This is a genomic window from Stenotrophomonas maltophilia, from assembly GCF_003970865.1.
GTDB lineage: Bacteria > Pseudomonadota > Gammaproteobacteria > Xanthomonadales > Xanthomonadaceae > Stenotrophomonas > Stenotrophomonas maltophilia_AR.
Map to the genome: position 1 here is coordinate 1 of NZ_RXLZ01000021.1, position 57,671 is coordinate 57,671.

Annotated in this window: 47 protein-coding genes; 24 read left to right on the forward strand and 23 right to left on the reverse strand. The window is 64.2% G+C overall.

All coding sequences use genetic code 11. The features are described from left to right. Positions 1-260: 260 nt before the first annotated feature. Entirely contained in the window at positions 261-1,406 is a 1,146-nt protein-coding gene (locus tag EKL94_RS08905) for a YncE family protein (protein WP_126928800.1), read from the reverse strand. 165 nt (positions 1,407-1,571) lie between these two features. After that, a complete protein-coding gene (locus EKL94_RS08910; protein ID WP_126928801.1) occupies positions 1,572-2,498 on the reverse strand; it encodes an XVIPCD domain-containing protein in 927 nt (308 codons plus the stop codon). A 502-nt stretch (positions 2,499-3,000) separates the two neighbouring features. On the opposite strand from EKL94_RS08910, the gene EKL94_RS08915 reads away from it, so the two are divergent. Then, positions 3,001-3,510, forward strand: a complete 510-nt coding sequence (locus EKL94_RS08915) for a hypothetical protein (protein ID WP_126928802.1) — start codon at positions 3,001-3,003, stop codon at positions 3,508-3,510. 1 nt (position 3,511) lies between these two features. Next, positions 3,512-7,324, forward strand: a complete 3,813-nt coding sequence (locus EKL94_RS08920; RefSeq protein WP_126928803.1) for an XVIPCD domain-containing protein — start codon at positions 3,512-3,514, stop codon at positions 7,322-7,324. A gap of 254 nt (positions 7,325-7,578) precedes the next feature. Here the strand turns inward: EKL94_RS08920 and EKL94_RS08925 are convergent, their stop codons facing one another. Continuing rightward, on the reverse strand, positions 7,579-9,282 hold the full coding sequence (locus tag EKL94_RS08925; protein ID WP_126928804.1) for a LeoA/HP0731 family dynamin-like GTPase: 1,704 nt from the start codon (positions 9,280-9,282) through the stop codon (positions 7,579-7,581). 13 nt (positions 9,283-9,295) lie between these two features. After that, positions 9,296-11,548: a GTPase family protein gene (locus EKL94_RS08930; protein ID WP_126928805.1), complete on the reverse strand. Its 2,253-nt coding sequence runs from the start codon at positions 11,546-11,548 to the stop codon at positions 9,296-9,298. An 862-nt stretch (positions 11,549-12,410) separates the two neighbouring features. On the opposite strand from EKL94_RS08930, the gene EKL94_RS08935 reads away from it, so the two are divergent. The 6 genes from EKL94_RS08935 to EKL94_RS08960 all read left to right on the forward strand — a co-directional run bounded on the left by EKL94_RS08935 (position 12,411) and on the right by EKL94_RS08960 (position 18,894). Further along, on the forward strand, positions 12,411-14,459 hold the full coding sequence (locus tag EKL94_RS08935) for an McrB family protein (RefSeq protein ID WP_126928806.1): 2,049 nt from the start codon (positions 12,411-12,413) through the stop codon (positions 14,457-14,459). Next, positions 14,456-15,766 (forward strand): McrC family protein, encoded by a 1,311-nt coding sequence (locus tag EKL94_RS08940; protein WP_126928807.1) that lies wholly within the window; start codon positions 14,456-14,458, stop codon positions 15,764-15,766. The genes EKL94_RS08935 and EKL94_RS08940 overlap by 4 nt, the downstream gene beginning before the upstream one ends. Before the next feature lie 51 nt (positions 15,767-15,817). After that, positions 15,818-16,033: a hypothetical protein gene (locus tag EKL94_RS08945; protein ID WP_126928808.1), complete on the forward strand. Its 216-nt coding sequence runs from the start codon at positions 15,818-15,820 to the stop codon at positions 16,031-16,033. Between the two features lie 91 nt (positions 16,034-16,124). Beyond that, positions 16,125-16,550, forward strand: a complete 426-nt coding sequence (locus tag EKL94_RS08950; RefSeq protein ID WP_126928809.1) for a TonB family protein — start codon at positions 16,125-16,127, stop codon at positions 16,548-16,550. A gap of 453 nt (positions 16,551-17,003) precedes the next feature. Then, positions 17,004-17,372 (forward strand): hypothetical protein, encoded by a 369-nt coding sequence (locus EKL94_RS08955; protein ID WP_049449348.1) that lies wholly within the window; start codon positions 17,004-17,006, stop codon positions 17,370-17,372. Positions 17,373-17,997: 625 nt separating this feature from the next. Continuing rightward, the gene (locus EKL94_RS08960; protein WP_126928810.1) at positions 17,998-18,894 is read left to right on the forward strand and encodes an HNH endonuclease; all 897 of its coding nucleotides are present in this window, start codon (positions 17,998-18,000) and stop codon (positions 18,892-18,894) included. A 131-nt stretch (positions 18,895-19,025) separates the two neighbouring features. Here the strand turns inward: EKL94_RS08960 and EKL94_RS08965 are convergent, their stop codons facing one another. The 4 genes from EKL94_RS08965 to aceE form a co-directional block, all read right to left on the reverse strand. Further along, positions 19,026-19,730: a hypothetical protein gene (locus tag EKL94_RS08965; protein WP_126928811.1), complete on the reverse strand. Its 705-nt coding sequence runs from the start codon at positions 19,728-19,730 to the stop codon at positions 19,026-19,028. A 3-nt stretch (positions 19,731-19,733) separates the two neighbouring features. After that, complete coding sequence (locus EKL94_RS08970) at positions 19,734-20,225, reverse strand: hypothetical protein (protein WP_126928812.1); 492 nt, start codon at positions 20,223-20,225, stop codon at positions 19,734-19,736. Next, positions 20,225-21,097 carry a ParA family protein gene (locus EKL94_RS08975; RefSeq protein WP_126928813.1) on the reverse strand — a complete coding sequence of 291 codons (873 nt, stop codon included), beginning with the start codon at positions 21,095-21,097 and terminating at the stop codon, positions 20,225-20,227. The genes EKL94_RS08970 and EKL94_RS08975 overlap by 1 nt, the downstream gene beginning before the upstream one ends. A gap of 115 nt (positions 21,098-21,212) precedes the next feature. Then, on the reverse strand, positions 21,213-23,900 hold the full coding sequence (gene aceE, locus EKL94_RS08980; protein ID WP_126928814.1) for a pyruvate dehydrogenase (acetyl-transferring), homodimeric type: 2,688 nt from the start codon (positions 23,898-23,900) through the stop codon (positions 21,213-21,215). 568 nt (positions 23,901-24,468) lie between these two features. On the opposite strand from aceE, the gene EKL94_RS08985 reads away from it, so the two are divergent. Both EKL94_RS08985 and EKL94_RS08990 read left to right on the forward strand, forming a co-directional pair. Next, positions 24,469-25,029, forward strand: a complete 561-nt coding sequence (locus tag EKL94_RS08985) for a PadR family transcriptional regulator (protein ID WP_126928815.1) — start codon at positions 24,469-24,471, stop codon at positions 25,027-25,029. A 59-nt stretch (positions 25,030-25,088) separates the two neighbouring features. Further along, a complete protein-coding gene (locus EKL94_RS08990; RefSeq protein ID WP_126928816.1) occupies positions 25,089-25,886 on the forward strand; it encodes a siderophore-interacting protein in 798 nt (265 codons plus the stop codon). Between the two features lie 73 nt (positions 25,887-25,959). Here EKL94_RS08990 and EKL94_RS08995 read toward each other — a convergent pair whose 3' ends face one another. Beyond that, positions 25,960-26,781 (reverse strand): hypothetical protein, encoded by an 822-nt coding sequence (locus EKL94_RS08995; RefSeq protein WP_126928817.1) that lies wholly within the window; start codon positions 26,779-26,781, stop codon positions 25,960-25,962. Between the two features lie 209 nt (positions 26,782-26,990). Between EKL94_RS08995 and EKL94_RS09000 the strand changes: the two genes are divergently transcribed. Then, positions 26,991-27,392 (forward strand): hypothetical protein, encoded by a 402-nt coding sequence (locus EKL94_RS09000; RefSeq protein ID WP_126928818.1) that lies wholly within the window; start codon positions 26,991-26,993, stop codon positions 27,390-27,392. A 246-nt stretch (positions 27,393-27,638) separates the two neighbouring features. Here EKL94_RS09000 and EKL94_RS09005 read toward each other — a convergent pair whose 3' ends face one another. Together EKL94_RS09005 and EKL94_RS09010 are read right to left on the reverse strand one after the other, a co-directional pair. After that, a complete protein-coding gene (locus EKL94_RS09005; RefSeq protein ID WP_126928819.1) occupies positions 27,639-28,346 on the reverse strand; it encodes a YceI family protein in 708 nt (235 codons plus the stop codon). A gap of 86 nt (positions 28,347-28,432) precedes the next feature. After that, positions 28,433-29,023, reverse strand: coding sequence for a malonic semialdehyde reductase (locus EKL94_RS09010; RefSeq protein ID WP_004139510.1), 591 nt, complete (start codon positions 29,021-29,023; stop codon positions 28,433-28,435). Positions 29,024-29,143: 120 nt separating this feature from the next. Between EKL94_RS09010 and EKL94_RS09015 the strand changes: the two genes are divergently transcribed. The 6 genes from EKL94_RS09015 to EKL94_RS09040 all read left to right on the forward strand — a co-directional run bounded on the left by EKL94_RS09015 (position 29,144) and on the right by EKL94_RS09040 (position 33,074). Beyond that, entirely contained in the window at positions 29,144-30,109 is a 966-nt protein-coding gene (locus EKL94_RS09015; protein ID WP_126928820.1) for a mitochondrial fission ELM1 family protein, read from the forward strand. 128 nt (positions 30,110-30,237) lie between these two features. After that, on the forward strand, positions 30,238-30,468 hold the full coding sequence (locus tag EKL94_RS09020) for a hypothetical protein (RefSeq protein WP_126928821.1): 231 nt from the start codon (positions 30,238-30,240) through the stop codon (positions 30,466-30,468). Between the two features lie 48 nt (positions 30,469-30,516). Beyond that, positions 30,517-31,368 (forward strand): DUF2145 domain-containing protein, encoded by an 852-nt coding sequence (locus tag EKL94_RS09025; protein ID WP_126928822.1) that lies wholly within the window; start codon positions 30,517-30,519, stop codon positions 31,366-31,368. A gap of 19 nt (positions 31,369-31,387) precedes the next feature. Next, positions 31,388-31,891: a hypothetical protein gene (locus EKL94_RS09030; RefSeq protein ID WP_004139502.1), complete on the forward strand. Its 504-nt coding sequence runs from the start codon at positions 31,388-31,390 to the stop codon at positions 31,889-31,891. A gap of 31 nt (positions 31,892-31,922) precedes the next feature. Next, positions 31,923-32,438 (forward strand): hypothetical protein, encoded by a 516-nt coding sequence (locus tag EKL94_RS09035; protein WP_126928823.1) that lies wholly within the window; start codon positions 31,923-31,925, stop codon positions 32,436-32,438. A gap of 75 nt (positions 32,439-32,513) precedes the next feature. Beyond that, positions 32,514-33,074, forward strand: coding sequence for a queuosine precursor transporter (locus EKL94_RS09040; protein WP_126928824.1), 561 nt, complete (start codon positions 32,514-32,516; stop codon positions 33,072-33,074). A gap of 325 nt (positions 33,075-33,399) precedes the next feature. Here the strand turns inward: EKL94_RS09040 and glnE are convergent, their stop codons facing one another. After that, positions 33,400-36,195 carry a bifunctional [glutamate--ammonia ligase]-adenylyl-L-tyrosine phosphorylase/[glutamate--ammonia-ligase] adenylyltransferase gene (gene glnE, locus EKL94_RS09045; RefSeq protein WP_126928825.1) on the reverse strand — a complete coding sequence of 932 codons (2,796 nt, stop codon included), beginning with the start codon at positions 36,193-36,195 and terminating at the stop codon, positions 33,400-33,402. A gap of 418 nt (positions 36,196-36,613) precedes the next feature. On the opposite strand from glnE, the gene EKL94_RS09050 reads away from it, so the two are divergent. Continuing rightward, entirely contained in the window at positions 36,614-38,128 is a 1,515-nt protein-coding gene (locus EKL94_RS09050) for a succinyl-CoA:acetate CoA-transferase ScpC (protein ID WP_126928826.1), read from the forward strand. A gap of 144 nt (positions 38,129-38,272) precedes the next feature. Here EKL94_RS09050 and hglS read toward each other — a convergent pair whose 3' ends face one another. From hglS to EKL94_RS09095, 9 genes are all read right to left on the reverse strand, one after another. Continuing rightward, positions 38,273-39,634 (reverse strand): 2-oxoadipate dioxygenase/decarboxylase HglS, encoded by a 1,362-nt coding sequence (hglS, locus tag EKL94_RS09055; protein WP_126928827.1) that lies wholly within the window; start codon positions 39,632-39,634, stop codon positions 38,273-38,275. A 165-nt stretch (positions 39,635-39,799) separates the two neighbouring features. Continuing rightward, entirely contained in the window at positions 39,800-40,288 is a 489-nt protein-coding gene (locus EKL94_RS09060) for a hypothetical protein (protein ID WP_126928828.1), read from the reverse strand. A 31-nt stretch (positions 40,289-40,319) separates the two neighbouring features. Next, on the reverse strand, positions 40,320-41,072 hold the full coding sequence (locus EKL94_RS09065; protein WP_126928829.1) for an HAD family hydrolase: 753 nt from the start codon (positions 41,070-41,072) through the stop codon (positions 40,320-40,322). Positions 41,073-41,167: 95 nt separating this feature from the next. Then, entirely contained in the window at positions 41,168-41,578 is a 411-nt protein-coding gene (locus EKL94_RS09070; protein WP_004139214.1) for an EF-hand domain-containing protein, read from the reverse strand. 232 nt (positions 41,579-41,810) lie between these two features. Continuing rightward, positions 41,811-42,182, reverse strand: a complete 372-nt coding sequence (locus EKL94_RS09075) for a hypothetical protein (RefSeq protein ID WP_087921310.1) — start codon at positions 42,180-42,182, stop codon at positions 41,811-41,813. Between the two features lie 226 nt (positions 42,183-42,408). After that, positions 42,409-43,122: a M15 family metallopeptidase gene (locus EKL94_RS09080; RefSeq protein ID WP_126928830.1), complete on the reverse strand. Its 714-nt coding sequence runs from the start codon at positions 43,120-43,122 to the stop codon at positions 42,409-42,411. Continuing rightward, positions 43,055-44,608: a serine hydrolase domain-containing protein gene (locus EKL94_RS09085; RefSeq protein WP_126928831.1), complete on the reverse strand. Its 1,554-nt coding sequence runs from the start codon at positions 44,606-44,608 to the stop codon at positions 43,055-43,057. Before EKL94_RS09085 ends, EKL94_RS09080 begins: the two co-directional genes overlap by 68 nt. Positions 44,609-44,671: 63 nt before the next feature. Continuing rightward, positions 44,672-47,674, reverse strand: a complete 3,003-nt coding sequence (locus tag EKL94_RS09090) for a TonB-dependent receptor (RefSeq protein ID WP_126928832.1) — start codon at positions 47,672-47,674, stop codon at positions 44,672-44,674. Positions 47,675-47,725: 51 nt separating this feature from the next. Continuing rightward, a complete protein-coding gene (locus EKL94_RS09095) occupies positions 47,726-49,216 on the reverse strand; it encodes a transglutaminase-like domain-containing protein (protein ID WP_126928833.1) in 1,491 nt (496 codons plus the stop codon). A 132-nt stretch (positions 49,217-49,348) separates the two neighbouring features. On the opposite strand from EKL94_RS09095, the gene EKL94_RS09100 reads away from it, so the two are divergent. From EKL94_RS09100 to EKL94_RS09120, 5 genes are all read left to right on the forward strand, one after another. Continuing rightward, positions 49,349-50,788, forward strand: a complete 1,440-nt coding sequence (locus EKL94_RS09100; protein WP_126928834.1) for an SH3 domain-containing protein — start codon at positions 49,349-49,351, stop codon at positions 50,786-50,788. Next, on the forward strand, positions 50,785-51,879 hold the full coding sequence (locus tag EKL94_RS09105) for a dipeptide epimerase (protein WP_126928835.1): 1,095 nt from the start codon (positions 50,785-50,787) through the stop codon (positions 51,877-51,879). Before EKL94_RS09100 ends, EKL94_RS09105 begins: the two co-directional genes overlap by 4 nt. Positions 51,880-52,255: 376 nt before the next feature. Then, positions 52,256-53,104, forward strand: coding sequence for a MurR/RpiR family transcriptional regulator (locus EKL94_RS09110; protein ID WP_126928836.1), 849 nt, complete (start codon positions 52,256-52,258; stop codon positions 53,102-53,104). 15 nt (positions 53,105-53,119) lie between these two features. Then, the gene (locus tag EKL94_RS09115; RefSeq protein WP_126928837.1) at positions 53,120-53,878 is read left to right on the forward strand and encodes a L,D-transpeptidase family protein; all 759 of its coding nucleotides are present in this window, start codon (positions 53,120-53,122) and stop codon (positions 53,876-53,878) included. After that, positions 53,875-55,170: an APC family permease gene (locus EKL94_RS09120; protein WP_126928847.1), complete on the forward strand. Its 1,296-nt coding sequence runs from the start codon at positions 53,875-53,877 to the stop codon at positions 55,168-55,170. The genes EKL94_RS09115 and EKL94_RS09120 overlap by 4 nt, the downstream gene beginning before the upstream one ends. Positions 55,171-55,203: 33 nt before the next feature. On the opposite strand, the gene yiaA is transcribed toward EKL94_RS09120, so the two are convergent. Next, positions 55,204-55,656 carry an inner membrane protein YiaA gene (gene yiaA / locus EKL94_RS09125; protein WP_126928838.1) on the reverse strand — a complete coding sequence of 151 codons (453 nt, stop codon included), beginning with the start codon at positions 55,654-55,656 and terminating at the stop codon, positions 55,204-55,206. A gap of 168 nt (positions 55,657-55,824) precedes the next feature. Here yiaA and EKL94_RS09130 point away from each other — a divergent pair, with 168 nt between their 5' ends. Continuing rightward, positions 55,825-56,991 carry a PQQ-dependent sugar dehydrogenase gene (locus tag EKL94_RS09130; RefSeq protein WP_126928839.1) on the forward strand — a complete coding sequence of 389 codons (1,167 nt, stop codon included), beginning with the start codon at positions 55,825-55,827 and terminating at the stop codon, positions 56,989-56,991. Positions 56,992-57,061: 70 nt separating this feature from the next. On the opposite strand, the gene EKL94_RS09135 is transcribed toward EKL94_RS09130, so the two are convergent. Beyond that, entirely contained in the window at positions 57,062-57,604 is a 543-nt protein-coding gene (locus EKL94_RS09135; protein ID WP_126928840.1) for a hypothetical protein, read from the reverse strand. Positions 57,605-57,671: the final 67 nt, after the last annotated feature.

The following is a 57,671-nucleotide window of genomic DNA, read 5'->3' on the forward strand; positions in this document are numbered from 1 at the left end:
GGCTTGACCAGATCCAGCGGCTCCGGCGCATCCGGCACGCGGCTGCTACAGGCGCCGAGTGCCCCCGCCACCAAGAGAATCAGGCCGGCACGCAGCCAGCTGTGGATACCCAGCATGATTCAGATCCTTTGGCTCCCTGCCATGGGGTTCAACCCTAGCGGGTTGGCGCAGGGCACTGCAACCGGGCAAAGAAAAAGGCAGGGTCAGCACCCTGCCTTCTTCACGCGGCTCGCCGCCGGGCGTGCCCCGGCGTCCCCCCATCACAGCTGGATGCGCGCCACGCTCTCGTCAGCGCCCTTTTCGTCCTTCTCGCCGTTCTTGATGCTCACGAACAACACGTTGTTCTTCGCATCCAGCGCCAAGCTGTTCGGGTGGGTCGGCACCGTGTAGGTCGCCACCTTCTGGTAGCTGTCACTGTTGTAGGCCGTCACCGTACCGGCTTCGCGATTGGTCACGTACAGGCGCTTGCGCGGTGCATCCAGCAGGATGCCCAGCGGACCGGCATCGGTCGGGATGCTGGCCAGTTCCTTGCCGGTGCTGCGGTCGAGCACCAGCACGCGCTGGCCCGGATGCTTGCTCACCAGGCCGCTGCTCTTGGCCTGGTAGCCACGCAGGAATTCCGAGCCCTGGTCGGTCACGAACAGGCGCTTGCCGACCGGGTCCAGCGCGATGTTCATCGGCTGCTCGGCGGCGATCTTGTGCTGCGCCACCACCTTGTTCGAGTCGGTGCCCACGACCACCAGATCGGCCAGCAGGTTGCTGGTGTAGACGCGTTTGTTGGCCGCATCCAGTGCGAGGCCCGGTGCCTTCGCATTGCCCAGGCCGTCGATGGTGTTGATCACCTTCAGCGTGGTGGTATCGATCACGAACAGCACGCTGCTCACGTCCGGCTGGCTGCTGTGGCCGGTCACGTACAGGAGGTTGGCGGCGCTGTCGACCACCAGCTCGCGCAGGTCATGGGTGTAGGCGGCCTTGCCGTCCTTGCCGGTCTTCTTTTCCATCAACTGGATGGTGCCGACGGCCTTGTTCTGCGCGGAGTCGACCACCGTCACCGACAGGTCGACGGTGTTGCCCACGTACAGGCGGTTGTGGGCGTCATCCAGCACCACGCCGAACGCCTTGCGCTCGAGCGGAATGCGAGTTTCCACGGCCAGCGTAGTCGGGTTCAGGCGCAGCACCTGGGCCGGGCCGGCGTCATCGCCGAAGCCGCCGGAGGAGGCCACGAACACGGCGTTCTGCTTAGGGCTGTAGGCCAGCTCGTACAAGCCCTTGGCCACGGCCTGGCGCTGCACGGCGGCGGTGACACTGGCGGTGGGGGCGTTGTCGGCGAACGCGGAGGGCACGCCGAGGCTGAGCGAAACGGCAACGGCCAGGGCGGCCGAGCGGAAGAGAGGATTACGGAACATGCGAGCGTCCTTGAATGGGCACGGGAGGGTGTCCTGGCTCGCTGGGCCGTTCTACGACGGCCCGCACCGCATCTGTCTGCGCGGGGTGGGCTGGCTGGGTAGCAGGGGAATGGTAGCAGGTGGGGGGCGTGGCGTGCGCCGGCGCGCGTATGGCAGGCGCGCGGATTACTGCTCTTTCAAGCGCAGCGAATCGGCCACATCGGTCTTGGCCGCCACCTCGGTGGCGATGCTGGCCCGGCGGTGCCCCGGGTCGTTGCGATCGCCCTGCACGATGAAGATGCTCTCGGCCGCATGGCTGCTCTGGGTCGGCTGGCTGAGCAGCACGTGGTCCACCCGCGAGAGATTGTTCTGCTTGGCCAGCACCAGCAGGCTCGCGCTGATGCGCTGGCTGGCCGCATCGAACGGGCGACCATGCGCAGCGTCCAGCTCGGCCACTTTCTGGATCAGCTGCGCGAACAGGCGATGGTCTGGATGCGAGGGGTCCAGCAGCGTGCCGGCCACTTCAATCGGCGTCGGCGGCGGCTCATCGCTGGCGCGGTCGCCCTGGCGATGATGCTCGGCCTCGCGCTCGGGCATCGCATGGTGGGTTTCGGCATTCAGATCGCTGCCCGGGAACGGCGCGGCAATGCACTGGATTTCCGGCAGGTTGAACAGCACCGCGAACTCGCCCAGGTTACTTCCGCCGTCCAGCGGGGCCGGCAGCGGATGCAGACCGGCATAGTGCAGCACTGCCCAGACGAAATCACTGCAGCGGTTGATGGTGGCCGGACGATCCACATCGAATTCGAACTCGGCCGGCTCCTCGGCGAAATCACGCAGGCAGCCGTAATGCTCCTCGGTGATTTCCAGGGTGCGGCTGTAGTACGGGTCCAGATGTTCGTCGGCATCGTCGTGGCGCACCTGCGCGTACTGCACGCCGGTGGGGGCTTCGCCCGGCGCGTGGCGCGGTGGCGCAAAGCCGTAGCTGTGGGCCTCGTCGCCCGCGGCCACCTGCAGGTACATATGGCCGCGCGGCGAGATGCCCCCGCTCTTCAGTGGGGTGCCGGGGGCGGCCAGGTACAGCGTTGCCGTGTAGCGTGTTGCCTGCTCCATGCCTGTTCAGCCTTGATGGGTGCTGCGGTCCTGGCCGGATGATGGCATAGGTGGGATGGGGGGCAGGTGGAGAAGCCCAAGCTGCGGGATCGGCTTTCTGAATGTGTGAACCAGCATGCATTCCGCAGCGTAAGGCCGAGGATGTGAAGTGCGGCGGAAGGGAGTCGTATATTCTTCAGAAACAGAGCAATGGAATTGCCGATGAACACATCTTTGCAAGTCCGCGTGCCGCAATCTGAGCATGATGAGCCCCCCAACGGGATAGCGGGCAGAATGCGCTCTGTCGTGTGTGGTCAGGAGGATCTTTGTGGGTACAAACCTTGGCCACAGACGCGACACCTACTCCACCTCCTTGCAACGGTTTCGGCCGGAGTTCGTGTATGGGCGCATGTCGTGATTCCTGAACCTGCGCAGCTACAGCGCCTGTAGGCGGAAACTAGCAGCGCGCAGGCGCGCCAAATTCATCACCAGCACCAATCAGTACCAATCCCAGGAAAAGACGATGCCCATTGAATTCAGGCCCGACTCCAACTCTGCATTCGATGCACCCAGCGCGGTGAGAATTTCTTACCCGCGGGTTCTACCTGCCACGCTGTCCGATGGACGCGAAGTCACTGAGTATCAATACACTTTCCGTCGTGACGGTGAGCGGGTAGCGTCGCTTGGCATCTTTGGAACAGAAACGCTTGCGATTGACGAGGACGGCCGTGAGCGCATTTACACGTTGGACCTTAGTACCAGTGAAGTACTGAAATCGATCATCGATTTCAAAGAGGAAATAGGAAATTCCGATGAAGTTTCTGCATTCATCCGCGCCGTCGCGCAGGGACTGCTTAATGTATTCTCCAATCAACCCAGCATTTTCGAGAGCATTCGCTACATCGCAGTAGCTCGGACTGATTCACTGCTTGAACTTGGCATCGCGACGCCAGCGGACAGAATTCAGCTACAGAACGAAGAAGTAGTTCTAGGCAGCTTGTTTGTTCCGCAGAAGCAGGCTGAGGCAGGGTGATATGCCCCAGTTCTCATTTGAAAATTTCGCACTGACGACCCTGACGCCTGCCACAGATGCGGCCAGTGGGGCACTGCTTACCGACCAGCAGAAGGCAGAGGTGGTCAGCTACCTGAAATCCCCAGGCTCCGGGCCCGACGGAGTAACGAGCTACGAAGAGTTCGTCAACTCAAAGCTGCGCACCTTCCCCGCTGAACTTCCGCCCGGCGTTGACTATGTAGCGTTCTCGGGTACTGACAGCTTCGACAAGGGAAACTATTTCAATGCAACGGACTACGGTAAGAATTTACAGGGAAGGACAGGTATCATCGGGGATACCCCGTGGGGAAAGTACATTGAAGAGATTGTAGACAAACCTGAAGCCCATCCGGACTTTCACACGGTTGCCGACAAGTTCCAGGCATTCATGGATGCTCGGGGCTTCAAGCCGATGGGCAACGGTGTTGGCGCGCTCCAAGACATGATGTGGAACGCTGGCAGCCCCAAGTTTTTCGAGAACGCCATCGCCACAGGCAAGCCCTTGGTTGCATTTGTCGAGAATGCCAAGCTCGAGCGTGGCTTCCACAAATTTGAGCTAGCCACCGCCCTCGACCACCCCACCGTCCGCATCAACGGCTACCCCATAAGCGCCTTCGGTCCCGAGCCACTGGCCTTCGCAAGCCAGTCCGCCGCCGAGTACCAGGCGCTTGAACGCAGCCTCGCGCAGCATGCCACCACCAACGGCGCGCACCCCGTCGACATCGCGCAGGTGCGCCTGCATCTCAAGCCCATCGACGGCTATGACGCGATCAGCAAGACGCTCTTCGAACGACCGCTGCACGACTACAGCGCGTTGAACCTGAGCGAGATGTCGACCACACGCGCGAACTGGGTCGCAGCGCATGCCAACCTGACCATAGGGCCACGCCTGTTCGCTGACCTTCCCGAACCATCATCGCACGCGCCCCTGCAACCTGGCGCTCCCCGCGGCCCTCCGCATGCGGCAACCATTGCCGAGACAGTGGCCGACGTTGCACCACATGGCGTACATGCCGGAATCAATCCCGCAATCAAGGTTGCCGGCGTTGCAGGTGTCGCACTGCTTGCGCACGACTTCGCCACCTCCGGGCACAAGTGGATTGAGCTGAACTCGCAAGGCAATGCCGCAGGCGCAGATTCCACCGCTGCACACTTCGTCGGCCGCAACGTCGGTGGCGCAATGGGTGGCTTTCTTGGCGGTGCCGGTGTCGGCCTCGCTTCGGGCTCGTGGACGGGCCCCGGCGCCATTGCAACGGGTATCGGTGGCGGCGTCCTGGGTGCCTACCTCGGCGAACGCTGGGCCGAGCAGAAAGACATCGAACGCGTCTACTCACAAGTTGACCCGATGGGGCGCGCCTGGACACGCGATCCTGCTGACCCCAATGGGCGATGGCTGCGAGCCGGTGAACAGCAGCAGGTCCAGAGCAGCGACCTGGGCACCGGTGTAGAAGTCCGCCCGGTGCAGACGGCACAGGGTGACGACGTCACCTTCCGCACCAGCTACGTTGCCACCGGCACATTGGAGCGCCAGTTGAACTGGCAAGCGGCTCGGGCCTCGTATGAGTTGGGCCTGTCGAGCCCGCCACCGCCACAGAATCCCTACCGGCTGAACGCCAATGGCTTGGCCGAGCCCGCGCGAGGTGCCTTCGAAACCGATCGCGCCTTTGTACGTGATGCCAGCTCGGGGCAATGGGAACTGGAAATCAAGGAAATGGTGGATGGGCGAGTGCCCAACAGCCGCCACCTGCCGGTCTCTGCGGAGCAGGCACAGGCGCTGGATGAACAGTCACGCACGGTCATCGCCCAGAACGCCTCAAACACCAAAGCCGCGATGGCTGCGCGCTACATGGTTGCCCACGAGCAAGGGCGATGGAACGACTTCGGCGACGCGAACAATCCATCTGTTCCCCGCGCCATCCAGGACGCAGAAGCCAGCGCCAACACGCTGCCTGCGAGCGACGGCAACGCCTACACTCGGCAGGCGGACGGCCAATGGGTCAGCAAGGGCGTGATCTTTGACAGCACCGCCAACCGGAACCTGAGCGACGAGCTGGAGATCACCTGGCAAAGCCAGAATGACGGTATCGCTGGGCTGCACGACATCGCCAGGCAGCTCAAGGACACCGCGCAGGTTGCACCCGAGGGTATTCGCGGCCAGGTGGATGCGCTGTACGCGCGCCATGGCATCGAGCGCACCGAGCAGCAGCTTGCGGCTACGGTCGTCGCCGTAGAGCAAACGTTGAATCTCCAGGGCAGGACAGGTGACGTAGTTCTGGAGCTGATGCCAGACCCACGTACCCACGCGCCCAGTGCAGACAGCGCCATCGCGACTTTCGGTGATGCGGGCGGCAACCGGATGGTGCTCACCGGCACCACCACCATTGAAGACATTGCGCGTGCTCAATCGCAGCTTCGGCCCGAAGCGCTACTGGCTGCCCAAGGCGCTACACCTGCAGATCAGGCAACGACGCCCGACGTGCCCGAGCTACGCATTGCTGCGTTGACTGCAAAGGAGCAGGACGCATACCAGCAAGCGCTGCAGGAGGCCAATCGTCAAGGCAGTGCGGCGGTGGATGCGCAGCAGGCAGCGTCTGCGGCAGTGCTGGAGGCGCGAGGGGTGCAGATCGACCCGGTTGAGGCACTGAAGGGCGACACTGACCCGCAACGGGGTGCGGCAACCAGTGCTGCCGTTGAACCCGCTCGCGAGCCCGCTCCGGCGCCAGCTCCTGTCATCGCGGCGCCCTCGGCGGTGATTGTTGAGCCAGAACGCACACGTCCTTCGCGAGAGAGTGAGCAACGAGTCGAGAATCGCTCTGAGCGGCAAGTCGATTCGGCGCAGCGCGCAGAGGATGCCGCCCGGCAGGACGTTCGGAAGGAGGCGCCGGCACCGACTGCACCAGCAGTGGGCCCTCAAAGTGCCTCGCAGCATGAGCCGAATGTAGAGCAGGCCCGTCAGGAGCAGAACGCCTCGGTCGTAGGTACTGCGGCCAGTGCAGGTTTGAGCCAGCCAGTTCAGATGCAAGAGCCCTGGACTGAAGATCCCGCGCACCAGGGCAGTGCTGAGCCGCAGAAGCTTACGGATGCACTGCCGGCGCAGCCCGCCGCCGCTACAGCTCGAGACAAAGCAGAGGAGCAACCTTCTGAGAACGAGCAGGCCCCAAGGACCGCGCAGGAAGTCCCGTTGGATCTCCCACTCCCGCCGCCACCGGACCGGGACAATCCGGAGCTGGAGGCTGCAGGCCCCAGAGCGGCTGGCGTTCGCGGGCAAGCTACCCATGAGGCAGCGCTTCCCTCTTCCCCTTCAGATGAGGAGCGCGACTTCCCTGAGCATGTAGAGCCGCAGCAGACCTCTCTGGCGGAAAGCAATCCAATGCGGCCCGGCCATCCCGATCACCCGCTCTATCAGCAGATCCGCGAGGGGGTGGAAGAGCTGGACGCCAAGCACGGCCGGAGCTTCGATGCGGCAAGCGAGAGAATGACCGCCAGCCTGCTGGTTCTGGCCAAGGACAATGATCTGTCCCACGTCGATCATGTGCTCGTAAGCAACGCCACTGCAACGCATCCCGCCGGCCATACCCTTTTCGTGGTGCAGGGCGAGGCAAGCGACCCTGCCCATCTGCGCGCCTCCATGCCCACTGCAGAGGCCGCGCAGACGCCGGTGGAAGAATCACTACTGCAATTCGATTCGGTCAGCAGGGAGGCTCAGCAGCGCGCACTGGCCAATCAGCAGGAGCAGCAACTGCAGGACGAGCGAGCACAGCAGGATATCCAGGTGCGCGCGGCAAGCGCTTGGTGAAAGCAAGAACACGCCAGATGCGGAGTTGGCGTCGCGTGCCCAGTTGCAACCATACAGGCGGATTGAATCATCAACCGTTAACGCGAAGCGATCGGCGAACTCCTTCAAGTCACGCTCGATGGCGCGGCTGGTCGTCAAGAAACCTTTGACGGCCAACCGTCCCCTCAACTCCCGCACCGTGATCTTTTACGGTGCAGGACGGATCTTCCGCAGCATCTCCCACTGGCGCGCGAGCGCATCATGGATTGCTGCGCCTATCCAGCACGCAGCCGCTTGTATTCGCCCCTCAGCGCATCGGCCTGCCGGTGCCAGCTATCGAAGCGGACCTTGCGCGATGACATGTCGTCCAGCGCAGATTTCAGCGAATTCAGCACCTCATGAAGTTCATGCAGGTCTGGGAAGTAGATACGAACGAACCGGCTGTCACCGGCAGTCCCGTCAAGCTCCTGGTACAGCAACTCCCGCTGGCTTTCCAGCATGGCTACGAACTCCGCCACACCCGCCTTGAACTTCTGCTCCTTCTCGAACGCCTGGTAGGAATCCCAGACCTCCAGCGCAATCCCGAGCCCCGCAAGCGCGCCGTTCACGCCCCCGGCAAGCTTGTGCGCGCCCCAAGGTGCAAACTTGAGATTCTTGCCAAGATCGAAACCAACCATCTTGCCGGCTGACACCACCCCATCACGCATCATGAGGACGGACTTGTTGTTGACCAGCTTGGCGTCAAGCAGATACTTGACACCCTGCTGGCCGAGCGAAGAGACAACGGTATTGAAGTGGTTTATCTCTTCGACGAAGCTCCCCTGCACTGCCTCAAGATTGAGTTTCGCGGTCCGCAGTGACTTGGAATACTCCTCCTGGAGCCGCATGCGAATGATGATTCCATCGGCACCGACCTCCCGTTCGAAAAAGTCCGTCCACGTCTGCATGTCTGCGCCCTTCGCCTGCAGAATCAGATCAGCGAAGTACTGCCCCAGGAAACGACTGATCTGTGCTTCGGCATCGCGCGCTTCTTCGACAGTAGCCGAGAACTGCGTTGAAAGATCCTGCACGGTCTCGGCAAGACGCTCCACTTCCGCATTGATCAAGGCACCACGCTCGACAGCGATGGGTAGATGTTTGCTCAGCACATCGCCAATAATGGCAACGCGGGTATCAGCTACCAGGCGATCTGTTCCTCCACTGGAACGGATCTGCCCCACCGTGGCCTGCTGCAGCAAGCCGATTCGGGAGAGCTGTCGATGCTGGTCCTGGTTCGCCAGCCAGTACTCGATACCCTGTTCATAGGGATTAGCCGATACGGCAACGATGCTCAGCGCTTCGGCCTCGCCAGGGGAAAGTGCGATCAGCTCCACAAGGCGCTGCCGCACGGCACTTCGCTTTACTTCAAGCAGCCGCTGATACTCACCCTCATCCTCGAGATCCGCCACGGCGTCAAAACGGCTGAGTACAAATACTGTCCTGGACAGCAATGCCAGATCGCGGAACAACCAGATCAGTTCGGCTTTGTGACTTTCCTTGACCGGATTGGTTGGATCCATCACGTAGAGAACCAGATTCGCCTCGCTGACGTACTTCCGGGTGAGCTCCTTGTAGGTCTCTCCATCGACCTCGCGCTCACCGAACAGCCCGGGCGTATCCACCAGCAGCAGATCATCGCCAACCGGGTACTCCAGAACGTGATCGGTCGATTCCCTCTGCGAAATTTTCATGCCATCGCGATCCAGGCGATTCATCCACGCCGCGGCGATCGAGGTCTTGCCTTCCGAGAACCCACCAACAAGCGCGACCTTCAGACGCTCGCCCATGACGGTTCCGATAGCGGCTTCGAGCTTCCGCTCGAATGCATCGTCCATCGTCACACCGAAATCTTCGCCCGCCTTCAGGAATGAAAGCAGGTCCCGGAGCATGCCCGCAGCGCGTTCCTGCTGGGCCTTGAATCGTTCAAGTGTCGTGTCCATTTTTTCCGCTCCGTCATGCCAAAGTGGTTTCAATCCTGGCGCTCAACGCGTCCAGTCGAGTGGTGGAAAGCCGCAACACGGCAGCTTTTGCCTTGACGTCCTTTTGGGGCACGCCAAGACGCTTCTTCACGTCGTTGCACGCGCTCCCAAGCGCCTCGATGACCTTGCCCTCGCTGCTTTCCATGTCACGCTTCAGTGAGGCTGTGGCCCTTTCAAGATTCTCGTCAACCGCCTTGCGCTGCTGGGCCTTCTTGTAGCCATCGTCCACCAGGCTCCGCAGCGCCTTGGCCAGACTGATCACGATGCCAAGTGCGCTGAGAGTGATGACGATCCATCCAGCTGGACCTGCCATTACCAGCGCCACCGTACCCAGAGCGGTAGTGACGAGGCCAACGACATTGACGCCATTGTCGACCTTCAGATCCAGCGAGAAGCTTGACGCTGGCATGCCACGCGTCTGCCCATTGGCCAGTTCACCCAGATCCCGCAGATGTTTGCTGAAGCGGTCGGCCGTCGCGGTGACCGAATTCTGGAATGCTGCCATGGTTGCACGGGAGCGCTTGGCCAGACTCTCCTGAAGAACGGCCACATGCGTCTCCATGCTCTCCTGGAGGCGCTCCTTCAATGCATCGTTCCCGATGCCGCCATTGATCAGTGCATAGGCGTCACTGCGGACGCTTGTCTTGAATGTCCGCAACGCGTCCGCAGCGTCGCTCTGGAGGCCAGAACGCAGACGGCTCGCCGCCGTATCGACCTTCCCCAGCGCGGCCTTGGTCTCCGCGATCACCTTGCGCGCATGCGCTTCCAGGCTGGTGGCATGACGATCAAGTTCCTCGACCACGGTCCGCAGCGATTGATTCGCCTTGAACACATTGGCTTGGCGGATCTTGCGCGGCGCATCCATGGCCATCGTCGCCAAGTGTGCAGCCAGGGCCGCAAAGCCGGTCTTGTCCAACAGATGACCCGCATCGAACTCCTCCAGAAACTTCCTCCTGGCCCCGCTGCGATCCTGACCAGCGTCGACCAATGCCTGCGGTGGCGGCAAGCGATCTGCAAGCGCCAGGAACGCCGGATATGCACTGACCGGCAACACGCCTCTGTAGTTGCCGGCCAAGGCTTCGCTCAGGCCCCTGTCCAGGTCAGCGATTCCCTCGGCATCATTGGCAAAGAGCCCGGCCGCGTTGCGCAGCGGCATGACCGCGGCCACGCGCTTGTTGAACACCGCCCAGACCTCAGTCTGTGGCCCCAGGTGGCGCTTGATCTTCTCCAGCGTTCCATCTTCCTTGTCGCCATGCTGCGGACGTGCGGCCTTGCCTGTGACATAGAGCACCGCATGGGCGGTCTGCACGGCCCGGTCGATATGCGCTTTCACTCCGGCCTCGCCACCCTCGATGCCGGGAACGTCCAGCAGCACGATAGGAGCCCCGCCATTGTCGAAGACATAGCGCTGTGTTTCACGCGTGAAATCCGGACGACCATCACCAATGATTACGCCGTCGGAGTGCTCCAGAAGCAGCGGCATCGAGCGCAAGCGTCGAGCCATCATGTCCTCGGCGCTGGCCAATGCCGCGTCAGCTGCGGCGGCTTCGTTTGAAACCTGTTCGCGCTCCTGCAACTGTCGCGCACGAAGCTCTTCAATACGGACCTGGATCGCCGCAGCAGCCGCCGCTTGGGAATCGCGCTTGAACATGCCCAACAGCCGCTGCCACCACGTTCGGTTGGCGTGCGCCAGCGCCGCAGCCTGTCGCTGCTGGTCTCTTTCAAGCTCAAGCGCCTGCAGTTGCTCCTTTGCTTCTGCATCAAGCTCCTGACCACGCAGCGTCGCCCGCGCGGATGCCTCGCGGGCCTGCGCGATGGATAGCCGGGTCGACTCGAGTGAAGCCTCGTCCAAGCCATGCGATGCGATCAGGGCATCGAACTGGCGCTGTTGTTCAAGCTTCCGCGCCTCCTTCAGATGGATGCGCAGGGATTCGATGATGGTGGACTTGCCCGCGTTGGTCTCACCGTACAGGGCCACCGTGAAATCCTTCCAGTCGGCCGAGGCCCGCAGCTCCTCCTGCTTGCCGGCGAGACGTGCCTGCATCAGGTTGAGCGCAGCTATTATCTCGCTTTGAACCGGCTCATCATCAGCGTCGGCTTCTTCTGCCCGGGATTCAAGCGCACGAATCACATCCCGGACACCTTCGGTCACGTAGCTGTAGATCTGTTCGGGTGACCCCGCATCCAGATCGGCAACACTGCCTCCCCCAACGTCAGTGGCCCGCATGGTTCAGCCACTCCACTGGATCGTATCGATCGCTCTGTCCGCTCATATTGCCCCCTGTGTATTGGTTGTCTGGCCGTTCTCAGCCAGTCTGGATCACTGGACCTGATGGGCCTCTGGTCTACAGGTCGTCACCGCCGACCACGCAGTGCCGAAGCAGAGCAAGCCAGCATCGCCCGTAGCCGGCCAACGGAACCGATGGTGATTGAAGGAGTGTTGCAGCGCGCGCATTGTCGGACTACGTCGCCCGGCATCAAGGCATCACCAGAGGCTGCCGCCCAGCGACTCCAGCCGCAGGCGATGCAGGCATATATCCGGGGTAAGGGCCTGATGGGCAAAACATCCTCGTCGTCAGTTCCAGCATCCATGCAACGGTCACGGCATGCACTGCGTCATATTTTGTCGCGACCGAAGCGGAGTATAGGCGCAGATCGCTCGCAGCAAACACCCCTCCCGGGACCGGGTAACCGCAGGCTTCATTTCTGGTATCAGGGCATTCGATGAAACAACGTCACCATCCCACCAGCATCACCGCGGTGATCGCCAGGAACATCCTGCGTTGAAGGAGATTCATGGCAGAAGCCCTCGATCAGGAATCTGGATACCATCCTCCCGGCGCGTGCAACATCCTGTGTCGCGTCAAATTCCTGTCAGCCGATTTCCCCCGCGAACGGTTTGGAGTCTATCAACCTCATACCCGTTGAATATCTGCAATCAATCCGAAAGTGTGACTTCACGTCGCAACTCAGTGATCCGGCAACGTGGCGCGGAAACGCTAAAGTTTCTGCCTCTGCGGCCGCACAGCATCAAGTACCCTCGCCAGGCGGAATGATTCCGCCCGCACCCAGAAGAGAAGGAAATCCCTGTGCCCCAGTTCTTTACCCGCGAGCACTTCGACCTACTGCAGTCCCTGCATGGAACGAAGCACAATCCGGCCGACCCTGCACTCCAACGCGCCTACCAGCGGCTGCGCGAAGCCTACGACGTTACCTACGACTGGGCCAAGCGGGTAAAGCAGGCCGTCTTCCCGGCCGGCCGGGTCAACATCCGCCGCCGCCCGACCAACCAGGGCAACAACTTTGCCTCCTACAACTGGGCAAAGATCTACCCTGAGGCCCACTCACCGGCTGCACTGGCCTATACCGTCGGCCTCAACGGCAACGAAGGTTTCGTGGTCAAGATCGATACCGTCAAGCTGCACGACGGTCAGCCGGTACGCGACGCCTACGTCGCCCTGCGGGATTCCGGCACCATCTCTCCCATCGTGGCTGTCCTGCCGATCGAGGAGGGTCTTGCCATGACTCTGGACGACCTGACCGCATGGAGTATCCAGGCCATTGAGCGCTTCGAGCTCGGCTACGACGAAGTTGCCCAACGCATCGGCCTCACCGGCCATGTGGACCCGGACGGTGTACTCAAGCACTTCGATGTCAACGAAGCGTTTCGTGCCATGCGCGGCGGCTGGTCAGCGGTGGAGACAAACCTGTTCTGCCGCCTTGCGCGACTCGTGCATGATGCAGGCATGGACTGGTGGTTCGCTGGCAGCCGTACGCATCTGCGCTTCGGGCGCAAGAATGCCGGCAGCGCACGTGCCGTCGCGGTCATTGGGCTGGTGCGTGGCAACCGCGCCTGCCAGGTCACCTGGCGCCCGGAGCTGGACAGTATTTCCCGCTTCGTCCGCCAGCGCATCAGCGAGAAGATGATCGACAGCGTCGAAGCTGCGCTGGATGTCGACGACGAACTGCTTGAAGACCTGCTCCGTACCGACGAGGACCGTCCGGGCCTATGGCCCGCACAGGCCGGTGACGATGTGTCGACGTCCTCGCCACTGCCCCATGGCGATGAAGAAGACGAAGACAAGGCCCTGATACAGGATGCCGTCACCGCAGAACTGGCCTTCAACCGCATCTACTTTGGCCCTCCTGGAACCGGCAAGACCCACGGTCTGACCGATCTTCTGCGCGACGAATTCACTGCCGACGAGGACGAGGCATCGGCCGCTGGCGGCCAGCGCAACCGCTATACCTTCATTACGTTCCATCAGTCTTACGGCTACGAGGAGTTTGTGGAGGGACTGCGGCCAGTCATCCAGGAGGTTGGCGAGCCAGGCAGTATCCGCTATGAGATCCGCGCGGGTGCCTTCCTTGGCTTGTGCGAGCGTGCCCGCGAGTTTCCTGGCGAGAAGTTCGCCATCGTCATCGACGAGATCAACCGGGGCAATATCAGCAAGATCTTCGGCGAGCTCATCACCTTGATCGAACTTGACAAGCGCAGCGGCCTGCCCGGCTGCCATGCCGTTACGCTGCCGTACTCGCAGCGGGAATTCTCGGTACCGCGCAATGTCAGCATCATCGGCACCATGAACACGGCCGATCGCTCGCTGGCGCTTCTCGATACCGCGCTGCGGCGGCGCTTCGAGTTCGTGGAAGTCATGCCCAACTCTGAAGACGAAGGCACTGCCCCCCTGGCCGGCCTGAGGGTAAATACCGACGATGCCTGTATCCACGTCCCGAAGCTGCTCACGGCCATCAACCAGCGCATCGAGACGCTGTACGACCGCGATCATCTGGTAGGTCACGCCTACTTCACGGCGCTGAAGCATGCCCCGGACGGCATCGAGCGCATGGGCGCGCTGGCCGAGATCTTCGATACCCGGATCCTGCCGCTGCTGGAAGAGTACTTCTTCGAGGACTGGCAGAAGATCCGCCTGGTACTTGGCGACAACCAGAAAGCACCGGACCTGCAGTTCGTGCAGGAAACGCCAAGCAGCGAGTACGCCCTTGAAAGACTGTTCGGAAAGGAAAGCTCGCCGGACGCTCACACCACCCGTGCGCGCTTCAGCCGCAACAAGAAAGCTCTGCGCTCTGCTGCCGCGTACGTGGCTGTCTACGCCTCGTTGCTGGGGCACGAGTGAGCACGGCAGGTTCCCTCACGCTGCACGAGTACGATGTGATCGTACCAGCTTCGTCGCCGGGCCCCACGCCTGGCGATGCCCATGCCGTGCCGGATGAGCTGTATGCCTGGCTTGAAGGCCAGTCGCTGGACCTGATCGACCGCAAGCTGCCCCCCTGGGTACGCCGCTGCCGCCATGGTGTTCAGGTCACCAGCCATGTGGGCGTGGTCAGGGCGCCGAGCGGCCTGCAGATCGAGATCCTGCCCAAGATTGGCAAGGCGCTGGACGCTGGCGCCAGCGAAGCGCGCGGCCTGCTGCTGAGGATGTTGCGCTGCCTGCAACAGTTCTCGCACCTTCGCTTCGGCAATGCACAGCTCGCCGCCGACAACATGCCCCTGCTGGACGTGTTCGTTGGCGAGTTCCTGCGCACCGTGGTGGCGGTTGCCCGCAGCGGGATACGCGGCCAGTACCAGACGCGAGAGGATGATCTGCCTGCGCTGCGTGGCAGGTTGCTCGTTGCCCAGCATCTGCGGCGCAACCTGGTTCGTGCCGACCGCTTCCATACCGCCCACGACGAGTTCAGTACCAACAGGCCGGAAAACCGGTTGATCCACACAGCATTGCGGAAGGTGCTGGGGACCGCGCGTGTGGCCAACCATCAGCGGCTGGTTCGGGAGCTGCTGGCGGTCTTCGCTGAGGTGCCGGTAAGCCACGACCCGGACCAGGACATGCAACGGGTGCAGCTGGACCGCAACATGCGAACCTATCGCGAGGCGCTGGATTGGACCCGCCTGATCCTGCAAGCGCTTTCACCTACATCGGCGATGGGGGTACAGCGGGCAACCTCGTTGCTGTTCCCGATGGAGCGGCTGTTCGAGGCGTATGTGGCCAAGCACTTCCAGAAGCAGCTACCCGAGCATCTTGCGTTGGATACCCAGGTCAGGCGCCATCACCTGGTGCATCACGGCGGCGCAAAGTGGTTCGAGCTGCGTCCGGATATGGTGGTCAGCCAACGGAGTACTGACGTACTGGTGCTGGACACCAAGTGGAAGCTTTTGGATGCCGGCCAGAACAATGGCACCAACAAGTATGGTCTGCAGCAGGATGATTTCTACCAGTTGCACGCCTATGGACGGAGCTACCTGGGTGGTCGGGGCGTGGTTGCGCTGGTCTACCCCCGTACCGACAAACTGGATCGGCCCTTGCCGGTGTTCGACTTCCCGGGGAGCGAGGGCCTGCAGTTGTGGGTGCTGCCGTTCTGCCTGAAGCAGGCCGAGGTGCTGCTGCCGCAGGGCTGGGAATGGCCGGAAGACGGTTTGGCCGGCTGAATCCAATGTCTTGAGACCAAGGCGGGTCATCCTCTTCAGCCCTACTGGAGGATGGCCGTGACCAAGATCGACCCCGCATGGCTGGAAGCCTTCGATAAGGAGCTTCTCCACCTGTTCGCCATCGACCATCGCGATGCCGGCATGGATGAATACCTGCTGGGCTGCTACGCAGACCTCCCACCGCGCGAGGCTGCACTGGCGTTCGGCAGCGACTACGACCTCGAGCGCGACGATGCACTGTGGCCACGGCCGGGCGCGCCTATGTAATCCGCGCAACAGTCCCGCACGCAGGCATTCAAGGCAGGCGATTCCAAGGGATGACCGCTATGCTGGCAGTGCACCGGAATGGAAACCACGTATGCCCCGTTTGAACACCGCCCTGGCACTGAACTTCGTTCTGATGCTGCTGGGTGCTACACCTGCCATGGCCATGGCCGCAGACCCGCAGGTTTCCACTGAAGTGTTCGTGGAGCGCGGTGACAATCCCACCTTCGAGCTGCAGCAGGCGCCTGCCATTGAGTATTCAACAGCCCCTGCCACGCCGCCCGATACCTTCCTGCAGGCTCCCATGCAGGTGCTGTTGGTTGCTCAACTGGATGAGCTGGGCCACGTTTCCAACGTGATGGTGGCGCGGTCCAGCGGACTGCGGGAGATGGATCGTGCGTCCCTTATCGCAGTGGACAAGTGGCGCTTTGATCCGGTCGTGGTTAACGGCGTCGCGCTGCATGCGCGAGTGCGGGTCCGTCTGACCTTCGCGCCCACGGCCGAGGCGCCGCCCGGCTGAACCGCTGGTTCAATCTGTCGCAATTGGTCCTTCGCCATTGCCCTGGCTGCGGGCGTTTCTGCGCTTGGAGCCAATAGCGCCAAGCCCTTCAAGACCGTTGCGGCGCAATCGCTTGCCGGCTTAACACCGTGTGCGACAATGCCGAAAGCGTCAGGGCTGACAATCGTCGGTTCTGCAGTTTCTTGGCATTTGGTTGCTGCACGGGTATCTCTTGGCGTGCCACCGGAAAAGGGTGGCGCGGGGTTCGAAAGCCCGTTCAGTAGCCTTGTGTTTTGCGCTTGTCAGCCGGCGTCACCTTGCGTGGCGCCGGCTGGCAATCCGTTCGCGTTCCATGGCGGGCGGTGCGTGGGGGTCTTCGGACCCACCGGCTTGGTTACTGTCCGGCTTTCGAACCACGCATCGTCCGCCGCCTTTATCGGTGGCGCTGCTATCTGTCCTGTACGGAGCATTGCCATGAACACATCGGACTTCCGTTCCCTGCACGCGCAGTACGATCCGGACAACGCCGAGCCCGAGCGCGAACCGTCCGTCGATCCCAACGCCTTCGTCGCCACGCTGCATCGCATCGGAACCGGTGCGGCTGCGGACGGCCAGCCTTGGCCCGAGCGGCATCAACTGCCTGGGCGTTGTCTTCAGCTGGCGGACGCGGATTGCGCGCTGGCTGGTCTGCGCGTTGTGGCGGAGCTGATGTTGGCCGCGGAGCGGACTCGGCAGAACGGTGCGCCCGAGGAGTACCTGGGGGATCGGGTTATGGAAGGATTGAAGATGGCGTGTGTGGCGCTGACTGCGCAGGTGACTGAGCGGTTGCACGTGCGGGAGTAGAGCGCGCCTCGCTGCGCACATCGAATGCAATGCTCGGATCGTATGCACGGTCCGAGGCATTCGCCGCTGTCTGAGCCTTTAGCCTCTAACACTGGCCTCACTATGCCGAGCCGGACTTTGCTTGCCCTGACGACGGCAGCGCTATTGGGAATGATCATTGGAGAGACGTACGCGCCGGCCACCGCAATGAGTTTTGAGAACTACCCAAGACTCACCGACTCGGAGTTTGCCCTGTTTCGGGCCGACGCCGAGAGCTTCGCCGAAGCGTTGGCTTGCCAAGGCGTCACCATCGGAATGCATGATTCCAGTGGACACTTCTTTGATATGAGCGTACCCGGGGATGCCGTTTTGTTCGTGGACAACTCTGGGCCAAGTCTTCTGATAGTCACCATGTCTACGGTCGCAAGCGATGCAACGGAGCTACAACGCTGGAAAGATGGATGGGGCTCACCAGAGAGACGCAGGAGGAATTTGAGCGCGCCTGAGAACAGCTGCGCTAGATCTGCGTCCCAGTAGCCCCCCCATCTGCGCCCTGTCCAGGCAGCCAAACGCGTCAACCAATGACACAAGGAACCTGGTTCTGGCTAGAATCCTGGGCACTTAGCTTCTGGGACAGGGATCTAGGATGGAACTCCCATTCGAGGTGGGCGCGCTCTACAACCGTCAAAAGCAGATCCATGGTGTATTTGGCGGGCAACAGCAAGGCGGCATTTCTACACCCAAGGAGCATCCGTTAGTCATCGCGTTCACTGGCGAGGCCGGCGTGTCTCACGGCTACCATGACTTCTGGGACGACGACGAAGTCTTTCATTACTTCGGCGAGGGTCAAGTCGGAGACATGAAGTACGTGGCGGGCAACCGAGCGATTGGTGAGCACGTCAGGGATGGCAAGACGCTTGTAGTGTTTCAGATGATGGGCAAGGGGCGGCCCTACCGGTACCTTGGTAGGTTCATTTGCCAGTCTTCTTACGTTCAACCTGGCATGCCAGATCGAGAAGGGCAGCTTAGATCTGCGATCGTGTTCCGCTTGAAATCACTGGAAGCCTCGCTGGGCCTCGCGGCGGGTGAGTCGGATCAAGCAGAAGTCGATGCTGCATTCGATGACGTTGGCGCGACGAGCGCAAGACGCGAAACCGAAGTGCGGACGAAGCAACGCCTGTTCCGCGAACGCCTGATCGGCGTTGAAAAGGGTTGTCGTCTGACCGGCATTGAGGATCTGAGATTCCTTCGCGCGAGCCACATCAAGCCATGGGCGGATAGCACTCATAGCGAGCGCGTTGATGGCGAGAATGGGCTATTGCTGGCTCCGCATGCGGACCTGCTTTTTGATCATGGGTGGATTAGCTTTTCGTCGAATGGTCGCCTTCTCGTCTCGAGCGAGCTGCCATCAGAGGTGCGAGGTCGGCTCGGCCTAAACTTGGATAAACATCTTCGACGTGAAGTTTTCTCCCATAAACAGCTTTTCTTTCTGGATTTCCACCGGGACATTGTTTTTGAGAGCCGACGCCCCCGCTTTCAGTAGCTGGGTTCTTTAGAGTCCAGGCCTGATCGTAGCGGATTTTTCGCGAACTGCCGGACACAGACGGCCGGCGCCAGGCCGGCCGGGATGCAAAGAACAAAACAGAGAAAATCCATGCATTACTCAGACACCGTTCATGCCCTATCGAGCTTCAGCTTCTCTCGATAGTCTGCAGATGTGCCGTGCAGAAGTTCTCGCTTCGCATCCGTCTCAACGTACCTCCAAACTTCATCCATAAATGAGCAAATCACGACATCCCTGGAAATGTCCGCACAATTCACCGCCAGGCTAACTGTATCTCTCAGCAATTCTTCGCTATGCGAAGAATCACTTATTGCTAGTGACTTATTCCAATGACCAGGAATTTGCCCGTGTATTATTGCCGAAACCTTTGAATACCACGAATCCAAGCGTGACACTAGCGCAATTGCCGATTGCTTCTTCTTCCAGCCTTCAACATGAATCTGGAAATAGTCAATTATTTCCGATTTCGACAAGTAAAACTTTTCATCTCTCACCAAAGTCTTCAGCTCAACTGGGTGCGACCTAAAATAGCAATAGTAAATTGCGCACTCTAGCATCGACCTCATCGCCGATACTGCAGGCTTATAAAGTGACAGCGAAATACAACGCACCACATCGTGGCCTGACAACTGCATTTCGTGAACAAATGGCAATGCCGGATTACCATCTTCCACGACCTGAATTTGACGAGCCAGCATGGCAATCTTTGCGATAGCCGAATGTATATCTTTAACATGCGATTCTTCTCGGCAGAACGCCTCAACATTCTCCTGCCAACTCACCGCCAAAAGAGCATCACAAAGCTGATTACTCATAGCTCAGTCCCTTCGTCTATCAGCAATCCCTCCGAGATACAAATCATCCTCTACATCGAGCCCAATATTCCTCAGAAGAGATTTTCGAGCACTAGTTGGTGAAATTGAGAGGAAGTAATTTATGATCTCCCTTGAGGTCATGTCATCCGATTCGATCACATCGAAACTCGGATTGATTTTAGACAAAAGTGCCTTCAACTCTCTTTTCGGAAGACGCTTCCGACTTAGCACCTCCAACACTAGATCAACCAACCCATCAGAGTTCGGGGCGGGCGGGGATACTTCCTCCCAGGGAGATTCAAAATTAACCTCCCCATCTTCATCATATTGACTTGACTTATAAACCTCCATCAGCAGGTCAAAAAAACGATATCTAAATGATGAGTCCTCATCCAAATACTTTACAAGCCTCTGAAGATCTCGGCCACTGAGATTTGACGAAATCAATGAAGCTATAGCAGCACGAAAAATTCGCTCTCTATCTTTATTAGCCATTACCAAACCCCTGTCCTTTCAGCCAATTCAAATGCCACATTCTGGAGGTTGGCGCGAGCCTTCTTACTATGGGGCTTCTTATTGTGCCAGACAAAGCCCTTCCCACCCTCCGGCTCGGAAAATGCCTTATATCTTTTCAGTGTATTTCTCATACAATATTTAGAATACTTAGCATCAGAACGAATCGTCAATTCCTCCACAGTACTTCCAGTTAGAGGGGCCTTATTGAAAAGAATATGAGGAACAGGGCCATGCCCACCCAGCTTCTTAGACTCGATGAAGTCAAGCATCAAACCAATGCCTCGCACTGCGTACCTCTCAGGCACGACAGGAATAAGAACATGATCCGAATTGCCAAGTGCGGTTTTAGTCATGAGCGATCCAGCCGGGTGGCAATCAATCACAACAAGATCAAATGTGCGCCTGCATTCATCGATGAATTTTGAGAATCTTTTTTCAATGACAGAAATCTGTGTCTCAGCACGCCCCAATGCCACATACATTAGATCAAGTGTCGATGGAACTATGCTGAGCGAAGAACCATTATCATAAGAAAACACGCCCCTAGTTAAATCCCCCACGCCAGGAGGCTGGGAAGTTTCCGGGATCTTTATTCTGTATGGATCAAGGTCCTTGGCGCTCTCCTGTAAAACAGAGAGAATTGTTTTTCGCTCCTGATCCAAGCGAAAGTATTCTGCAGGCGGAATATACGCCTGCGACAGATTGAATTGCGGATCGTAGTCAATTATCAGAACCTTTCGGGTCGGCTTGTCTCGCCATTTGTAGTACCCAAGAGCTCCAGCAACGTTGAGCGCCACTGTGGTCTTTCCCACACCGCCCTTCATGTTCATGACCGTAACAACTTTGCCCATCAGAGATCCGTCCCTTTGGCGATGAGATGCGCAACGCGACACCAGTAGCCCACATTCTCACGAATAAAAAAAGGGCCCGCAAGCGGACCCTTTCCAAAACGGTGGAAACGTCTAATCAAACCCCAACAGGATTAGCCTTCTCCGGATCAATCTTGTACTGCTTGATCGCCCGGGCCACATCCTTCGCGGTCATCTTCCCTTCCTTCGCCAGCGCCGCAATCGCGGCATGGGCGATGTAGTAGCGGTCCACTTCAAAGAACCGGCGCAGGTTCGCACGCGTATCCGAACGACCGAAACCATCCGTACCCAGCACGGTGTACGACATCGGCACGAACGCACGGATCTGGTCCGCATACGCACGCACGTAGTCGGTGGCGGCAATCGCCGGGCCCTGGCGGCCTTCCAGCAGCTCGGTCACGTAGGCCTTGCGCTGCTCACCTTCCGGATGCAGGCGGTTGGCGCGCTCCACGTCGAAACCATCGCGACGCAGTTCGTTGAAGCTCGGGCAGCTCCAGATATCGGCAGTCACGCCGAAGTCCTTGTCCAGCAGCTCGGCGGCGGCAATGGCTTCGCGCAGGATGGTGCCCGAACCCAGCAGCTGCACGCGCAGCTCGCCCTTCTTCGGCTTGCCGGCGTCAGTCAGCAGGTACATGCCCTTGACGATGCCTTCGGCCGCGCCTTCCGGCATTTCCGGGTGGGTGTAGTTCTCGTTCATCAGGGTGACGTAGTAATACTCGTCAATCTGATCTTCCATCATCGCCTTGGTGCCGTGCTGCAGGATCACCGTCACTTCGAAGCCGAAGGTCGGGTCGTAGCTGCGCACGTTCGGGATGCCACCGGCCACCAGATGGCTGAAGCCATCTTCGTGCTGCAGGCCTTCACCGTTCAGCGTGGTGCGGCCAGCGGTGCCACCCAGCAGGAAGCCGCGGGTACGCATGTCCGCCGCCTGCCAGGCGATGTCGCCCACGCGCTGGAAGCCGAACATCGAGTAGTAGATGTAGAACGGCAGCATCGGCACGTTGCTGACCGAGTAACTGGTACCAGCCGCCATCCACGAGCTGATCGCACCCGGCTCGCTGATGCCCTGCTGCAGCACCTGGCCGCTCTGGTCTTCGCGGTAGAACATCAGCTGGTCCGCGTCGACCGGCTTGTACTTCTGGCCGAACGGCGCGTAGATGCCGATCTGGCGGAACAGGCCTTCCATACCGAAGGTACGGGCTTCATCGGCCACGATCGGCACGATGTGCGGGCCCAGTTCCTTGTCACGCAGGGTGATGTTCAGGCTCTGCACGAAGGCCATGGTGGTGGAGTAGCTGCGCTCGCCGCTGCTCTTCAGCAGGCGCTCGTAGCTTTCCAGCTTCGGTGCCACGAAGGTCTTGTCGGCCTTGCGGCGGCGCTGCGGCAGGTAACCGCCCAGCGACGCACGGCGTTCCTGCAGGTACTGCACTTCCGGCGAATCCGGGCCCGGGTGGTAGAACGGCACCTGGCCGTCGGCCAGCTGCGCGTCGGTCACCGGAATGTTGAAGCGGTCGCGGAAGTGGCGCACCGCTTCGTCGTCCAGCTTCTTGGTCTGGTGGGTCGGGTTCAGTGCCTCACCGGCGCTGCCCATGCCGTAACCCTTCACGGTCTTGGCCAGGATGACGGTCGGCATGCCCTTGGTGTTCACGGCCTGGTGGTAGGCGGCGTACACCTTGTGCGGGTCGTGGCCACCACGGTTCAGGCGCCAGATGTCGTCGTCGCTCAGGCCGGCAACCATCGCAGCGGTTTCCGGGTACTTGCCGAAGAAATGCTCGCGGGTATACGCGCCGCCGAAGGCCTTGCAGTTCTGGTATTCACCGTCGACGGTTTCCATCATCAGCTTCTTCAGGACGCCGTCGCTGTCCTTGGCCAGCAGGGCATCCCAGTAACCGCCCCACAGCAGCTTGATCACGTTCCAGCCGCCGCCACGGAACACGCCTTCCAGTTCCTGGATGATCTTGCCGTTGCCGCGCACCGGACCGTCCAGGCGCTGCAGGTTGCAGTTCACCACGAAGATCAGGTTGTCCAGGCCTTCACGGCCGGCCAGGGCGATGGCACCCAGGGTTTCCGGCTCGTCGCTCTCGCCGTCGCCGATGAAGCACCACACCTTGCGGTCGGACTTCTCGATCAGGCCACGGTTTTCCAGGTAGCGCATGAACTGCGCCTGGTAGATGGCGGCCAGCGGGCCCAGGCCCATCGACACGGTCGGAGTCTGCCAGTATTCCGGCATCAGCCACGGGTGCGGGTACGAGGACAGGCCACCGCCGTCCACTTCCATGCGGAACTTGTCCAGCTGCTCTTCGCTGATGCGGCCTTCCAGGAAGGAACGCGCGTAGATGCCCGGGGCGCTGTGGCCCTGGATGAACAGCAGGTCGCCCGGGTGGCTCTCGCTCGGAGCGCGCCAGAAGTGGTTGAAGCCCACGTCGTACAGGGTGGCGCCGGAGGCGAACGAGGCGATGTGGCCGCCCAGGTCACCCGGCTTGCGGTTGGCGCGGACCACGGTGGCCATCGCGTTCCAGCGGATGATCGAACGGATGCGCCATTCCAGCTCGGCATTGCCCGGGCTCTTGGCCTCGAGCTGCGGCTCGATGGTGTTGACGTACTCGGTGGTGGGAGAGAACGGCAGGTAGGCGCCCGAACGACGGGTCAGTTCCACCATGCCTTCCAGCAGCTGATGCGCGCGCTCGGAGCCCTCGACATCAATAACGGCCTTCAACGACTCGATCCACTCCTGGGTTTCCACAGGATTCGGGTCGTTGTTCAGCACCTCGTTCAACCAGTTCATTAGCGCTCCCATAACCGCACGCACGCGCGCGACTGTTGTATAGATTTCTAGACCGCAAAGTGTAGCGCACCAAGGGCTTTCGTCACTTGGCTACGCTGGCGTATGGATGCAACCGGCCAGTGTCCGCAAGGGGCTTGCCAGGCCCGCTGACGGCCCTGCGGCGGGCCTTGGTGGCTGCGCGGGCTGTCGCTTGCGGGCCGCTGCGCCCATGTGCAGGACGCAGTGTTACCGTTGCCGATGACGGTTGTAGGGCAGCGCCATGCCCACCAGTATCGGCTGCGCGTGCCGGCGCTGAACCGGCGACAACGTGTCGCACCTGCCTCTGGATCGCCCCCCGCCCTGCCCTCAGGGTAGGCCTCGAGTGTTGGCCCCGCCCGCTTCGGTCCGCCGTCTGGCCCTGCCTCACTCCCTTCCACAGTGTTGCCCGGGGCGCCTCGCAAGGGGCGCCCCTTTTGCTGTGCGCGGGGCTGGCCGTGGCCCAAAACTGACCCGCTTGTGGCCGGATCGGTGATTGTCGTCTTCGATATATCGATATATCGTTTGCACACTCGTTTACCGATATATCGAAATGAGCCGTACCACTTCTCCCAGAGCCCGTTCCACCAATCCGGAAGTGCCGCGCCGCAACGGCCAGCCGCGGGTGCTCAGCCGCGGCGACCTGCGCCTGCTGGTGCTGGCCCTGATCGGCGAGCAACCCCGCCATGGCTACGAGCTGATGCAGCTGATCAGCAACCAGTTCATGCAGGCCTACACGCCCAGCGCCGGCACCATGTACCCGCTGCTGGCCAGCTTCGAGCAGGCCGGCTGGATCGAGGCCGAGGAAGTGGACGGCAAGCGGATCTTCCGCATCACCGCCGCCGGCGAGTTCGAGCTGAAGGTGCAGCGCACCCAGGTGCGCCTGGCGCAGCGGCGTGCCTTCGACCGTGCCCGCGAGATCACCAAGGCCTCGCTGCCGCCGCCGCTGGCCGGTGCCCTGCGCGAGTTCAAGCGGGCGCTGGTGCATCACCACGGCCGCTGGGCCGAGGGCGAAGCGGAAGAAGTGGCGGCGCTGCTGACGCGGGCATCCGCGCTGCTCAACGGTACGGCCGGTAGCGAGAGCCCACCCATTTCAACGACCCAGCCAGACTGAATCCAGCCAGGTCTCCCCTACGCCGCGCGCCAACGCGCGACACCTTTACAGGTAACCCCATGACCGAACACAACAACACGCGCCTGCGCCTGGATGTGCGCTTCCGTGAACTGACCGTGCTGCGCACCGAAGAGGTCACCCCGCACATGCGCCGCATCGTGCTGGGTGGCGCCGGGCTGGCCGGTTTCGATTCGCCCGGCGCCGACGACCACATCAAGCTGTTCTTCCCCAATGCCAGCGGCGAGATGGTGCTGCCGGTGGTCACTGCCGAAGGCCGCAGCTATCCGGCCGGCAAGGAGCCGTCGCCGGCCCGCGACTACACCCCGCGCTGGTGGGACCACGAGACCGGCGAGCTGGCCATCGACTTCGTGCTGCACGACCAGGGCATTGCCGGGCCGTGGGCCGAGCAGGCCAAGGCCGGCGACACGCTGGTGATCGGCGGCCCGCGCGGATCGTTCGTGGTGGCCGACAGCTTTGATGCCTACGTGCTGATTGGCGATGAAACCGCGCTGCCGGCCATCGCCCGCTGGCTGGACGTGCTGCCGGACGGTGCCGAGGTGCAGGCCTTCATCGAAGTGAGCGACGAAGCCGAACGCCAGGACCTGCCGCAGTACGAGAACGTGCGCATCCACTGGCTGGAGCGCAATGGCTTCCCGGCGGCCAGCAGCACGCTGCTGGAAGACATGCTGACCGACTTCGAGGCACCGGACGGCGATGTCTTCTACTGGATCGCCACCGAATCGCGCCGCGCGCGGATGATGCGCAAGTTCATCGAAGGCCACCTGGGCGTACCGCGCGACTGGATCCGCTCGACCGGCTACTGGAAGGCCCATCCGGACGAAACCGACGGCGATTGATCCAAAGACGGTGGGTGCGGACCGTTGGTCCGCACGCCCTCCAATGGGTAGTGCCGGCCGCTGGCCGGCAACCTCATGAACCTTCGGCAGGAACCTGCAATTGCCGGCCAGCGGCCGGCACTACCTCCTGCCGCGTCCACCCGAACCGCTGCGCGGCCCAGATCTCCAGCACCACCAGCAGCGCGATGACCAGCAGCGGCAGCAGCAGCCCGAAGTACACGCCGGGCATCATGCCGTTGATCTGCGCCTTCACCAGCCGCAGCACGCCACGGGTGTGCAGCAGCTCATCCACATGCATGGTCAGCGCCTCACGCACCACCTTGGGTTCCAGGCCCACGGTGCCGGCCTTGTCCACCAGCGTGTCTTCCACCATGCCGCGCAGCAGGCCTTCGCGCACCTTGCCGATCACCCAGCCGGTGCCGCGTGCCAACGGGCCATTGCCAAGACGATCAAGGCCGGGCAACGGATGTTCGCTGAGGTAGGCCGAAGCGATGGTATCGGCCACGTCACCCACCGTGCCCTGGCTTCGCAAAGCCTCGCGCATGCGCGGGTCGTCCAGCGAATCGGTGAAGCCTTCGCTCCAGCCTTCCACCAGGGTCTGCAGGTGCGGCTGGAAATGATCGAGCTGCTTGAACAGCGCGCGATGCGCACCAGCAGTGAAGCCCAGCTGCAGGCCGAAGAAGGCGGTGGCCAGCGGCAGCACCACCACGTAGCTGGCAAGCAGCCAGTGATGCCAGCGCTTGCGCCGCTGCAACCAACCACGGCGGTGCAGCCCGCGCCAGGCGACGATGCCCAGCACCAGGCCAAGCAACGTGCCTAGCACGCTGCCGCCCACCAGATCGAGCACGCTCAGGCCCGACCAGAATTCGTTCAACCAGTACTGCGCGTCCTGCATGGGTCTTCCTTCCGTGGGTGATACAGCGGGCCATTGTAGAGGCGAGCCGATGCTCGGCTGCTCTTCGTTCCGCCATCGGAGAACCCTCGCGCTGCGCGCGATGAGCCGAGCATGGGCTCGGCTCTACAGGGATTCCGACACCCGGTTCAACGCATTACCCGGCAAGCAATGCGACAATCGCGCTCCTTTCCTGCAGCAACGAGGCCCACATGGCCAAACTGACCCTGGCCAGCGTGGACGCGCTGCGTACCCGCTTTGCCGATGACGCCGCCTGCGATGCGGCTCTGGCCGCGTTCGCCGACACCGCTACGCTGCGCACGCCGCTGCGTGAGCTGGTGGAGGCACAGCACCGCTACCTGCAGGCCGAATTCGAAGTGGCGCAGGTGGCCGATGTGCTGCGCCGCGACCAGAAGTACGCGCCGGTGGGCCGGCCTTCGATCAACATCGTGCAGCTGCGCAAGCAGCAGGCCGCGACCAAGCAGGCCGCGCTGATCGCACGCCAGGTGGTGGCGCAGGCCGCGCAGACCTTCGTGCGCGTGAGCGGGCTGGCGGTGAAAGCCAAGCAGAGCCCGAGCGAGGCGTGCATGGCATGGTTGGGCGCGCTGCGCTGAGCGCGCGTACCCGGTAGTGGCCAACCTTGGTTGGCCTGCGGAGTGCCCGTGTGCCAACGAAGGTTGGCATCTACCAACGCGCTCTCCGGCCCGCATGAACCGGTAGTGGCCAACCTTGGTTGGCCTGCGGAGTGCCCGTGCGCCAACCAAGGTTGGCATCTACCAACGCGTGTTCCCCGGGACCCAAAAAGAAGGCCCGCTTTTCAGCGGGCCTTCTGCCTTCTCACGACGAGTGAGTGGGGTGCATCAAGCAGCCGGCTTTTCGCCGGTGGCTTCGGTGGTGATGCGGATCTTCACTTCATCGCTGACGTTCGGGGCATACGCGCCGACGCCGAAATCGCTGCGCTTCAGGGTGGTGGTGGCGTCAAAGCCGGCGGCCGGAACCTTGGCCATCGGGTGCTCGCCGCCGCCGTTGACGGTGACGTCCAGGGTGACCGGCTTGGTGATGCCCTTGATGGTCAGGTCACCGGTGACGGTCAGCTTGTTGGTGCCAGCAGCTTCCACCTTGGTGCTCTTGAAGGTGGCATCGGCGAACTTGGCGGCGTCGAAGAAGTCGGCGCTCTTCAGATGCTCGTCGAACTTGGCGGTGAAGCTGTTCAGGCCGCTCAGCGGCAGCTTCACTTCCACGGTGGACTTGGTCACGTCGGCGGCGTCGTACACCAGGGTGCCTTCAACGTTGCCGAAGTGCGCGCTCGGGTTGGAGAAGCCGAAGTGGCTCCACTGGGCCAGCACGTCGGTGTGGGTCGGGTCCAGCTTGTAGGTGCCCGAGGCGATCTGGATCGCTTCGGCGGCCGGCGCGGCGGCAGCGGCGTCGGCGGCCGGGGTGGCAGCCTGCTCGGTGGTAGCCGGGGCGGCGGCATCGGCAGCCGGGGCAGCGGTGTCGGCCGGCTTGGAGCAGGCGGCGATGGCCAGGGTCAGGGCCAGCGGCAGCAGCAGTTTACGGGTGGCGCTCATCTGAGGAACTCTCCGGATCGTAGGGTGGGTACACGGTGCAGCAAGAGCCTGCCACGGGACGGCAGGCCCGAAACCGATACAGCGACTTACGCGATGCGCGCCGCTTCGTCGAACGACAGGCGCGGCAGACGCGGGAACAGGCCCGCCGAGTCACCGTAACCCAGGTTGACCAGGAAATTCGACTTGATGGAGGTGCCGGCGAAGAAGGCTTCATCCACCTTGGCTGCATCGAAGCCCGACATCGGGCCGGCATCCAGGCCCAGCGCGCGTGCGGCCAGGATCAGGTAGGCGCCCTGCAGGCTGCCGTTGCGGATGGCGGCTTCGTGGCGGCCTTCCTGCGGGCCGTCGAACCAGGCCTTGGCATCGGTGTGCGGGAACAGGTACGGCAGCTTCTCGTGGAAGTCCAGGTCGAAACCGATGATGACGGTGACCGGGGCGGCCATGGTCTTGTCGTGGTTGCCTTCGGACAGGGCCGGGGCCAGCTTGGCCTTGGCTTCCTTCGAGGTGACGAAGACGAAGCGGGCCGGCGTGGTGTTGGCGGCGGTCGGGCCCCACTTCACCAGGTCATACAGTTCCTGCAGCAGGCTGGCCGGGACCGGCTTGTCGAGGAAAGCGTTCTGGGTGCGGGCAGTGCGGAACAGCTGGTCGAGGGCAGCAGCGTCGAGCGCGTGGGACATCGGTGGATCTCCAGGGCGGCGAAGGGAAGTCAGTGCCCGCGGGCGGCGCGGGGCGAAACGACGAGCCGCAGTGTAGAGTGTCACGACTGTTGCAACACCCAGCAGGGCTGAAACGAATTAATGCCACAGGTGAAACGATCGAGTGCGCCCTGGACGGTCACGGACGGCCGTGCCGGCAATGTCCGCCAGGCGGTCGCGCTGGCCTCTGCGCTGCGCCAGGGCACCCATCGGCCGCTGGTCCTGCAGCCCCGCGCACCCTGGCGCTGGCTGTCGCCGCGGCGGCTGCCCGGTGATGTGAACGGCTACGGCGAGGCATTCGCGACGCTGGCCACGGACGCCCCGCCGCTGGCGATCGGCTGTGGCCGTCAGGCCGCCGGCGCACTGCGCGTGCTGCGCGCACGTGGCAGCCAGGTGGTGCAGATCCTCGACCCGCGCATCAACGCCCGCCACTGGGATGTGGTGGTGGTGCCCGAACACGATGCCCTGCGTGGCAGCAACGTGCTGACCCTGCTCGGCAGCCTCAACCCGGTGGACGACGACTGGCTGGCCTGGGGCCGCGCCGCGTTCGCTGGCTTCAGTACCCTGCCCGGCCCGCGCACCGCGCTGCTGGTGGGCGGGCCGACGCCGCTGGCGCCCTGGGACGAGACCGCGATGGTGGGCGTGTTCCAGGCGCTGGCCGAGCAGATCCGCAGCGAAGGCGGCAGCCTGCTGGCCACCACCTCGCGACGCACGCCGCCGGCCTTGGCTGAGATCCTGCGCGCGACGTTCGCCGACCTGCCGCATGTGATCTGGGGCGACGGCGGTGACGGTACCAATCCTTATGGCGGCCTGCTCGGCTGGGCCAACCGCGTGGTGGTCTCGCCCGATTCGGTGAACCTGCTGTCCGAAGCCTGCGCCACGCGCATGCCGGTGATGGTGGCGCTGGCCGATACCGTGCAGGGCCGGCTGGCACGCTTCCAGCAGCAGCTGCGCGAGCGCGGCCGGCTGCAGGCGCATTGGCTGGACTGGCAGTACGACCGCATCGAACCACTGCGCGAGACCGCGCGGGTGGCGGCGGAAGTGAAACAGCGCCTGGCATTGGGGTAGTGCCGGCCGCTGGCCGGCAATCCTGGGCGCCTGGCATCACGGTGGTGCCGGATGCGCAGCGATTTCTGAACATTTCGATCCGCCCGCACCGTTAGAGTCCAGCTTCCCCCATCACGCTGAACGTCTTCATGCGCACCCTGCTCCTGCTGCCCCTGGCCCTGCTCGCTGCCTGCTCCACCACGCCCACCGAGCTGGATCCGATCTCGTATCAATGCCAGCAGCAGCTGGACGCTTACCGCGAGCAGCCGGCGCTGCGCGATCCGAAGACTGGCGAGCGCCCGCCGCTGCCGGTGGCCCCGATCAGCGATGCCTGCGACAAGGAACTCCAACGCAAGGGCGTGGATCGTCCGCTGCGCTGAGCAGCGTATGATCGGCGCGCGGGCCTGCCCGCCGTTGAAGGTATCGACATGGATCGTTTTTCCCGCCTGCCCCGCGCCGCGCTGCTGATCGCCAGCCTGCTGGCGACCGCACCGGCCTGGGCCAACAGCACCGAGTGCCGCGAGCGCTACCCGAGCGTGGCGTCGCAGGCGGCAATGCTGGACGTGGCCTGGACCACCGCCGAGCGCCTGGACGCGCTGCCTGATGTTGACGTGGTGGTGGCCGCACGCGGTGGCCAGGACCTGAGCCGCTATGGCCTGCGCCACAGCCACCTGGCGTTCCTGCTGCGCGAGGACGACGGCCGCTGGCGCGCGATGCACCTGCTCAACCGCTGCAAGACCGACAGCTCGCAGCTGTACCACGAAGGGCTGGGCAACTTCGTCGGCGAGAGCGGCGGCCATACCGACCTGCGCATCGGCGTGCCGTCGGCACCACTGCGTGCCGCGCTGAAGGCGATGCTGGTGTCGCCGTCGATCCAGCCCAAGGCACTGCACGAGACCAGGTACAACGTGGTCGCCTACCCCTTCGCCACCGACTACCAGAACTCCAACCAGTGGGTGCTGGAAGTGCTGGCCGCGGCGATGGCGCAGATCGAAGGCGCGCCGGCCATCGTCAAGCGCGAACAGGCGCAGCAATGGCTGCGCCAGCAGAAGTACCAGCCCAGCGTGCTGCATATCGGCCTGGGCAAGCGCGTGGGTGCGCGCCTGTTCGTAGCCAACGCCACCACCACCGACCATCCGGCCGGCGAACGCATCTCCGGCAACTATTCGGTGGTGACGGTGGAGTCGGTGTTCGATTTCCTGCACCAGCGCAGCCAGCTGCAGCAGGAACTGGTGATCCCCCATGTGCCGGTAGCCGGTGCTGCCGCCGCCACGCCCTGAATCCAGCAAGGAGAACGACATGCGTACCCTGCCCGCCGTCCTGATGCCGATGCTGATCGTCGCGAGCCTGGCCTGGTCCACGGCCGCCCATGCGGAGCGCCGCATCGTGATCATCCATGACCCGGGTCCGCAGGGGCCGAGCCTGGAGATGTCCACGCAGATGGTGACCTCGGCACGCGCGGCGGCGGCGAAGGAAGCCCAGGATGCCGCCGATGCTGGCCAGCCGCTGGCGCGCCCGCAGCAGATCAAGCTGCCGCAGATGCAGGTAAGCGCCATCGCCACCACCGTGGATGGCCGCCGCGAAGTGCTGCTGCGTGATGCCAACGACCCGCAGAACACCGCGTCGATGCAGTACCCGCGCGGCATCGGTGATCCCGCCGTGCAGTTCACCGTGGGCCAGACCGTGAACTTCGAGCCGACCGGCGCCGACCAGGGCTGGCAGCTGAAGGACAACCAGGGCCGCCCGCTGGAATACCTGCCCGAGGCCACCGGCCCGCGCGACATCTTCGATACCCGGCGCTGAGCCGCCGTCCCCCCCTGACCAGGAGGTCTCCATGTTCCGTTGCCTGCGCGTTCCCGCCACTGCCCTGCTGCTTTCGGCGCTGGTGGTACCCACCGTCCATGCCGGCGCCGCGCCGCAGCTGAACAGCGGCCAGACCAGCGTGCTGGTCACGTCGCTGATCGTGCTGTCGATTCCGTTGGCCACGTCGATGGGATTGGCCGAACTGTCCAAGGCCCCGTTCAAGGCCAGCGAGCGCAACGGCAAGGTCGCCGCACGCACGCCGGCGGTGCCGCTGCCGCCGATGGAGGTGAAGCAGGTCGCCACCACGCCAGCCGGTGAGCGCCAGGTGCACCTGCAGGTACCCGGCAAGGCCGACCAGACCGCAACGCTGCAATGGCCGGCGGCTGCAGGCGATGACCCGATTGCCGGATTCGTCGTTGGCCAGCAGGTGCGCTTCGACCCGACCGACGCGGGTGCCGGCTGGACCGTGAAGAGCGCGCAGGGCCAGGCGCTGGCCTATGTGCCGACCGCCTACGCCGCTGGCGACGTGATGAGCGAAGCGCTGTAAAGCTGAACGACCGGTTTTGGCTTTGCCGCGGGCCGGGCGGATAATGGGCGATCCCCTTTGTCCCCGTGGCTCGCCATGTCCGTGCGTCCTGCCCCTGTGTTTGCCCCACTGACCGCCCGCGCCCTGGTGCTGGCGGTGCTGGCCATGGGCGCGGTGGTGCTGCTGTCCAACGTACTGGTGCAGTACCCGATCAACGATTGGCTGACCTGGGGTGCCTTCAGCTATCCGGTCGCGTTCCTGGTCAGCAACCTGATCAACCGCCGCTTCGGCCCGGGCCCGGCGCGCCGCGTGGCGTGGATCGGCTTCCTGGTGGCGGTGCTGCTGTCGATCTGGGTGGCCACGCCGCGCATCGCCGTTGCCTCGTGTTCGGCCTTCATCGTGGCGCAGCTGCTGGACATCACCGTGTTCGACCGCTTGCGCCGTGGCAGCTGGTGGCGCGCACCGATGGTGGCCACCACCTGCAGTGCGACGGTGGATACCACCATTTTCTGGTCGATCGCATTTGCCGGCTCGGCGCTGCCGTGGGTGAGCTGGGCCGCCGGCGACCTGGCGGTGAAGCTGGCGATCGGCGTCTGCCTGCTGGCCCCGTTCCGCGCGTTGCTGTGGAAGATGGCGCCGCTGCGCACCACCAGCTGACCGCACATGCTCTGGTAGGTGCCGACCGTTGGTCGGCACGCTCCATCGGAGTTCATCACCGCTGACAGATTGTGCCGACCAACGGTCGGCACCCACCAGGAGCGGGCATCGCCAGGCCATAGCTCTGGTAGGTGCCAACCTTGGTTGGCGCTTGGCATTCATGCCAACCAAGGTTGGCATCTACCAACGGCGGGCCATCGCAGGGCCATTGATCCGGTGGGTGCCGACCGTTGGTCGGCACGCCCTGCAGAACTCATCGCTGCCGACAGATTGTGCCGACCAACGGTCGGCACCCACCGAAAGTTGTTGCAGCATTTGCACCCACTCAGGCGAACGGCAACTCCGCGGCTCTGCACGCTGCCGTAATCGCGGCGCACGCCTCTTCAATCGCGGGCGTGGTCGGTGCCAACCGCGGGCGGCGGTCCAGCGTGCAGGCCAGGCCAACATCCAGCAACGTGGCATGTGCTCCATGCAACGCCTGCGCCGTGTCTTCCGGCAGGAAACCGGCAACCGCCAGCGCATCAATCAACGAGGGCGTATCGCGCGGCTGCAGCAGCGCCGCATGCTGCGCACTGCGCGCCAGCACACCGGTCTGCAGCAGGAACTCCAGGTCCACCACGCCACCGGCGCCCTGCTTCAGGTCCAGCCGCGCGGCATCGCTGCGGTCCAGTTCGGTGCGCATGCGGCCGCGCATCTTCAGCACGTCCGCATACAGCACACCGGCATCACGCTCGCGCCCCAGCGTCTGCGCACGCACCTGCTCAAAGTCCTCCAGCAAGCTCGCATCACCGGCCACGCCGCGCGCGCGCACCAGGGCCTGGTGTTCCCAGGTCCACGCCCGTTCGCGCTGGTACTCGGTGTAGCTGGCCAACGAAGACACCAGCGAGCCCTTGCCACCATCCGGGCGCAGGCGCACGTCGATGTCGTACAGGCGCCCGGCGGCGGTCACCGCACCGAGCAGTGCCATCACCTTCTGCGCCAGGCGCGCGTACCAGCGCCCCGGCTCCAGCGGACGTGCACCATCGCTGGCGTCCACCCCGGCCGGGTTGTCGTGCAGGAACACCAGGTCCAGATCGGAACCGAAACCCAGTTCAAGCCCACCGAGGCTGCCGTAGCCGATGATCGCGAAGCGCCCGCCGGGAATCTCGCCGTGTGCGGCGTGCATGTCCGCTTCGGCCATCGCCAACACGGTGACCACCACCGCCTGCGCCAGCTCGGCCAGTTGCCGGGTGCTGTCCACCGCGCCCTGGCGGCCATCCAACGTGGCCATCGCCATGCGGAAGCTGAGCGCCAGCCGCGTTTCATTGAGCCAACGCAGCGCAGATTCGGGATCCTCCACCGCCAGCACCTGCTGGCACTCGGCCAGCATGCCAGCGGCATCCGGCATCGGCCCGGACACGCGTACGTCCAGCAGTTCGTCCAACAGCAGCGGATACGCCGCCAGGCGCTCGGCCAGCAGCGCGCTGCGCGCCAGCACATCGACCAGCCGCGCCAACGCACTGGGCTGCTCGTCCAGCAGCGCGAGATAGCTGGTCCGGCGCAGCACCGCCTGCAGCAGGCCAAGCACGCGCTTGAGCGCGGCATCCGGCTGCGGTGAACGCGTGGCCGCATGCAGCAGAGCAGGCAGTACACGGTCCAGACGCGCACGCGCGGCATCAGACAGTGATTTCACGCCGGTGCCCTGGGCGAAATCACGCAGCGACTGGTCGGCGCCGTTGGCATCGAGGAAACCGGCTTCGGCCAGCAGTGGTGCGTTGCTGCCTTCGGGCAGGCTGCGCCAATAGTTGGCCAGCGCGTCGGGCGCGGCCTGGCCCTTGCGCGGTGCCAGCAGCGCGGCGAATTCAGTACTGACCCGCTGCTGCTGCACAGCCAACGCCGCGCGCAGCACGTCCCAGTCCGGGTAGCCCAGGCCGACGGCGATGCGCTCGCGGTCCAGCGCGTCGCTGGGCAGTACGTGGGTCTGCGCGTCGCGCAGCATCTGCAGGCGGTTTTCCAGCCGGCGCAGGAACAGGTAGGCCTCGCGCAGTGCACTGCCATCCTCCGGCGCGATCTGTCCGGCGGCCACCAGTGCGTCCAGCGCCACCAGCAGGCGACGTTCGCGCAGTGCCGGTTCACGGCCACCGCGGATCAGCTGCAACGCCTGGCACAGGAATTCGATTTCGCGGATGCCACCGGCGCCGCGCTTGATGTCTTCATGCAATTCACGGCGCGCGACTTCGGCGGTGATGGCCGCCTTCATCTCGCGCAGGCCGTCGAGCGCGGTGAAATCCAGGTAGCGGCGGTACACGAACGGGCGCAGGGTCTGCAGCCACGCCTCACCCGCCTCGATATCGCCGGCCACCGCGCGCGCCTTCAGCCACGCATAGCGTTCCCAGTCGCGGCCCTCGCGCTGGAAGTACTGGTCCATGGCCGCGAACGAGAGCGCGACGCGGCCAGCGCTGCCGAACGGACGCAGGCGCAGGTCGACGCGGTGGCTGAAGCCATCGACGGTGGTTTCATCCAGCAGCTTGGCCAGGCGCTGGCCGAGACGAGCGAAATATTCTTCCGCCGCCAACGGGCGCGGTCCGTCCGATTCGCCGCCCTGCGAGTAGGCATAGACCAGATCCACATCGGAACTGAAGTTGAGCTCGCCACCGCCCAGCTTGCCGAGGCCGAACACGACCAGTTGCTGCGGCGCACCCTGTTCATCGGCGATGACGCCGTGGCGCTGGGCGAATTCCTGCTGCAGGGCATCCAGTGCCAGCCGCAGGCAATCCTCTGCCAGGGTGGTGGCACCGGCCAGGGTCTGCGCCACATCGTCCAGACCGGTCAGGTCGCGCCAGATCAGCCGCGTGGACATGGCGGTGCGCCAGCGCCGTATCTGCGCCGGCCAGTCGCTGGGCTGCAGCGGATCGAGCACCGGGGCCGGGATCGGCGGGCAGCCGGGCGCGGCCAGCTGCGCCAGCAGCGCCGGTTGCCGCACCAGGGTGTCCAGCGCGAAGTCGCTGGTCACCGCCAACCGGGTCAGCAACGGCAGCAGGTCGGCCGGGATGGGCTCGGGCAGGACCTGGGCCAGGCGCGCCAGGGCGCGGTCGACAAGAGGCTGCAGGGAGGCGGGCAGGTCAGCGGGGGCGAGGGTCATGGGCTGATTGTATCGACCCGGCCGGGACGCAACGGTCCCTGTAGTGCCGGCCGTTGGCCGGCAGATCCGATGACCTGGTAGTACCGGCCGCTGGCCGGCAAATCCGATGACGCCGAAGGTTACTGGGGTTGCCGGCCAGCGGCCGGCACTACCGATAATGGAGGTCGCGTATTCATACTGGGCGACAGGCAATAAAAAAGCCCGCTTGCAGCGAACTGCCAGCGGGCTCTGCTCCCTCCCCCACGTCGGGATGCAGGGCCATCGTGCGGGCTGCGAAAGCACTTTGCACGCTGCACTGCAAAACAAAACCGGCGGGTTTGGGTGAGCCCCCGGGGAAAAGCCATTCCACGAAGGTAGAACCCCCCGTACGGATGAGGATGGCCGATAATCGGAATTCCCCCCAGCAACACGTGTCGTCATGTCTGTTGATCGCATCGCCAACGCGCGTCTTCGTGACCGCGTGGTCTCCGCAGAGGCCGCAGCCGCGCTGATCCAGCCCGGTGAAACCGTGGCCATGAGCGGCTTTACCGGCTCCGGGTATCCCAAGGCCGTTCCCGTCGAACTGGCCCGCCGCATCGAAGCGGTGCATGCCCAGGGCCTGCCCTTCCAGATCAGCCTGATGACTGGCGCGTCCACCGCGCCGGAACTCGATGGCGCGCTGGCCAAGGCCGATGGCATCGCCATGCGCATGCCGTTCCAGAGCGACCCGGATGCGCGCAACCGCATCAACGAGGGCAAGCTGGATTACATCGACATCCACCTCAGCCACGTTGCCCAGCACGTGTGGTTCGGCTTCTACGGCGAGATCGATACCGCCGTGATCGAAGTCTCGGCCATCCGCGAGGACGGTTCGCTGGTGCCCTCCACCTCGGTCGGCAACAACAAGACCTGGCTGGACCTGGCCAAGAAGGTGATCGTCGAGGTCAACGAATGGCAGCCGGCCGGCGTCGACGGCATGCACGACATCTACTACGGCACCGCGCTGCCGCCGCACCGCAAGCCGATTCCGCTGGTGAACGCCAACGACCGCATCGGCGACACCGCGCTGCGCTGCGACCCGGACAAGATCGTGGCGGTGGTGCGTACCAACGGCCCCGACCGCAATAGCCCGTTCAGCCCGATCGATGCGACCAGCGAACAGATCGCTTCGCACCTGATCGAATTCCTCAAGCACGAGGTGAAGAAGGGCCGCCTGCCGCCGAACCTGCTGCCGCTGCAGTCGGGCGTGGGCAACATCCCCAACGCCGTGCTGGCCGGCCTGGCCAAGAGCGGTTTCCGCGACCTGGCCGCGTTCACCGAAGTGATCCAGGACGGCATGCTCGACCTGCTGCGCGACGGCGTGCTGAGCTACGCCTCGTGCACCGGCTTCGCGCTGAGCCCGCAGGCCAACGAGACGTTCAAGGAGAACATCGATTTCTACCGCGAGCGCATCATCATGCGTACGCAGGAAATCTCCAACCACCCCGAGCTGGTGCGCCGCCTGGGCTGCATCGGCATGAACGGCATGATCGAGGTGGACATCTACGGCAACGTCAATTCGACGCACGTGATGGGCACGCGGATCATGAACGGCATCGGCGGTTCGGGTGACTTTGCCCGCAACGGTTTCCTGTCGGCGTTCCTGAGCCCGTCCACGGCGAAGAACGGCAGCATCTCGGCGATCGTGCCGATGGCCAGCCATGTCGACCACACCGAGCACGACGTGTCGGTGATCGTGACCGAACAGGGCCTGGCCGATCTGCGTGGCCTGACCCCGCGCAAGCGTGCGCAGGTGCTGATCGACAACTGCGCGCATCCGGATTTCCGCCCGCAGCTGCAGGACTACTTCGACCGCGCCAGCCGCGAGAGCTACGGCAAGCACACCCCGCACCTGCTGCCGGAAGCGCTGTCGTGGCACCAGCGTTGGCTGGATACCGGCACGATGAAGGGTTGATCATTGTCGGTTCGCCGGGCATGGCCCGGCGCTACCAGCGTCCGGTGGGTGCGGACCTTGGTCCGCACTGCATTTGCTCTGGAGCCCGGATACATCAGTGCGGACCAAGGTCCGCACCCACCACACGCACCCAAGCGGTCCCGATCAGGTGCGCAGCGCCGCCAGCGATTCAGCCTGCAGCCGCTCGTAGATCTCGAACTCGTCATTCACCGCCACGCCCAGCGCCTGCTCGAAGGCCTCCCGGTTGGCATGTGCGGCATAGGCGCGCTGTTCTTCACCGCCCAGGTTCGACTGGAAGATGCCCGCGGCACTGACCGGCAGGAAATCCTCATAGACGATCGGGTCGGCCGTGGCCAGTCCGGCGGCCACCAGCACTTCGGCGGGCAGATCAGCCACGCGCTCCGGTGCGGCGCGGCCAGCGTCGGTCAGCTGGTACCGGTAGTAGCCCAATCCTTCCTGGCGCAGCGTGTCATGGTCATCCGGGAAGCTGGCGAACACCGCCTGCAGGCGCTGGCCGTAGTCGCCACCGGTGCTGCCTTCGCCACCGGCATCGCGTGCCTGCGACAGCAGCTGGTCGTACAGCGCGCGCCCCTTCGGGGTCAGCGCAAGGCCGCGCTGTTCGATCTCGCCGAAGCGCGCGGTATGGGTGCCGGCATCACCACCGTCGCTGTCCGGGAAATGCACGGCTTCTTCCAACGCCTTGAAGCTGGTCTGGCGCAGCAGGATCGGGCAGGCACGGCGCGGCGGACCTTCAATGACCGCCTTGGCCGCCATGCCGTGTTCGATCATCGCGGCCTGCGCGGCGTCGATGTCCAGCGTGCGCGGCGTCAGATGGTTGATGTGCGGACCACGGAAACTGACCACGTCGGCCACCAGGCGGTGCGCGTTGTGCAGCGCGTGGTAGGTCGGCAGATCGACCGTGGCATCGCCGTGCCAGCGGAAGGTTTCCAGTGATTCGTCGACGAAGCGCTCGGCATCGGCCTGCGACAGGCCACCGTCACGCTCGGCCTGGTCGATCAGCGCCAGTGCGCCTTCGGTGAAGATACGGCGGCGTTCGAGGATGCGCGCGGACTCGGCACGCAGCGCTTCGTCTTCGATCAGCTCCAGGCGCAGCAGCGAGGTGAACACGCGGAACGGATTCTGCGCCAGCGCGGCGCCGGTCAGCGGGCGGAACGCGGTGGAGTGCACCGGCACGCCGGCCACCGACAGGTCGTAGTAACCGACCGGGAACATGCCCATCACCGCGAACAGGCGGCGCAGCGTGGCCAGCTCCTGCACGGTGCCGACGCGGATCGCGCCGTGGCGCTCTTCATCCAGGCGCGCACGCTCGTCGTTGCGCTGCAGCTGCGCGGCCAGAGCGGGGTCCTGCTCCAGCACCTGCGCGTTGATCCGCTCCACCAGTTCCACCAGCGTGCCGTACAGCGGCACTTCGGTGCGGTACATGCGGGACATGGCCTGTGCGAACAGGCGGCGGATCACATCAGGCGAAACGAAAGAGGCGCTCATCAGTCACTCGATTACGGGAACGGGGAACAGCTCGGACCCGTATTGTCGCCGGAGCGCGGCGCGGCGGCGATATGCAGAGCAACATGAAAAACAATGGTAGTGCCGGCCGCTGGCCGGCAACCTCCGGATGCCTGGAATGGTGCAGTTGCCGGCCAGCGGCCGGCACTACCCCTTGAGCTGGCGCTTCAGGGTGGCATCCAGGGTAATCGGCCGGTCCCAGTGCTGGTAACTGGCCACGATGGCATGGCGCACGGCGCGGTAATGCAGATTGTCCGGCTTGGCGGGCATCCGCTTCACCACCGCTTCCCAGCCACCCTCCGGGTCCTGGCTGAAGGCACGCACGCTGTCGCGGCAGGTCTGGCCGCTGGCCTTGGCCCAGAAACAGGCGAAGTAGATGTCCCCCGCCTGCCAGCCATGGGTGGTGAACAGCGCGCTGATGTACCCGCGCGGCACGCCGGCATAGCGCGACACTTCGTCGAGGAAGGCGTCGGGGTAGCGCTCGGCGTAGTGATTGATGTCCTGCAGCTGGGCATCGACCCAGCGGTCACCGGTTTCCACCGTGTAGGCCGCCGAACGCTCGGCGGTCTGCTGGGCCAGCACGGTGGCCGGCACCAGCAGCAGGGACAACAACAGCGCGCGCAGTCGGACGTTCATGCCCCGATTCTGCCGCAGCCGCCGGGCCCTGTCAGGCCGCCGCTGCGGCCTTGGCCTCGATCGCCGCCAGTGCGGCCGGCCAATCGTGGGCGGTGTCGGCGGTGACCATGCGCGGTTCATCGTCGGCCACGCCGTGCTGGGTCTCGTGTGCCCAGGTCACTGCATACGGGGTATGCACGCCCCAGCCGCCCAGGGTCACCACCGGCTCGATGTCCGAACGCAGCGAGTTGCCGACCATCACGAACTGCTGCATCGGCAGATCGAATTCGGCCAGCACGCGGGCGTAGGTTTCCGGGTCCTTCTCCGAGACGATCTCGATGCGTGGGAACAGCTCGGCAAGGTTGGCAACCTTGATCTTCGCTTCCTGGTGGAACAGATCGCCCTTGGTGATCAGCACCACCGGGTAGTGCTCGGCGATGGCCGCCACCGATTCGCGCACGCCGTCGATCAGATCGACCGGGTGGCGCAGGGTGTCGTGGCCGATGTCCAGCATGCGCTGGATGTCCTTGGCGTCGATGCGCTGGCCGGTGATGTCGATGGCCGCTTCGATCATCGACAGGACCATGCCCTTCACACCGTAGCCGAACACGGCCAGGTTGCGCTGCTGCACTTCCAGCAGATGGCGTGCGGTCTGGGTGTCGTGCACGTCGACGTAGCGCGACAGCAGGTCAAGGTAATCCTGCTCGGCCTTGCGGTAGTAGTCCTCGCTCTTCCACAGCGTGTCGTCACCGTCAAAACCGACCAGGCCGATGGCGCGCGACGGCGCAGGCGTGGAGGTGTTCATCGTGCAAGGATACAGGGGTGCTGGTGACGATAAAAACCCGGGCGGCCGCAGCCGCCCGGGTCCCCATGCACCGGTCTTCCCGAATCAGGTGTGGATCAGCGGCCCTGGGCCGCGCCGGCACCCGCACCGGCCTGCTGCGCGGCCACGTAGGCCTTGTACTCATCGGCGCTCAGCTCGCCGTCCTTGTTGGTATCGGCCTGGTCGAACACCTGGGCCAGGCCCGCGTTCACCTGTGCCTCGGTCTTGCTGATGGTGCCGTTGCCATCGGTATCGATGCTGGCCCAGGTCTGGCCACCGCCATTGGCCTGCGCCGATGCCGCCGCGGCCGCATTGGTCGCCTGGTCAGCCGCCTGCCCTGCCTGTGCCGCCGACTGCTGCGCCTGCGCGGCTTCGTTCTGTGCCTGCGCGGCCTGCTGCTTGGCCGACTGGGCCATCGCCGGAATGGCCAGCACGCTGCCGGCGGCGACGATCAGGGCGATCAGGGGCTTGCGGTTGCGAATAGTCATCAGGGGTGTCTCCTACCAATTGGGTGGTGTTGCGCGGCGTGTTGTCTCCGCACGGCACCTACCCTGCCACCGCATTTCTGAATCGATTTTGCCCCGCGACCGGCGTCAACACGCACGATTAACCACTCGCCTCCGCGCATGCTTTAGCGCGGTGGTTAGCAGCAAGTGAGCACCTCATAAGATGCGCATTCAGCGCTGCCGGATTTAACCGGCAGGCAACGAAAAACCTGCGTCAGTCGACGGTTTTTTCCAATGACCGCGAACTGAACAACACCCAGCCGAGGGCAACGCCGGCGAGCGCACCGGCGATTTCCAGCACCACGCGGCTGCCGAGTTCGTTCGGATCATGGATGGTGGCGAGGAACAGGCGCGCGTACAGCGGCGACTCCAGCCGCACGATGCCCATGTAGAACAGCTTCCATGCATCGATGCCGGCGGAGATGATCACGGCGATGACGCAGGACCAGCCGATCGCGTGCCCCACTGTCCAGTGCAGCAGCCGGCACAGCTGAGACCACAGGAAGTACACCAGCAGCCCGACCAGCAGGGCGATGGCGCCGGCTTCCAGGGTACCAAGCAGGCCGAAGTGCAGGGGTAGGTTCATCGGGTGGGAAACGGTGGGATGGCGGCCAGTGTAAGGGATCTGCCCCGGACCCAATCCGGTAGCCACAGTAGATCCACGCCATGCGTGGATGAATCTCCATCGAAATCGAATATCGCGAGAATTGAACGAAAGGCGTCCACGCATGGCGTGGATCTACCGTGTCGACCAAGGTCGACACCTACCAAGAGCAGCGGGAAATTGTCGAGGGCGCCCCGGCCGATAACCCCTAAAGCACCGGCACGTCGTACGCGGTGCCGGGATCCGGCTCGGGCTGCAGGGTGTAATGCCACCACTCCTGTGGATAGTTGACGAAGCCACGGCGCGTCATCGCCTGCACCAGCTGCTGGCGGTTTGCCTGCTGCGCAGCGCTCAGCCCGCTCGTCCGGGTATGCGCGCGCGGGCCAAAGAAATCGAAGTCGGTGCCCATGTCCAACGGCGTACACGCACCGCTGCGGCAATCCAGCAGGCCCAGATCAACCGTGGCACCGCGGCTGTGGCCGGAGCGCTCGGCGATGTAGCCGTCGGCCAGCAACCGTGGCTTGTCCAGATCCGGGTACTGCTGTGCCTTGCGCGAGAGCTCGCGCGGATCGTTCACCCAGGCCATGAAGGCCTGCACCGAACGCACCGGCCGGTAGCAGTCGTAGAGGCGCAGGCCCAAGCCCTGCGCGCGCAGATCCTGTTCCACCTGTGCCAGCGCCTTCGCCACCGGCGCCAGCAGGTAGCAGGACGGCGCCTCGTAGCCGGGTACGCGCGCACCGGTGAAGTTGTTGGCGCTGGCGTAGCGGATGTCCATGTCGATGCCTGGCGACAACGTGCGGATCTCCACCAATCCGGCGCTGGCCGCGTCGGTAGCCGGTGAAACGCGCGGTGGCTCAGCGGCGCTGGTGGTCGCTGCCAGCGCAGTTGCCAGTACGAGTGAAATGCAGGTCCTGGAAGTCATAACTGAAGTCGATGTCCGGATCGATGGCGCGCAGGTCCAGTGTCGGTGCCGGGCCTTCGCCCGGCTGCAGCCACGCCTGCGCCTCGTCACCCAGCGTATCCCAGCGCAGCAGCCAGCGCCCCTGCAGTTGCAGCACGGTCGCCTGCAGCCTGGGCGACTTGTCCACGCTGAAGCGCAGGCCGTCCTTGCCCGGGCACAGTGAAGCCGGGCCCAGCCACGGATCGCTGTAGCGGCCCTGCCAGTGCGGCAGATCGGAAGCCGACGCCTGCCGCGCATCTGACGTCGGCGGCCGCTGATGCCCGGTTGCCGCACGAGCGGCCTGGTCTGCCTTCAGTTCCGCCAGGTACTCCGTCGCCGGGCCCGAATGGTCTGGTGCGGTGAAGCGCTTCAGCATGGCCTGCATCAACGCCGTGCGTGCATCCTCGCCTTCACCGTTGATCAGCATCACCACGCCCACCTTGCGGTCGGGCAGCAACGCCAGTGAAGAATACATGCCTGACAACGTGCCGGTATGCGCCACCTTCCACTGCCCGTCCATGTCCGACACGCGCCAGCCATAGCCGTAGCCGTAGAAATGCGCGTTGTCCCAGCGCCGCTGGCGCTCACCCAACGGCATCGGCATGTGCAGGCTCCACAGCGTGCGCCGCTGTTCGCTGCCCAGCCAGTCCGGCACCAGCGCGGGATCCAGCAGCACCTGCATCCAGCGCGTCATGTCGCGCAGTGAACAGCGGATGCCGCCCGCTGCCATTGAAGGCAGGTCCGGGCTGATCGCAGCATCGGCGTTCACCACCTCGTTGCGTTCACCACGCCAGGCATGCGGCTGCGCCACGTTGCCCACGCGTTTCACCGACCACGCACCCACCTGACAGCGCGTCATGCCCAGTGGTTCGAACACCTGCTCGCGCATCAGCTGGTCGTACGGTTTTCCACCCGCTGCCGCCGCCACTTCACCGGCCACCACATACATCAGGTTGTCGTAGGCGTAGTGGCTGCGGAAGCTGCTGACCGGCCTCAGGTGCGCCAACCCGGCAATGATGTCGGCGCGGGTGAACGTGTTCGGCTCCGGCCACAGCATCAGATCACCGGCGCCCAAGCCGAGACCGCTGTTGTGGATCAACAGGTCGCGCACCTGCATCTGCTCGCCCACCCACGCATCGTGCATGCGGAAGCCCGGCAGGTGTCGCTGCACCGGATCATCCCAGCGCAGCGTGCCCTGCTGCACCAACCGCGCCAGCAGCGCAGCGGTCATCGCCTTGCTGTTGGAGGCGATCTTGAACAGCGTGTCCTCGTTGATGCGGCCGCCATCACCACGCGCGCCCTCGGCATGGCGATAGACCACCTGTCCGTTCTCGACCACCGCCATCGCCAGCCCGGGCAGATGCTCGACCCTGACCACGGCGGCGACATCGGCATCAATTGAAGCGGTGTCGATGGCCGATGCCGAGGGTGCGGCCAATGCGGCCGCAAGGATCAGCAGATGATGCATGGGTGTTCCTCACGGGTGCGACCCGGCACCCGCGCCGCCCATCGGGACGGCGCGGATCGTGCTTCAGTAGTTCAGGCTCACGGTCAGCTGCGCATAGCGCGGTGACTGGAAGCTGGTCGGCCACAGGAAAGTGTCGCTGATGTGACCAATGGCGTTTTCCTTCTCCTGGTCAACCGACATCCTCTTCTGCTGGTTGGTCAGGTTGTAGATGGACAGCTTGACCTTCAGGTCGGCCTCGCCGAACTGCTTGTTCCAGGTGATGTTCGCACCCAGTTCGTAGGTCCACGGCATGCGCCCGTAGCCGCCACGCGGGGAATGTTCGTAGACACGCTCGGAGGGAACACTGGACGTGCAGTTCTGCACGCAGATGTAGTAGCTGTGGAAGGGTTTGGTATTGCCGCTGGGGTTGCCCACACCGAATCCGGTGACCGGGCCGCCGGAGCGGGCATCAAGCGTGGCGCCGACCAGCAGGTTCTCGGTGATCGCATAGCTGCCGCGCAGCTTGAACTGATGGCGACGATCATTGGCCAGGTAACCATAGCCTCCACGGTTGACCCATGGATCATCGAAGTTCTCGGTGCGGCCGGTATCGGCGAAATCGGTATCGGAGTTGACCGGCCCCTCGGCGTTGCCGCGCCCATAGGCCAATGTGTACGAGGCATTCATCGCCCACTTGCCGTCCCAGCCACGGTCCAACTGCAGTTCCAGTGCCTTGTAGTCGCGACGCGGCTTGTCCCAACCGATCTGGCCGATGTAATTGCCCTTGTCATCGTACTGGGCAAAACCTTCCTTGCTGGTGTCCACGGTCAACCAGCCATCGGAGGTGCCGTCGCAGTTGGTATCCCCCCACACGGTGACCTTCCTGCCCGGGTTGGCCATTACCCAGCCCACTTCGGCGTTGCCGCACTGCGCGCTGGCAGTGATATGCATGTCATCGATGGCGTTGTGCAGCTTGCGGTAGATACCGCGCACCCCATAGGACCAGCGCTCGTTGAGCATCTGCTGGAAGCCCAGGATCAGCTCGTCCTGGTAGACCGGATCCATGTCACGGTCCACTTCCGAGCGCAGGTCACCCACGGTGCCATCGCCCTGCGAGTTGTCCACCGGCCCGATCTGCGCACCGGTGCGCGGCACGGCATAGCGGCTGCCATTGATCTCGCGGATGTCCCAACCGTTGAAGGCATAGTAGGTGCGCTCATCAAGCAGGCCGCCGGCCTGCTTGATGTTGATGACGTTGGCCACCGGCAGGTAGTAGCGGCCGATGTTGCCGAACAGTTTCATTGCACCATCGCCCTTGATGTCCCAGGCGAAGCCGGCGCGCGGCGCCCACATGTTGTCCATCTTGATGTAGCTGCGACCTTCGGCATCCTTGTTGTCGAAGGTCTCCATGCGGATGCCGAGGTTCAGCAGCAGGTTGTCGGTGACCGACCAGTTGTCTTCCAGGTAGTACGCCGAATTGGTGCTTTCGAACTCACCCCCCACTTCATTGCGCCGCGCACGCACGTAGGCGGTAGTGCCCGCTGGTACCACGCCGCCGTTCTCCAGGATCGAGCCGGGGGTGGTCTTGTAGACGTTGTAGTAGAACGCACCGGGGCCCGGATAATAGCGGTCATAGGTGGACACGTTCTTCTCGTGATCCACACCGAAGCGCAGCAGATGGGCGCCCAGCTGCCACTCGAAATCCAGCCGCGCCTGCTCGCGGTCATCCACGCGTGACTGCACGGTCGAGTTGGTGGTACAGCCCAGCGGTACGCCTGCCGGAGCCAGTCCGCTCTCGGCCACCACGCGGTTGCACTCCAGGTCGGTCATGCTGCGCTGCGAGGCATAGCGCTGGTTCTTGCCGTACATCGCACGCACCGACAGGCCTTCGGTGAGCTGGCCGTTGTAGGACGCGGCCCAGTTCTTGCCGCCGTTGGTGGTGTAGATCTCGTTGGTCTTGGCAGTTGGCTCGCCCTTGGCCAGGTCGAAGCCGTAGACGTCGTAGGCCCAGTTGTCCTTGTCCGAGAATCCCATCAGCGACAGGCGGTGGTTGTCGTTGATCTGCCAGTCCAGCTTGCCGCCCCAGAACGGGTCGTTGGTGCTGCCCTGGTTGAAGACGTTGCCATCGTTGTTGGTGTACTGGGCGCGATTGTCGCGGATCTCGTACATGCCGAAGAAGAACAGGCGGTCCTGCACCAGTGCACCCGAACCCCATACGTTGAGGCGGTTGGTGGTGTGCTTGTCCTGGCTGCCGATGATGTACGGCGTACCGTCAGCGGTGTAGTGATCGTTCTTGCTGGACTGCCAGGCACGCGGCTCGAAGGTGTACTCGACGCCAGCGTGGAAATCGTTGCTGCCCGAGCGGGTCGCAGCGTTGATCACGCCGCCGGTGGTGCGGCCGAACTCCACCGAGTAACCGCCGGTCTTCACCTGGAATTCCTGGAAGAACGCGAACGGTGCCGACGAGAAGCCGACACGGTTGTAGAAGTCGGTCACGTTCAGGCCATCGATGTAGACCGCATTCTCGGCCACCGACGAACCACCGAAGGAGATCCCCTGCGCACCCAGCGAGCCTTTGCCCGAGACCACGCCCGGCGCCAGCATCGCCACTGATTTCAGATCCTGGTCGACCGGAAGCCGCTCGATGTCCTGGCGGCTGAGGTTCATGGACGAGTCGGTGGAAGTTACGTCCACCATCGAGATGACCTGAGGTGCACGCACCTGCACGGCGCCCAGCGTGCTGATACCCGAGACCGGCACGTTGACCGTGGTGGCATTGCCCAGTGACACCGTCACTTCACCCACTTGCGCAGGCGCGCCGCCAGCCACCGCCACCTCCAGGGTGTAGGTGCCTACCGGCAACTGCGGTATGCGGTAGCTGCCACTGACGTCGGCCTTCACCGAACGCGAGAAACCGGTGGCAGGATTGCGCACGGTCACGGTAGCGGCCTCCAGGCGCTGGCCCGAATCCGTGACCAACCGGCCGACCACCGAACCATCCTGTGCGAATGCGTTGGGCGCGATCACGCCCAGACACGCCCCGAGGGCGACGCACAAGGCCGCCCGTTTGATGCTGTAAGCCTTCATCCCCTGCTCTCTCCTGCAAGAATTGAATGGTGTGGATTGCGATGTGTCGCGCTAGCGTTGCCCGGCTGGCAGTACCCGCCACTGGAAGTCGTAGCTCCATTGGTCGAAGTACAGGTTGCCGCCTGCCCACTCGGCCTCGCCACGCTGCGAGTCGACCGTTTCCGAGCGGTAGTGCTGTTTGGCCGGCACGAAGGGCTGGCCGAAATCATCGTTGAAGGTGATGCGGTAGCCATCGAGGCCACCCAGATAGAAATCGCGCAGCGCCGGTACATCGCTGGCCAGTGCGCCGGTGGTCACGTCCATCGGCAGCCAGCCATACGGCGCCAGGTAGACCTGTCCCCAGTCATGCAGATTGTTGTAGCCGCTGCCATCGTCGGAGAACACCATGCCCGACTGCCAGCGCGCAGGAATGCCGTTCATGCGCAGCAGCGCAATCAGCAGCAGGGTCTGCTGCCCGCAGTCGGCATGGCCGGCACGCAGTGCGTAATCGCTGATGTTGCTGATCGTGGAATATTCGCGCGCACCGGCCCAGGGAATGCGGTCCACGGCAGCGAACAGCCTGCGCACCACTTCGTACGGGCGTGTCTCGCCCTGCAGCACCTGCTCGGAGAACAGCTTCAGCGCCGGGGTGAAGCGCACATGCGGCAGCTGCTCGGCCAGATAGGGCTTCAAGGCCGGATCAGCCGGGGTTGGCTGTACCTTGGTCGGGTCAATCGCGGTATGCCGGGCGAAGATCGTCGCTGCGTAGCGGATCTCGAAGCGGGTCGGCTTGCCGGCCACCGCCTTGGCTTCCAGGTAGGCGGTGCGCTGCAAGGTACTGGCCGGTGCCACGCGTGCCTTGCCGGGCGTGCTGCCCAACCACTGCACTTGCTCCTGCTGGCCCGGGATCTCGCGCGGGTACGGAATCCAGGCGCGTACGGTTTCACCGGCCGGGACGGCATCGGCTTTCACCGTGAGCGACTGGGTGAATTCAATGCGCTGCGGCAGTACCGACGCCTGGCCACTCTGTTCGGCTGCGGCAAGCACGTGCGTGTGGTGCGCGTTGAGCACTTCGTTCGGGCCCGGCGGTGACATCGGTGCATCCGCGCGGCGGCGTGCGCGTGCTTCGTTACTGAGCAGGAACAGGTTCGACGGTGCGCGCTTGAAATACCAACGCGTGCCATCGATATCGAGATGCTCGATCAGGCCGAGCTGATCCCAGCGCGCGAATTCCTCGTCGGTCAGATCGGGAATCCAGCGACGCACGGCAGACTTGGCGGCGGTTTCGTCGAGGGAAAAATCCAGGCGGATGCGGCGCATGCGTTCTTCCTGGAACGCGATGTCATCGAAACTGACGCCAAGCTCCGCCGCGTCGGCGGCCGACCAGGTGTTCAGTTCGCTGTGTGCTTCAAAGAACCGTCCCGCGTCGATCATCTGCACGACGCGCGCAAACTGGACGGCCGAGGGCGGCGGCTCCGCTCCCGCCGACCACGCCCACAGCAGCAGCGCGGCACACAGGCCTGCGGCGGCAGGCAGACGCGGTTTGCGAACGGCAGACTCCACAGCGACACTTCCCCAGCGCGGGTGGTAACGGCTGTGTAACACGGGCCGGGATGCCGGTCAATAATTTATTCTTGATTTCGAGGCCGAAAGGAATAAATATTCCAACAGGCATTCGAGGAGGGTGTGCACCGCATGAGCCTGGCTTCCCGCGAACCGCGCCGGCGTTGGCCGCGCCGGTTGACCCTGGCCCTGTGCCTGCTGGCCGCACCGGCCTTTGCACAGGCGGCACCACCGCCCGATCCGGGCGCACCGCTGCCCTATGTGATCGGCCTGCACGAGGCCTATCTCACACCGCAGTACTGGGCCGCACGCCTGGACAACGCCGATGCGCCGATCCTGGACCGCGCGCAGATCGAGGCACAGAACGCACGGATGCGGGCACAGGACAGCCACATCCAGGACATCGCCGCACTGCCAGCCCAGCATGATGCGGCGACGGTGCGTGCCAGCATCACCGCGCTGTCGCGCTGGCCCACGCGCGCCCTCTACAACGACAAGGGCCAGGCGATCGCGCCCGCGCTGCGCAGCGCGATCGAAGCCAACCTTGGCCTCGATGCGCTTTCCGCCCAGACGGCACCGGCCTACGGGCTGGTGGTGAAGCGCACGGCACTGCGCACCTTCCCCACCCGCGAGCGCGTCTTCAGCACCGTCGGTGACACCGACATCGACCGCTTCCAGGAATCGGCACTGTTCCCTGGCGACAAGGTCGCCGTGGTCCACCGCAGCACCGATGGCCACTGGCTGTTCGTGCACAGCGAGCGCTACAGCGCGTGGATCGAAGCCGATGCCATCGCCAGCAGCGACAAGGCCACGGTGCTCGGTTACGGCGCGAAGGGACCGTACCGGATCATCACCGGCGCCACCGCACAGACCGTCTACACCCCGGAAGAACCGCGCGTTTCGCGCCTGCAGCTGGACATGGGCGTGCGCCTGCCGGTGCTGGCCGACTGGCCCGCGTCAGAGCCGGTGAACGGCCAGCAGGCGCATGCCTCGTGGGTGGTGCAGTTGCCAGTGCGGGAGGCCGATGGTCGGTTGAAGCTGGTACCGGCCCTGCTGCCGCGCTCACAGGACACCGCCGCCGACTACCTGCCGCTGACCCCACGCCTGCTGCTGCAGCAGGCCTTCAAGTTCCTCGGTGAACGCTACGGCTGGGGCCACGACTACGACACCCGCGATTGCAGCGGTTTCGTTTCGGAAATCTACCGCAGCTTCGGGGTGCTGCTGCCGCGCAATACCAGTGCACAGGCCATCAGCCCGGCGCTGGATCGCCTGCCGTTCAGCAGCAAGGACGGCAAGGCACTGCGCGACCGTGCCGTCACCGACCTGCAGGTGGGCGACCTGGTCTACATCCCCGGCCACGTGATGATGGCCATCGGCCATGTCGACGGCCGTACGTGGGTGATCCACGATACCGCGGGCGGCAGCTGGTTCGGCGCCGACGGCACGCGCGTGCAGGCCCATCTCAATGGTGTTTCGGTCACGCCGCTGGAGCCGATGATGGCCAGCGATACCGTCCGCTACATCGACCGCATCACCAACATCCAGCGCCTGCGGGCCAAGACTCCTGAATGAAGATCACCGCCATCGAACTGGGCATGCTGCGCGTGCCGCTGAAGACGCCGTTCAAGACTGCCCTGCGCACGGTGGAAACCGTGGAAGACGTGGTGGTGCTGATCCGCACCGACACCGGCAACACCGGTTACGGTGAAGCCCCGGCCACCGCGGTGATCACCGGCGATACGCACGGCTCGATCATCGAAGCGATCCGCCACTTCATCGCCCCGCGCCTGATCGGCCAGGACGTGGTCAACCTCAACCATCTGTGCACGCTGGTGCAGACCGCGATGGAGCGCAACACCAGCGCCAAGGCGGCGGTGGAGATCGCGCTGTACGACCTGTGGGCGCAGCTGCACGGTGCGCCGCTGTACCAGATGCTCGGTGGCGGCGACCCGGTGATCACCACCGACATCACCATCAGCGTGGACTACATCGACAAGATGGTGGCCGACTCGCTGTCGGCGATCGACCGCGGCTTCGAGTCGCTGAAGATCAAGGTCGGCAAGGACATCGGCCTGGACATCGAACGGGTCAAGGCGATCCACGCCGCGGTGGAAGGCCGCGCCCTGCTGCGCCTGGATGCCAACCAGGGCTGGACCGCCAAACAGGCAGTGCACGCCATGCGCACGCTGGAAGAAGCGGGCGTGGTGCTCGAGCTGCTGGAGCAGCCAGTGAAGGCCGCCGACATCAGCGGCCTGAAGTACGTCACCGACCGCGTCAACACGCCGGTGATGGCCGACGAAAGCGTGTTCAGCCCGAGCCAGGTGATGGACCTGATCCAGCAGCGCGCGGCCGACATCATCAACATCAAGCTGATGAAGACCGGCGGCCTGTCCAACGCGATCCGCATCGCCGACATCGCCGGCATCTACGGCGTGCCGTGCATGATCGGCTGCATGATCGAGTCGAGCATCAGCGTGGCTGCCGCCGTGCATCTGGCCGTGGCCAAGAGCGATGTGATCACCAAGGTCGACCTCGACGGCCCTTCGCTGGGCCAGTTCGACCCGGTCAGCGGCGGCGTGCATTTCAACGAATCGGAGATCAGCATCAGCGACGTGCCGGGGCTGGGCATCACCGAAGTGCGCGGGCTGGAGATACTGGGTTGATCCGCGCAGTCGAGCATGGCTCGACTCTACAGGGGCCATGGGTGACTGACGCCTGGTCGGGCGTTACTTTTCTTTTCGCGAAAAGAAAAGTAACCAAAAGAAACGCTCCGCCGGCCGCAAGCCGACGTGCTACGCACGCCGGTGCCCTGCGCTCCTCGGCCCGCCGAGGGACGGCGCGGAACTCGCTGCGCTCAGACACCCGCGCCTCTTCGCCCTCGCCGGACCTGCGGTGCTCGGCTCGCTTGAAGGCGGACTCAACCTCAAAGGCAACAACTGCACTCCGCAACCTTTTCGTGGCTGGCACCCGCCCGACCCATTCCATGACACGCTCTACGCTGCCAACCGCAACGCCTTTGCAGACACCCGGACGCCCCGCATGCCGCCCCTGCTGAAAATCCGCACCGAGCGCGGGCAGATGTCGGCCATCGAGCGCCGCATCGCCGACTTCATCCTCGACAACGCCCACCTGCTGCGCGACTACTCGTCCCAGCAGCTGGCCAGCGCGTTGGGCATCAGCCAGTCCAGCGTGGTGAAGTTCAGCCAGAAGCTCGGCTTCAAGGGCTACCCGGACCTGAAGTACTCCATCGGCCAGGATGTCGCCCGCGCCGGTGCCGACCCGCAGCAGGCACCCAGCGAACCCGACAACAGCGACGACTACCTGCGCCTGGGCGAGGCCCTGCGCCGCAGCAAGGCACAGGCCGAAGAGGAAACCCGCCAGGCCAATCCGCGTGAGGAGATCGAACGCATCGTGCAGCTGCTCGACGGCGCACCGAAGCTGTTCGTGTACGGCCTGGGGGACGACGGCCTGTTCGCGCGCGAGTTCGCCATGCGGCTGTCGCTGCTCGGCCTGCTGGTGGTACCGCATACCGACCCGATCCTGATGCTGGCCAACCTGTCGGCCGCGCGCCCCGGCGATGCGCTGCTGATGTTCTCCGAGTTCGGCAACCTGCCCCAGCTTTCGCAGCTGTCACGGCAGTTCCAGGACATGGGTGGCAAGGTGATTTCCATCACCCGCCACACCGCCAACCCGCTGCGCGCGCATGCTGATGCAGCGCTGGTGGTGTGCGCGCACGATCGCACGCCGCAGGTCGCGCAGCTGCTGTACCGTAGCGCCATGCACGCCCTGCTCGATTTCCTGTTCGTGCTGCTCTGCCATACCAATCCGGATCGCCAGCAGCAGCTTGCGGTGAACCTGGAGCGGATCGACCACCTGCTGGATTCCTGACCGGAGCGCATGTTGATGAGATCGCTGGTCCGCCTCGCTACTGCCGTGCTGCTTTCTGCGGCGATGTCCGCCCACGCCGCGCCACTGGATGGCGCGCGCCAGCTGATCGTGGTCACCAGCGAAAGCTGGGACAGCACCCAGGGACAGCTGCAGGCCTACGTGCGCGAAGGCAAGGGCTGGCGCACGCACGGGCAGGCCTTCCCGGTCGCGCTCGGCCGTACCGGCAGCGCCTGGGGCCTGGGCCTGCATCCGGCGCAGGCCGACGGCCCGCAGAAGCAGGAAGGCGATGGCCGCAGCCCGGCAGGCGTGTTCGCGCTCGGCAGTGCGTTCGGCTATGCCGTCACCCGCCCCGGCACCGCGATGCCCTACCAGCCGATGCTGGACAGCAGCTACTGCATGGACGTGCCCGGTTCGCCGTTCTACAACCGCATCGTCGACGCGAAGAAGGTCGGCAGTGCGGCGGTCAAAGGCTCCACCGAGCCGATGCGGCTGGACCTGCACGACAAGGGCGACGTGCGCTACCAGGAGGGCTTCGTGATCGCCCACAACCCGGACAACCAACCCGGCAAGGGCAGCTGCATCTTCGCCCATCTGTGGCGCCAGCCGGGTGAGGCCACCGCCGGCTGCACGGCCATGCCGCAGGCGCGCATGCAGGCATTGCTGGACTGGCTGCGGCCGCAGGATACGCCGCGCTTCGTGCTGCTGCCGCGCGCCGAGTACAAGCGGCTGCAGGCGCAATGGCAGCTGCCCGCACTGCGCGGAGACGCCCGTTGAGCGCGCAGGACGAACCGCAGCTGCAGCGCGCGGTCAGCCGCTGGCAGATCGTCGGGCTGTCGATCAACGATGTGATCGGCAGTGGCATCTACCTGCTGCCGGCCGCCACCGTCGCCCTGCTTGGCCCCTTCAGCCTGTGGGGCGTGGTCGCCGCCGGTATCGTCGTTGCCCTGCTGGTGCTGTGCTACGCGCAGGCCGCCAGCTACTTCGATGAGCCCGGTGGCAGCTACCTGTATGCACGCGAGGCCTTCGGTCGCTTCGCCGGGTTCGAGATCGGCTGGATGATCTGGCTGACCCGTATCAGTTCGGCGGCCGCACTCAGCAACGCGCTGGCGGATGCCGTCGCGCGCTTCTGGCAGTGGGCCGGCGCCGGCATGGGGCGCATCGCGGTGATCGTGGTGTCGCTGGGCTTCCTCACCGGCGTCAACATCATCGGCGTGCGCTCGGCCGCGCGTACCGGCGTGGTGCTGGTGATCGGCAAGATGCTGCCGCTGCTGCTGTTCGTGGCCATCGGTGCGTTCTACATCGACCCGCAGCTGGCCTTCTCCGGCCAGCGCCCGGACCCGCATGACCTGCAGCGCATGGGCGAAGCCGCCTTGCTGCTGCTGTACGCCTACGCCGGCTTCGAGAACATCCCGGCCGCCGCCGGTGAGTACCGCAATCCGCGCCGCGACATTCCGTTCGCCCTGATCACCATGATCATCACCGTCACCGTCATCTACGGCGCGGTGCAGGTGGTGGCGCAGGGCACGCTGGCCGGTCTGTCCAGCTCGGCCACGCCGCTGGCCGATGCCGCCGCCGGCTTCGGTGGCGAGGCACTGGCACTGATCCTGACCGTGGGCGCGACCATCTCCATCCTCGGCACCAACAGCAACACGATGATGATGGGCCCACGCTTCCTGTTCGCGCTGGCGCGCGATGGCTACGGGCCGAAGATCCTGGCGCAGGTGCATCCGCGCTTCCATACCCCGGCCGCGTCGATCCTGTGCCAGGGTCTGATCGCGCTGGGCCTGGCCCTGTCCGGTTCGTTCGTGCAGCTGGCGCTGCTGTCGATGACCACGCGCCTGTTCGCCTACATCGGTACTGCCGCGGCAGTCCTGGTGCTGGCCAAGCGCTATGCCGATCGCCCTGGTGCGTTGAAGCTGCCGGGCGGCCCACTGATTCCAGTGCTGGCGCTGCTGCTGTGCGTGGCCCTGTTCGCCAGTGCCAGCTGGCAGAACATTGCCGCTGCACTGGTCGCGTTCGCCATCGGCGCGGTGATCTACAAGCTGCCGCGCAAACCTGAACTGTAGAGCCGAGCATGACTCGGCTCTACACCGGATCGATCACTCCTGTTCCGGCAGCGGCGGCACGGCCGTGCTGCGCTTGCTATCACCGCCACCGGCGGCGATCAGGTCGCGGGTGTTCTTCTGCACCGCCACCGCACCGAACAGCGACAACGCATAGGCCATGCCGTAGAAGCCCTTCTCGCTCGGCGCCAGCGTGGCATTCCACAGGCCGACCAGCAGCAGCATCAGCGCCGACAGCAGCGCGAACCAGCACAACGCGTAGTAGAGGCCGCTTACTGGAATGCTCTCGACGCGGTCACGCACGCTCTTCTGCAGCGACACCGCCGCGAACAGGCCAAACAGCAGCAGGGTCAGGTAGTAGCCCTTCTCGTTGAGCGCCATCGTGGCGTTGAACAGGCCGATCAGATAGGCCGCCGCACCCAGCAGCAGGGCCACCCACGAGGCGGCGATGAAGGCAGTGGACGGCTTGTGGGGCATGGCTGTGCTCATTGCAGATCCTTGGCAGGCAGGCGGGCACGCTTTGCCCGGGCGTGCCCACCCTAGACGATCCCGCTGCCGCCGCACAGGGGGCGCGGGACCTTCGGGCCACGACGGTCACCGTGCAAGTGGTATACAAGGGACAGCCCGGCCATCCGCATCCCCGCCCTGGAGATACCCATGACCCGCACACCCCTGCTGCTCGCCCTCGGCCTGGTGCCGATCCTCGCCACCTCCGCCTGCAATGCCGCCGACCCGGCCGCCAACGGCGCCCAAGCCACGGCCACGGCATCCACCACCGCCGATCAACGCCCGTTCACCGCCACCGAAGTCAGCCGCTTCGACCAGCCCTGGGCGATGACCTTCCTGCCCGACGGCAGCCTGCTGGTCACCGAAAAGCGCGGCAAGCTGCAGCACCTGGACCTGGCCAGCGGCCAGAAACACGAGATCGCCGGCGTTCCCAAGGTCGCCTATGGTGGCCAGGGCGGTTTCGGTGACGTGATCCTGCACCCGCAGTTCGCGAGCAACCACGTGATCTATCTCAGCTACGCCGAGGAAGGCACGCTGGACACCCGCGGTGCTGCCGTGGCCCGTGCCACGCTGGCGCTGGATGCCAACGGTGCCGGCCAGTTGAAGGACCTGAAGGTGATCTGGCGGCAGAGCCCCAAGGTCAGCGGCGAGGGCCACTACGGGCATCGCCTCGCCTTCGGCCCCGACGGCAAGCTGTGGATCAGCTCCAGCGAGCGCCAGAAGTTCGATCCGGCCCAGGACATGGGCGGCAACCTCGGCAAGATCATCCGCCTCAACGACGATGGCAGCCTGCCCGCCGACAACCCGTTCGCCTCGCAGGGCGGCGTTGCCGCGCAGGTGTGGTCGCTGGGCCACCGCAACATCCTGGGCATGGCCTTCGATGCCAACGGCAAGCTGTGGGCACACGAGATGGGGCCGGCCGGCGGCGACGAACTGAACCTGATCGTGCGCGGCGCCAACTACGGCTACCCGATCGTTTCCAATGGTGACCATTACGACGGCCGACCGATTCCCGACCACGACACGCGCCCGGAACTCGCCGCGCCGAAGGTGACCTGGACGCCGGTGATCTCACCGGCCAGCTTCGTGATCTACAGCGGCAACCTGTTCCCGCAGTGGAAGGGCAGCGGCTTCATCGGCGGCCTGTCCTCCACCTCGCTGGTGCGCGTGGCCTTCGACGGTGACAGCGCGCGCGAAGCCGAGCGCTTCAACATGGGCGAACGCATCCGCGAAGTGGAACAGGGCCCCGATGGCGCACTGTGGCTGCTGGAAGATGGCAGCAAGGCGCGCCTGCTGAAACTGACACCGAAGACCTGATGCCCCGGTAGTGCCGGCCGCTGGCCGGCACGTTTGCCCGCAACGGCCCCGCACGCGGGGCCGTCTGCGTTCATTGGATGGTGATGACCTTCACCTCGGTCTTCGTGCAGGCCTGGTCCAGGCACTGTCCGTTCAACCACACCTGGCCATCGCCGATCATCACACCCTGCTGGTTGACGAAGACCTTGCCGAAGTCCTGTTCGGACACCGCCTTGACCACTGCCGGGGTGATGATCTTCTCGTAGCTGCGCTGGAACTCACCGGGGCCGGTGATCTTCTTTCCGCCGCTGATGTTCAACGGGAAGCGCACTTCCTCGACCACCGCAGCGCGATCTCCGCCGACCACGGCGGTCTTGAACGCGTTGAAGACCTTTTCGTACTGAGCAGCATCACCCAGCACGCTCTCGATGCGCGCACGCGCGTCTTCCGTGGCCGCATCCGCCGGTGCGGTTGCGGCAGGTTCGGCTGCCGGCGTTGCCGGTTCAGCCGCAGGCGTCGCTGCAGCGCCGGCCTCCATCGGCGGCGGAGCATCCACCGCCGGCGCGGCCGGCGGCGCCGGCTGCGAACAGGCCGCCAGCAGCAGGGCGGGAATCAACACAGCGATCGTACGCATGCGCGGGCATCCATCGGTTCAAGAACACCGATGGTAGCGCCGCCACAGTGAGGACAACAAAAAAGGG

Coding starts and splice junctions, on each gene's coding strand:
- EKL94_RS09135 (WP_126928840.1), bottom strand. CDS start 57,604: ATGCGTACGATCGCTGTGTTGATTCCCGCCCTGCTGCTGGCGGCCTGT.
- EKL94_RS09010 (WP_004139510.1), bottom strand. CDS start 29,023: ATGTCCCACGCGCTCGACGCTGCTGCCCTCGACCAGCTGTTCCGCACT.
- EKL94_RS09100 (WP_126928834.1), top strand. CDS start 49,349: ATGAGCCTGGCTTCCCGCGAACCGCGCCGGCGTTGGCCGCGCCGGTTG.
- EKL94_RS09075 (WP_087921310.1), bottom strand. CDS start 42,182: ATGAACCTACCCCTGCACTTCGGCCTGCTTGGTACCCTGGAAGCCGGC.
- EKL94_RS09025 (WP_126928822.1), top strand. CDS start 30,517: ATGGATCGTTTTTCCCGCCTGCCCCGCGCCGCGCTGCTGATCGCCAGC.
- EKL94_RS08930 (WP_126928805.1), bottom strand. CDS start 11,548: ATGCGGGCCACTGACGTTGGGGGAGGCAGTGTTGCCGATCTGGATGCG.
- EKL94_RS08955 (WP_049449348.1), top strand. CDS start 17,004: ATGAACACATCGGACTTCCGTTCCCTGCACGCGCAGTACGATCCGGAC.
- EKL94_RS09000 (WP_126928818.1), top strand. CDS start 26,991: ATGGCCAAACTGACCCTGGCCAGCGTGGACGCGCTGCGTACCCGCTTT.
- EKL94_RS08990 (WP_126928816.1), top strand. CDS start 25,089: ATGACCGAACACAACAACACGCGCCTGCGCCTGGATGTGCGCTTCCGT.
- hglS (WP_126928827.1), bottom strand. CDS start 39,634: ATGAGCGCCTCTTTCGTTTCGCCTGATGTGATCCGCCGCCTGTTCGCA.
- EKL94_RS09050 (WP_126928826.1), top strand. CDS start 36,614: ATGTCTGTTGATCGCATCGCCAACGCGCGTCTTCGTGACCGCGTGGTC.
- EKL94_RS09080 (WP_126928830.1), bottom strand. CDS start 43,122: ATGACTTCCAGGACCTGCATTTCACTCGTACTGGCAACTGCGCTGGCA.
- EKL94_RS09020 (WP_126928821.1), top strand. CDS start 30,238: ATGCGCACCCTGCTCCTGCTGCCCCTGGCCCTGCTCGCTGCCTGCTCC.
- EKL94_RS08950 (WP_126928809.1), top strand. CDS start 16,125: ATGCCCCGTTTGAACACCGCCCTGGCACTGAACTTCGTTCTGATGCTG.
- EKL94_RS08975 (WP_126928813.1), bottom strand. CDS start 21,097: ATGGGCAAAGTTGTTACGGTCATGAACATGAAGGGCGGTGTGGGAAAG.
- EKL94_RS09060 (WP_126928828.1), bottom strand. CDS start 40,288: ATGAACGTCCGACTGCGCGCGCTGTTGTTGTCCCTGCTGCTGGTGCCG.
- EKL94_RS09015 (WP_126928820.1), top strand. CDS start 29,144: ATGCCACAGGTGAAACGATCGAGTGCGCCCTGGACGGTCACGGACGGC.
- EKL94_RS09065 (WP_126928829.1), bottom strand. CDS start 41,072: ATGAACACCTCCACGCCTGCGCCGTCGCGCGCCATCGGCCTGGTCGGT.
- yiaA (WP_126928838.1), bottom strand. CDS start 55,656: ATGAGCACAGCCATGCCCCACAAGCCGTCCACTGCCTTCATCGCCGCC.
- EKL94_RS09085 (WP_126928831.1), bottom strand. CDS start 44,608: ATGCATCATCTGCTGATCCTTGCGGCCGCATTGGCCGCACCCTCGGCA.
- EKL94_RS09105 (WP_126928835.1), top strand. CDS start 50,785: ATGAAGATCACCGCCATCGAACTGGGCATGCTGCGCGTGCCGCTGAAG.
- EKL94_RS08960 (WP_126928810.1), top strand. CDS start 17,998: ATGGAACTCCCATTCGAGGTGGGCGCGCTCTACAACCGTCAAAAGCAG.
- EKL94_RS08970 (WP_126928812.1), bottom strand. CDS start 20,225: ATGGCTAATAAAGATAGAGAGCGAATTTTTCGTGCTGCTATAGCTTCA.
- EKL94_RS09030 (WP_004139502.1), top strand. CDS start 31,388: ATGCGTACCCTGCCCGCCGTCCTGATGCCGATGCTGATCGTCGCGAGC.
- EKL94_RS09035 (WP_126928823.1), top strand. CDS start 31,923: ATGTTCCGTTGCCTGCGCGTTCCCGCCACTGCCCTGCTGCTTTCGGCG.
- aceE (WP_126928814.1), bottom strand. CDS start 23,900: ATGAACTGGTTGAACGAGGTGCTGAACAACGACCCGAATCCTGTGGAA.
- EKL94_RS08915 (WP_126928802.1), top strand. CDS start 3,001: ATGCCCATTGAATTCAGGCCCGACTCCAACTCTGCATTCGATGCACCC.
- EKL94_RS09005 (WP_126928819.1), bottom strand. CDS start 28,346: ATGAGCGCCACCCGTAAACTGCTGCTGCCGCTGGCCCTGACCCTGGCC.
- EKL94_RS08985 (WP_126928815.1), top strand. CDS start 24,469: ATGAGCCGTACCACTTCTCCCAGAGCCCGTTCCACCAATCCGGAAGTG.
- EKL94_RS08925 (WP_126928804.1), bottom strand. CDS start 9,282: ATGGACACGACACTTGAACGATTCAAGGCCCAGCAGGAACGCGCTGCG.
- EKL94_RS09130 (WP_126928839.1), top strand. CDS start 55,825: ATGACCCGCACACCCCTGCTGCTCGCCCTCGGCCTGGTGCCGATCCTC.
- EKL94_RS08945 (WP_126928808.1), top strand. CDS start 15,818: ATGGCCGTGACCAAGATCGACCCCGCATGGCTGGAAGCCTTCGATAAG.
- EKL94_RS09110 (WP_126928836.1), top strand. CDS start 52,256: ATGCCGCCCCTGCTGAAAATCCGCACCGAGCGCGGGCAGATGTCGGCC.
- EKL94_RS08995 (WP_126928817.1), bottom strand. CDS start 26,781: ATGCAGGACGCGCAGTACTGGTTGAACGAATTCTGGTCGGGCCTGAGC.
- EKL94_RS09040 (WP_126928824.1), top strand. CDS start 32,514: ATGTCCGTGCGTCCTGCCCCTGTGTTTGCCCCACTGACCGCCCGCGCC.
- EKL94_RS08965 (WP_126928811.1), bottom strand. CDS start 19,730: ATGAGTAATCAGCTTTGTGATGCTCTTTTGGCGGTGAGTTGGCAGGAG.
- EKL94_RS09090 (WP_126928832.1), bottom strand. CDS start 47,674: ATGAAGGCTTACAGCATCAAACGGGCGGCCTTGTGCGTCGCCCTCGGG.
- EKL94_RS09115 (WP_126928837.1), top strand. CDS start 53,120: ATGAGATCGCTGGTCCGCCTCGCTACTGCCGTGCTGCTTTCTGCGGCG.
- glnE (WP_126928825.1), bottom strand. CDS start 36,195: ATGACCCTCGCCCCCGCTGACCTGCCCGCCTCCCTGCAGCCTCTTGTC.
- EKL94_RS08905 (WP_126928800.1), bottom strand. CDS start 1,406: ATGTTCCGTAATCCTCTCTTCCGCTCGGCCGCCCTGGCCGTTGCCGTT.
- EKL94_RS08910 (WP_126928801.1), bottom strand. CDS start 2,498: ATGGAGCAGGCAACACGCTACACGGCAACGCTGTACCTGGCCGCCCCC.
- EKL94_RS08920 (WP_126928803.1), top strand. CDS start 3,512: ATGCCCCAGTTCTCATTTGAAAATTTCGCACTGACGACCCTGACGCCT.
- EKL94_RS09070 (WP_004139214.1), bottom strand. CDS start 41,578: ATGACTATTCGCAACCGCAAGCCCCTGATCGCCCTGATCGTCGCCGCC.